The sequence below is a fragment of the Aeromonas sp. MaB10011B genome, from assembly GCF_017939325.1.
GTDB lineage: Bacteria > Pseudomonadota > Gammaproteobacteria > Enterobacterales > Aeromonadaceae > Aeromonas > Aeromonas caviae.
In genome coordinates this window covers 1-53,685 of record NZ_JAGKRK010000013.1, presented here as the reverse complement: position 1 = coordinate 53,685, position 53,685 = coordinate 1, and the positions used below count along the sequence as shown (strand labels likewise).

Here is a 53,685-nt window from a genome sequence, read left to right as displayed (position 1 = left end):
GACACCGGCTTGCAAGGCACTAAGCAAAATCAATGGCTTGACCGTGGAGCCCGGCTCATAGGTATCGGTCACCACCCGGTTTCGCACCCGGAAACTCTGGTACTGGCCGCGGTTGTTCGGGTTGTAGGAGGGGGTGTTGACCATGGCGAGCACCTCGCCGGTCTTCACATCCAGCATCACCATGGAGCCGGAGGTCGCCTTGTTCTCGTCGGTAGCCCGTTTGAGGGCGCGATAGGCCAGCGCCTGCACCCGCTGATCGATGCTCAGTTGCAGATCGTTGGCGTGTTTGCCCTCTTTCACCAGGCCAAGTCGCTCGATGACGCGGCCCTGCCTGTCCTTGCGCACCCTCATCTCGCCAGGGGTTGCGGTCAGCCACTCGTTGTAGCTGCGCTCAATCCCCTCGATGCCGCTGCCATCGATGTTGGTCACCCCCACCAGGTGGGAGCTTATCTCGCCGGTCGGGTAGAAACGGCGCGCCTCGGGGCGCAGATAGATGCCCCCCAGCTTCAACCCCTTGATGTACTCGGCCACTGCAGGCGTCACCTGCCGCTGCAAATAGACGAAGCGCTTGCTCGGGTTGGCGATGCGATGCTTGAGGGTGTTGATGTCGAGCTTGAGCACGGCGGAGAGTGCCAGCCAGGCACGCTCGTTGTGGATGGCACCGGACTCATGCACCGTCTTGGGATCGGCCCAGACCGCTTCGACCGGCACGGATACCGCCAACTGTTCGCCATTGCGGTCCGTGATCATGCCGCGCACCGCCTGGGTGGAGGTGGTGCGCAGGGAGCGCATGTCCCCCTCCTGGCGCAGTCTGTCCGGATCGATCACCTGGATCCAGGCCAGCCGCAGGATCAGCCCCGCAAACGCGATGCCGATGAAGAAAACCAGGGTCCGAAAGCGCCACGGGTAGAGTGAGGGTGCTTTCGCCTTGGCTTTGTCCTTTGCCGGAGCCTTGGTGGCGGCCTTGCGTGTCATGGTTGTGTAATTACCTTTTCAGTGGTCACCAGGGGACGAGCCATCTGCAACTTGTCCATGGCCAGACTCGCCACCCGGGAGTGCTCAGCCAGTGTGCCCTGTTCCAGCAAGAGGTGGCGCCACTCGATGTTGAGCCTGTCCTCCTCCGCCATCAGATCGTTCTGCTTGGCCGTCAGACCCCGGGTCATGTTGGTCACCAGGATCACCGCAAAGGCGGTGACCAGCACTGCGACGGTCAACAGGACCTGCAACTTGTGGCGCCAGAGATCCGCAACGATCTCCCTGGCGAGGTGAACGCGCACGTCGCTCATCGCTTACTCCGCAAGACGCTCTGCGACCCGCAGCACCGAGCTGCGGGACCGGGTGTTTTCATTGACCTCGTGGTCGGAAGGCTTGAGTGCCTTGCCGATCGACTTCAGCTTGCGACCACCGGCCAGCTGGGCTTCGGTCAGAGGGATCCCGTGGGGTACTTCCGGACCTTTCTCATGCTTGCGAATAAAATGCTTCACCAGCCGATCTTCCAGAGAGTGGAAGCTGATGACGGAGAGACGACCGTGAGGAGCCAGCACGTCCAGCGCGCCGTTGAGGGCGGTTTCAATTTCGTCCAGCTCGCTGTTGATATAGATGCGGATGGCCTGGAAGCTGCGGGTCGCCGCGTGCTTGCCCTTCTCCTTGCTCGGGTTGACCCGGGCAATCATCTCCGCCAGCTGGCGGGTGCGCACATAGGGCTCTGTCACCCGATCGTGCACGATGGCGCGAGCAATCTTCTTGGCGAAGCGCTCCTCACCGAAGGTTTTCAGCACCCAGGCGATGTCGTCCACATCGGCACGGGCCAGCCACTCGGCGGCGCTCTGACCGGAGGTGGGATCCATCCTCATGTCGAGCGGGCCGTCCTTCATGAAGCTGAAGCCACGTTCGGCATCGTCAAGCTGGGGGGAGGAGACACCGAGATCCAGCAGGAAGCCATCGACCTTGCCCAGCAGGCCGCGCTCGGTCAGATAGCGGGTGATGCCGGAGAAGGGACCGTGCACGATCTCGAAACGGGGATCCTGGATCTTGGCCGCCTCGGCAATGGCCTGGGGATCCCGGTCGATGGCGATCAGACGGCCATTGGGGCCCAGATGCTGGAGAATGAGACGAGAGTGACCACCCCGGCCAAAGGTACCGTCGACGTAGATACCGTCCGGCTTGATGGCCAGCCCTTCGACGGCTTCGTGCAACAGCACTGTGATGTGTTCAGCGGCTTGGGTCATTTATAAAGAAAAATCCTGTAGTCGTGGTGAACTTGCCCAGTCGTCCTCGGGCAGGCCCAGGATGTCGTCGTTGATCTGTTGTTGCCAGCGGGCTTCATCCCACAGCTCGAATTTGTTGAGCTGGCCCACCAGCATGACTTTCTTGTCCAGCCCGGCATGGCTGCGCAGCGGCTGGCTAAGCAGCAGACGGCCATTGCCATCCAGTTCGCATTCGGCCGCGTGGCCGAGCAGCAGACGCTGCAGGCGGCGTTCCGCCGGGTTGGTGCTGGAAAGGGTCTTCAGCTTGCGCTCCACCTCTTCCCATTCATTCAGGGGATAAAGCAGCAGACAGGGATGGGCGATGTCGATGGTGCAGACCAGCTGGCCGTCGCATTCGTCGCGCAGCCAATCACGAAATTTGGTCGGAATCGCCAACCGCCCCTTGCTGTCCAGGCTGATGGCGTGAGCGCCACGCAACAAATTGCAGTCCCCGAAAGGTGAGTTATGGGGGCTAGATGCCCAATAAAACCACTTTGATCCACTTTTCTCCACCATGAAGTTTAAGGACGAGCAGGGGGCTTTTCAAGCAAGGATCTCGGGCATGGGGAACATATTGACGCAGCGTGATGGGACTACCGATTAAATGAATTGATTTTCCACAAGTTATTTGTGTTACCCGCAACTCGATTAATTTTCAGCAATTAAAAAACTGACAAATTGCACGAATAAACATCAGCCATGCAGGCCGCGCTTCTCCAGCGCCATCACGATATTCAGAACATGGAAAAATTCCACATAACAGATTGATATAAAATACATTTGTTAAACATAGCTAGCCCAACAGTAAATATCACGAGTCAACCGAGGCAGTACTTTATGGTTAATAAAAAGAGCCTTGCGATAAATCGCAAGGCTCTTCAGGAAAGAGGTCGGAGTCGGCCTGTAAGCCGGGTTCTGTACCGGGTTGCCCCGGGTAGCAATCATTCCTCTAGGCCAGCAATCGCTCACTGGCTCAAGCAACCTACCCGCCCCCAACGCGGGCCGCGCCAATAGGGGCCTATTTGGTCTTGCTTCGGGTGGAGTTTACCGTGCCACGAACTGTTGCCAGTCGCGCGGTGCGCTCTTACCGCACCCTTTCACCCTTACCTGATCCCTTGCGGGCCATCGGCGGTCTGCTCTCTGTTGCACTGGTCGTAGGCTCGCGCCCCCCAGGCGTTACCTGGCACCCTGCCCTGTGAAGCCCGGACTTTCCTCCCCTCCGCCCGTCTGTCCCGAGGGACACAACGACGAAGCAGCGATTGCCCAGCCAACTCCGAGGCGCGGATTATAGCCTCGCGAGACGGACGGGGTAAACCGTCAATTCCGGTTTACGGCAATTAATAGTGCTCAAGACCGTATTTGTAGAGGGCGTTCTTCTTCACCCCGTGGATCTCGGCGGTGAGGGCTGCAGCCTTCTTGAGGGGCAGCTCGCTGACCAGCAGGCCCAGGGTGCGGATCGCCTCCGCAGGCAACTCGTCATCCACCTTGCTGGCACCGGCGACCACCAGCACGATCTCCCCGCGGCAACGGTTATCGTCCTCTCCGAGCCAGGCCAGCATCTCGGAGGCGGGCAGACCGTGGATGGACTCGAAGGTCTTGGTCAGCTCGCGGCACACCACCACTTGGCGCTCACCAAGGATGCGAGCAATCGCTTCCACCGTCTCCTGCACCCGGCGCGGCGATTCGTAGAACACCAGAGAGCGGGTGTCTTCGATGACGGCTTGCAGGCGATCATCCCGCCCCTTGGCCTTGGCCGGCAGGAAACCCTCGAAGGCGAAGCGGTCGGTGGGCAGCCCGGCGGCGGACAGCGCCGTGATGGCAGCGCAGGGACCGGGCAGCGGCACCACCTTGACCCCGGCTTCACGACAACGGGTGACCAGGTGATAACCGGGGTCGCTGATGAGCGGCGTCCCCGCATCGGAGACCAGGGCCACGCTCTTGCCCTCCTTGATGCGGGCGATCAGCACATCCGCCTTTTGCTGCTCGTTGTGATCGTGCAGAGCAAAGGTCGGTACCGAGATCTGGTAGTGGCTGAGCAGGATCCCGGTATGCCGGGTATCCTCGGCGGCCACCAGATCGACGCTGCGCAGCACGTCCAGTGCTCGCTGGGTGATGTCGGCCAGATTGCCGATCGGAGTGGGGACTATATACAGGGTTGGGATGTCACTCATGGGAGCTCCGAGTGTCCCGACAATTGTGTCGCCATATTGGCCCGTTTACACTATGGAGAATTTCAACACTGGTCGGGGAATGAACTTGAACCGGGTTATAAAGCAGCTAAGTGTATCACGACTCTTCGGCATCCTACTCGCGGCAGTCCTGCTCGCCGCCTGTGCGTCGGAGCCCAATCAATCTTCCGGACAACCCGGCATGCCGTCAGCCTTCTCGGATCTGACCAAGAATGCCCAGTGGTATCTGGAGCAGGTGGATCCCGCCAAACCGGCAGAGGCCTTCGTGTGGCAGATGATGGCGGCGCGCAGCTATCTGGCGCTCGGCCAGGCCAAACCGGCTGCCGCCCTGTATCAGCAGTTGCAGAAGCAGGCGAAGAGCCCGGTGCAGCAGGCGCAGTTGCAACTGCTGCAGGCACACCTGCTGCTCGCCCAGGGCAACGCCAACCAGGCGCTGATCCTGCTGGAAGGCAAGCCGGATGTGGTGCTGGATGCCGATACCCAGAAGGACTGGTACCGCCAGCGCGTGGTGCTGCAGCTCGACATCAACAACAAGTTTGGTGCGGCCAAGTCGCTGATCCTGCTGGAACCTTATCTGGCCAAGAATGAACTGGCCACCAATCACCAGCAGATCTGGTCACTGCTGAAAAGCATGACCCCCTCCACCCTGCAGGCGCTCGAAGAGGAGCCAGCTCCCGATGTGACCACCGGCTGGCTGCGTCTTGCTGCGCTGGTGAACGAATTCGGGGCACAGCCGAGCCAGCTGGCCCGCCAGCTTGCCGGCTGGAAGCAGAGCTTCCCTAACCACCCTGCCCAGAGCGACATGCCGGCCGGCCTTGGGGATCTCGCTACTACGGACAACGGTTCGCTGCAGCAGATCGCCGTCTTCCTGCCGCTCTCCGGCAACCTGGAAGCCCAGGGCGCCGCCATCCGCAACGGCATGTTGATGTCCTACAAAGAAAATCAGAGCCAGTTCACCCTGAACTTCTATGATACCCAGGGCAAGGCGATGGGGGACCTCTACAAGCAGGCCATTCAGGAAGGGGCCAACATGATCATCGGCCCCCTGCTCAAGGATCAGGTGGAGGAGCTGCTTAAGTCGAGTCCGACCGTGCCGGTGCTGGCGCTCAACGAGCTGGACAAGCCGATCGTCAACGACAACACCTTCTATTTCTCGCTCTCCGCCGCTGCCGATGCGAGCCAGGCGGCCCAGTACCTCTATGGTCAGGGCTACCGCAAGCCGCTGCTGATCGCGGCACAAGGCCGGATTGGCTACAGCAGTATCAAGGCGTTTGAACAGGCCTGGGCCGGCGTCAGCCAGGAGAAGCCCGTGGTTGCCACCTTCGGGGCGCGCAACGAAGTGCAGGGCATGGTCAAGAACGCTCTGAGCGGCCGTTCCACCGCACGAGCCGGGGAGATTGTCCAGCTGTCCGATGCCGCGCCGCGCAGCATCGACGCCGTCTATGTGGTGGCCAACAGCCTGGAGACCCGGATGATCAAGCCCTATGTGGACATCTCGGTCAATCCCATGGGCAGCCTGCCCATCTACAGCAGCTCGCGGGGATACGACGGCGGGACGACCGAGGTGGCATCCGAGCTCAACGGTATGCATATCTCCGACATGCCACTGCTGCTGGGTGGCTTCGAGACGCAGCGTGAACAGATTGCCCTGCTCTGGCCCCAGACCCAGGGCGACCTGCTGCGCCTGTTCGCCCTCGGTTACGATGCCGTCAGCCTGGCAGGCAACCTGCCGCAAATGCGCAAGGTCAATGCCATGCAGCAACCCGGCATGAGCGGCCAGCTGAGCGTGGATCCCCAGGGCAACATAGTGCGCATGCTGGACTGGGCCACCTACCAGAATGGCAAGCTGGTCAGCGACAGCGCCGCCCCCCAGCTGGAGGATGCGACTCATGAAGAGGCTACTGAGACAACTTCACCAGCAGTGGTTGAACCTGTTGCCGTCGGCAGCGACGAGCAAGGGACAACACTTTGAGCAAATAGCGGAACGCTGGTTGCAGGCACGAGGCCTGCAACCCGTGACCCGCAACTACCGCTGCCGTGGCGGCGAGATCGATCTCATCATGCGCCAGGGGGAGACCCTGGTGTTCGTTGAAGTGAGATATCGCGCCAACGCCACTTATGGCGGTGCAGCCAGCTCGGTCACCCGGCGCAAGCAGCACAAGATCGTGCTGGCCGCGCGCCACTATTTCAAGCAACATGCCATCAATGAGGCCAACCAGGCCTGTCGATTCGATGTGATCGCGTTCGAGGGCGACCAGCCGGACTGGATCCAGAACGCGTTTTAAGAGGACCCCATGACTGATCCCATCAAAGAGAATTACACCGAAAGCATCCAGACCAAGATAGCTGCCGCCGAAGCACTGCCGGATGCCATCCATACGGCAGCCCAGATGCTGACCATCTGCCTGCTCAATGGCCACAAGGTGATGGCATGTGGCAATGGTCCTTCCTCGGCATTGGCACAGCTGTTCATTTCCGAACTGGTGAACTGCTATGAAACGCCTCGCCCCTCCCTGCCCGGTCTCGCCCTGACGCCCGACATGGCGACCATCAGCGCCATCGCCACGGATCACGGTTTCGAAGAGGTCTATGCCAAACAGATACGTGCTCTGGGACAACCAGGCGACATCCTGGTGGTCATCACCACGACAGGCAACAGCCGCAGCCTGATCAAGGCTGCGGAGGCCGCCCTCTCCCGCGACATGACCATCATTGTTCTCGGTGGCGGAGACGGGGGAGAGATCGCCGGTCTGCTGGGCCCCAATGACGTGGAGATCCGCGTTCCTTCCGCTCGCCGTCCTCGTATTCTGGAAGTGAACCTGTTGACCCTGCACTGTCTCTGTGATCTCATCGACCAGACACTTTTCCCGCAACAGGAAGACTGAAACCATGAAGAAGCCTATTCTCGCTCTTGCCCTGCTGACTGGCGTCCTGCTGCTGCAAGGCTGTGCTGCCGTGGTGGTCGGTGGCGCGGCTGGCACCGCCAAAGCGAGCGGCGATCGCCGCACCCTGGGTGCCCAGTGGGACGATCAGACCATAGAGCTGAAAGCCGCCAACCTGTTGGCCGACAACAAGCCCCTGAGCGCCGCCAGCAAGATCAGTGTCTACAGCAACAACGGCCGTGTGCTGCTGGTGGGTCAGACACCCTCTGACGCTTACAAACAGGAAGCGGGCAGAATCGTGAGCCGGATTGAAGGGGTTCGCCATGTCTACAACGAGCTGCGCCTTGGCAAACCAGTCAGTATCGGCGTGCGCAGCAATGACACCTGGATCACCTCCAAGGTGCGGGCCGACATGCTGGGCACCAAGAACTTCGACAGCGCCAAGGTGAAGGTTGTCACCGAGAATGGCGAGGTATTCCTCATTGGGCTGGTCACCCGCCAAGAAGGGGATCAGGCCGTAGAAATCGCCCGCCACGTCAGTGGCGTTAAGCAGGTGATCAAAGCCTTCGAGTTTGCCCAGAATTGACCATCTGGCAGGATGAAAAAACGCAGCCTTCAGGCTGCGTTTTTTATTTGATGACTTTCAGGGTCGGGCGACCGCTCGGGCGCGGTGGTTCCGGCTCGGGGTCAACCGACGTTGGTGTCTGTGCCTGTTCCAGCCAGAGGTCATACCCGGGCTCCGGCGGGAACAGGGTCCCCACTCCGTTCTCCCTGGCATGGATGGCCAGTACGGCCGCCATGGGGATATAGACCTGCTGCGATACGCCACCGAAACGGGCGCTGAAGCTGACAGCGTCATTGTCCATGTGGAACTGGCCCACGGCCCGGGGGGCGATGTTCAGAACAATCTGGCCATCCTGCACGAACTGCATCGGTACCATCACATGGGGAATGTTGGCATTGACCACCAGATGGGGTGTCAGATCGTTATCCAGCAACCAGTCAAAAAACGCCCGCAACAGATACGGGCGACTGGGTGTCATTGTCGGTTCCATGCTCATACGCCGGCACGGATCTCGCGCTCGGCCTCGGTCAGGGAAGCCTGGAAGGATTCACGTTCGAACAGGCGTACCATGTAAGCCTTCAGCTCTTTGGCGCCACGGCCGGTGAAATCGATGCCCAGGCTCGGCAGACGCCACAGCAACGGCGCCATGTAGCAGTCGACCAGACCGAACTCTTCGCTCATGAAGTAGGGCATCTCGCCGAAGATGGGGGCGATGGCCAGCAGGTTGTCGCGCAACTCGGCACGGGCGGCTTCGGTATCGGTGCCCGCCATGATCTTGTCGGCCAGAGAGTACCAGTCCAGCTCGATGCGGTGCATCATCAGACGGCTGTTGCCGCGCGCGACCGGATAAACCGGCATCAGGGGCGGATGCGGGAAACGCTCGTCCAGATACTCCATGATGATGCGCGAGGTGTACAACGCCAGCTCGCGATCCACCAGAGTCGGTACAGTGTTGTACGGGTTCAGCTCGGCCAGCTCATCCGGCAGGTTGGCAGGATCAACCTGGCAGATATCCACGCTAACACCCTTCTCCGCCAGGACAATACGCACCTGATGGCTGAACATATCGTTGGCACCGGAAAACAGCGTCATTACCGAACGCTTATTGGCAGCTACAGCCATTGAACCCTCCCGTCATTAAAAAGCAGAAACGGCAATGAAGCATGTCTGTCTTCATTGCCGTGCGTCATATTACTCCGATCTGGTCGCTTAGTGAACGTCGCGCCAGAATTCCTTCTTCAACAGCACAGTGAAGATGAAGAAGATAGCGATGAATCCGAGTACCCAGAAGCCCATGCGTTCGCGCTCCTGCTGCACCGGCTCAGCCGAGTAGACCAAGAAGTTTACCAGATCCAGTACCGTCTGATCATATTCTTCGTTGTTCATTTCACCGTTGCCGTCAGATTTGATGCTGACGACTTGCTGCATCTCCACGCCATCCAGGGTGTGCGTCTCGAACTCGGCGCGGGGCGTCCCCTGCAACGGCTCCAGCACATGGGGCATACCCACGGACGGGAAGACGGCGTTGTTCACCCCGAATGGACGGGTTTCGTCCACGTAGAAGGAACGCAGATAGGTGTAGATCCAGTCTGCACCACGCACCCGGGCAACCAGGGTCAGGTCGGGGGGCGGCGCGCCGAACCAGCGCGCAGCATCCTTCTCGGACATGGCGCTCTTCATCAGGTCGCCGATCTTGGCGCCGGTGAAGACCAGGTTCTCCTTCATCAGATCGTCCGGAATGCCAATGTCGGCCGCCACCCGGTTATAACGCTGGTACTGGGTGGAGTGACAGCCGGCACAGTAGTTCATGAAGGTGGCGGCCCCCCGTTGCAGGGATGCCTTGTCACTCAGATCGTACTCCGCCTTGTCGAGGGGGAAGCCACCGCCAGAGGCCAACACCAGACCAGGCAGCAGGGCCAACACTGCAAAAATTATTCTTTTCATTTGAATGTCACCCTCTCCGGCAGCGGCTTGGTGTTCTCATTCTTGCTGTAGAAGAACAACAGGACGAAGAATCCGAAATAACCCAGAGTACAGAGTTGTGCAATCAGCGTCAGGGTCGGGGTTGATGGCAGCACGCCCAGCACCCCCAGGATAATGAAGCAGACCACGAACTGGGCGATGTTCAGCTTGTGCAGGGTGCTGCGGTAACGCACCGAGCGCACCTTGCAGCGATCCAGCCAAGGCAACAGGAACAGCACCACGATGGAGAGGCCCATCATGATGACCCCCAGCAGCTTGTCAGGCACCGCACGCAGGATGGCGTAGAAGGGGGTGAAGTACCAGACCGGAGCGATATGCGCCGGTGTCTTCAGGCCGTTGGCCACCTCAAAGTTCGGTTTCTCGAGGAAATAGCCCCACATGTCCGGCTTGAAGAAGATGATGGCACAGAAGAAGAACAGGAAACCGGCTACCCCGATCATGTCCTTCACTGTGAAATAGGGGTGGAACGCGACCGCATCCAGTGGCCAGCCGTTCTCGTCCTTGTGCTTCTTGATGTCGATGCCATCGGGGTTGTTGGAGCCCACCTCGTGCAGCGCCAGGATATGCATGGCCACCAGCATCACCAGCACCAGCGGCAGAGCGATGACGTGCAGGGCAAAGAAGCGGTTCAGGGTCGCACCCGAGATGACATAGTCCCCCCGGATCCACAGGGTCAGATCGTCACCGATAACGGGGATGGCACCGAACAGCGAGATGATGACTTGGGCCCCCCAGAACGACATCTGCCCCCAGGGCAGCAGGTAACCCATGAAGGCCTCGGCCATCAGTACCAGGAAGATCAGCATGCCGAAGATCCACAGCAGTTCCCTTGGCTTCTGGTAAGAGCCGTAGATCATGCCGCGGAACATGTGTAGGTAGACCACGATGAAGAAGGCGGATGCCCCGGTTGAGTGCATGTAACGCAGCAGCCAGCCGTAATCCACATCCCGCATGATGTATTCCACGGAAGCGAAGGCACCTTCCGCCGAGGGGTTGTAGTTCATGGTCAGCCAGATGCCGGTGATGATCTGGTTGACCAGCACCAACATGGCAAGCGAGCCGAAGAAGTACCAGAAGTTCAGGTTCTTGGGCGCCGGATACTTGGCCATATGGTCGTTGTACATGGCCGTGAGCGGGAAACGATCATCGATCCAGCCCATGAGTTTGGCAAACATGGTCAGGCCTCCTTGCCATCGGCACCGACCAGAATGGTGGTGTCGCTAAGAAATTGGTATGGCGGAATGACCAGGTTCAGCGGTGCGGGGACGCCCTGGAACACTCGACCAGCCATGTCGAATTTGGAGCCATGGCAGGGGCAGAAGAAGCCGGAAGTTACCCCTTGAACCTGCTCGCCGAAGCTGTCGGGCAGATAGGAAGGGGAGCATCCCAGATGAGTGCAGATGCCAACGGCCACGAAGATTTCCGGTTTGATGGATCTGTAGCCATTGTGGGCATAGTCCGGTTGCTGTGGCTCGTCTGACGCAGGATCCCGCAGCTTGTCATCGTGTGCAGCCAGAGCATCCAGCGTCTGCTTGGTGCGCTTCACCACCCAGACCGGTTTGCCACGCCACTCGACGCGGATCAGCTGACCCGGCTCCAGCTTGCTGATATCCACTTCAACCGGGGCCCCTGCCGCCTTGGCTTTGGCACTCGGATTCCATGACTTAATAAACGGCACTGCGGTAAAAGCAGCTCCTACACCGCCAACGGCAACCGTTGACCAGGTAAGAAATCTGCGGCGACCGGTATCAACTGGCGCATTGCTCATCCAAAAACTCTCCCATGTGGACTCCGCTCATTCTTATAGTGTCCCTGTTTACTTCTCCTCTCCCTCTGACAACTGCGATGGAAGCGGAGTGGCAATTGACACAGAAAGACCATGGAAATTTTAAAGAAAAGATAACAATTTGACAAGAAAGGGAGTCGATGGGCAAAAACAATAAATACACAATTTTTTGTCTTTTGTGACGTATGCTTAGCATTGTCACATGTAACATTACCAATAAAAAAAGCCTGGCAAATTGCCAGGCTTTTTTGACACTCCTGAGAGTGCGTACCAAAAGCGAATTAACGCTTGGAGTACTGCGGACGCTTACGCGCTTTGTGCAGACCGACTTTCTTACGCTCAACCTTACGGGCATCACGAGTAACAAAGCCAGCTTTACGCAGTTCGGAACGCAGGGTCTCGTCGTACTGCATCAGAGCACGAGTGATACCGTGGCGGATCGCACCAGCTTGACCGGAGATGCCACCACCGTTAACGGTAATGTACAGATCCAGTTTCTCGGTCATCTCGACCAGTTCCAGCGGCTGACGAACTACCATGCGGGCAGTCGGACGGCCGAAGTATTGCTCCAGGGAGCGCTGGTTGATTACGATTTTACCGCTACCCGCTTTGATGAATACGCGAGCAGTGGAGCTTTTGCGACGGCCGGTACCGTAGTATTGATTTTCTGCCATGTTGCCAGTTCCCGTTAGATATCCAGTACTTGAGGTTGCTGAGCAGCATGAGCGTGCTCTGCGCCTGCGTAAACTTTCAGCTTACGGAACATGGCACGGCCCAGCGGGCCCTTCGGCAGCATGCCCTTGACGGCAGCTTCGATTACCATTTCCGGCTTACGCTGAATCAGCTTGTCGAAGCTGATGGACTTGATACCACCCGGGAAACCGGAGTGAGCGTGGTACATTTTGTCGGTAAATTTCTTACCGGTTACGTGTACCTTCTCAGCGTTTACAACGATGATGTAGTCACCGGTGTCAACGTGCGGAGTGTACTCGGCTTTGTGCTTACCACGCAGACGAGCAGCGATCTCGGTTGCGATACGACCCAGAGTTTTACCTTCTGCGTCCACAATGTACCAGTCACGTTTTACGGTTTCTGGCTTGGCAACGAAAGTTTTCATTAAGTTAAACCCAATTACCTGTTACAGACCCAATTGCTTATGGGGGCTCTCCCACAAACAACAAACGATGGCCTACCTGTACCCCTTCGAATACAAGTAAAGCTTAAAGTGTTGCTGTCTTATCGACAGCTGTAACGTGGGCCGGGCGATTATAAGTGAAGTTGCCTTAAATATCACCTGCTAATTTCACTGCCATGAAGCTAGCAAATGTCGCCCGGCCCTACCTGCCGCAGATGCCCATCCGACTGGCAGGCGCGGTATTGTGACTAAGGAAGGTGCACTCTGGCAAGGTATTCGTGCGATTGCATCTCTTGAAGCCTTGAAAGGCAACGCTTGAATTCGAAATTCAGCAGACCTTCGCCATAGAGCCCGGTCATGGGGACCGCCGCCGATATGATGAGCTTGACGTGCCGCTCATAAAACTCGTCCACCATGGCGATGAAGCGGCGGGCCGCGTCATCCGTGCCGCTGCCCATGGGTTGCACATTGGCCAGCAGGACGGTGTGGAACTCACGGGCCAGTTCGATGTAGTCACCCTGGGAGCGTGGAGTACAGCACAGCTGTTCAAACTCCATATAAAGCACCCCTTCCCCCACGCCCAGTGCACTCAGTTGGCGATGGTTGACTTCCAGTGCGGCGGCAGTCACCGGCCCAATCCCGGTCAACTGGCTGAAATAATGATCCAGGTTGCTCCTGGCCTGCTCATCCAGCGGGAAGTGATAGATCTCTGCCTGTTCCAGGGTTCGCAGCCGGTAATCGACACCGCCATCGACATTGATCACCTCGCAGTGACGCTCGATAAGCGCGATAGCAGGCAGGAAGCGAGCACGCTGCAACCCGTTGCGGTAGAGATCCTGAGGGGGGATGTTGGATGTGGCCACCAGCACCACGCCATGGCCAAAGAGTTCCTGGAACAGAGTGCCGAGCAGCATGGCATCCGTGATATCCGAGACGAAAAACTCGTCGAAGCAGATGACGTCGGTCTCGTCGGCCAGCTTGCGGGCGATCAGCTTGAGCGGATCGGACTGACCGGTCAGCCCTTTGAGCTCATCGTGCACCCGGTGCATGAAACGGTGGAAGTGGATGCGCAGTTTGCGCTCCCCCGGCAGGCTCTCAAAAAAAGTATCCATCAGCCAGGTCTTGCCTCTGCCCACACCGCCCCACATATATAACCCCTGGACGGGGTCACGGGTTTTCGGCTTTTGCAGCCAACCTAGCAGGCCACGGGATCTGGTCGGAGTCGGGCTTGCGCACAGATCCTGATAGAGTCGCTCCAGGCGAGCGACTGCCATGGCCTGGGCCGGATCGGCCACAAAGCCGGGGCGCTGCAAATCCTGCTGATATTTTTGCTGCGGGGTCATCCTGTAAACCGCCTCCAAGTCCCTGAATGAGGGACAAAATGGTATCACGCTCTCGGGGGGCACGGTATAGTGCCAACGAGGCGTTGCGGTCCATCCGACCGCTTCAAATTCATCGTGTTAGCTGTAACAAGGAGCTTCTATGACTCTGTTTAACGGGATCCTGCTGGCGATCGCCGCCCTGATCATCGGCGTGCTGATCGGCCGCTTCTCTGTCCGTAGCCGAGATGCCGGACGCCTGGAACAGGAGCTGAAAAAAGCCCACAAGGAGCTGGAAAGCTACCAGGGACAGATCACCACCCACTTCGCCGACAGCGCCGCCCTGATGGAGCAACTGGCCGAACAGTACCAGACCCTTTATCGCCACATGGCGGAACAGAGCAAGTTCCTGGCCAAGGTACAGGAACCACTGTTCCGCGAACCCGAAGTGGAAGAAACAGGCGATGCCGCCAACAGCGAGGAGCCGGGCCTTCCTCCCCGCGATTACGCCGGTGCGTCCGGCCTGCTCAAGCAGCCGGGCTGATCGTCGGTTGAACTAATTACGCTTTATCGTGGTCAGACCTTGACGATTGCACTGCAACTTTTTCTGGGAGCTGTTTCTCATATGCGTAAATCTCTTTCTGTATTCAGTGTCTTAGCCCTCAGTGTCGGTATCGCCATGTCCTCAGCACCGGCGCAGGCCGCACTGCCCCTGATGGCGAACAACCAGGAGATGCCGAGCCTGGCCCCCGTCCTCGAGCAGGTGACCCCTGCCGTGGTCAACATCTCCGTCTCTGGCAAGAAGATCACCCGCCAACGCCTGCCGGAACAATTCCGCTTCTTCTTCGGCCCCAACATGCCTGACGAGCAGGTGAGCGAGCAGCCCTTCCAGGCGCTTGGTTCCGGCGTCATCATCGATGCCAAGAAAGGCTACGTGATCACCAACGCCCACGTGGTCCACGAGGCGGACGAGATCAAGGTCAACCTGAAGGATGGCCGTGAGTATGCGGCCAAGAAAATAGGGGAAGACAAACAGTCGGATATCGCCCTGCTGCAAATCAAGGCCGAGGATCTGGTGCAGATCAAGTTCGCCGACTCCGACGAGCTGAGAGTCGGTGACTACGCGCTGGCCATCGGCAACCCGTTCGGCCTGGGCCAGACCGTCACCTCCGGCATTGTCAGCGCCCTGGGTCGCAGCGGCCTCAACATCGAAAATCTGGAGAACTTCATCCAGACCGATGCGGCCATCAACTCCGGCAACTCGGGCGGCGCCCTGCTCAACCTGCGCGGGGAGCTGATCGGCATCAACACCGCCATCCTGGGCCCCAACGGCGGCAACATCGGCATCGGCTTTGCCATCCCGTCCAACATGGTGCGCGATCTCTCCGAGCAGATCGTGAAATACGGCGAAGTGCGCCGTGGCCAGCTGGGGATTACCGGCACCGAGCTCACCAGCGAAATCGCCAAGACCTTCGGCTACAACAAGAAGGACGGTGCCTTCGTCAACCAGGTCATGCCTGACTCCGCCGCCGCCAAGGCAGGCATCAAGGCAGGCGACATCATCATCAGCATCGATGGCAAGCCCATCCGCTCCTTCGGCGAGCTGCGTGCCAAAATCGCCACCATGGGGGCCGACAAGCAGGTCTCGCTCGGCCTCATCCGTGACGGCAAGGAGCAGACCGTCAAGGTCACCCTGAAGAAAGCGGATGACAGCGAGATCCTGGCCAGCGCCCTGCATCCGGCACTGGAAGGGGCCAAGCTGAGCACCATCACGGACCCCGTGACCGGCGTGGCCGTCTCCGACATCGATCCCCGCTCACCGGCAGCCGCCTCCGGCCTGCAGAAGGGTGACATCATCATCGGAGTCAACCGCCAGCGCATCAACTCCATGGGTGAACTGACCAAGGTGTTGAAAAACAAGCCGGAAGTCCTGGCGCTGAACATTCAGCGCGGCGACTCCTCGCTCTATTTGGTGATCCGTTAAGCCCCTCACACCCGCGGCAACCGCCGCGGGTGATTTTTATCCATCGATAATGTTATTCTCTGCCCGCAGCCTGTACGGACGAGAAAGACATGAAAATCCCACCTCTGATCAGCTACTTGGGCAAGTCCGTCGGCTTTGGCCTCGCCATGGCTGCGCTTTTGTTGCTGGTGTTCCCCGATTTTCGCGGCGGCGCTCCCCTGCCGGGCCTCATCACCAACGCCCGCGAGCTGAGCTTCTCCTACGCGGCCCATCGCGCCGGCCCTGCCGTCGTCAACATCTACACCCGCAGCTTCGCCGGCAATCGCGGTGAAAAAGCCGAACTCAGACCCCAGGGGCTGGGGTCCGGCGTCATCATGAACCAGCGCGGTCACGTGCTCACCAACTATCACGTCATCGCCGATGCGGACCAGATCATCGTCGCCCTGCAAGATGGTCGGGTGTTCAGTGCAGAGCTGGTCGGCACCGACAAACTGACCGATCTGGCGGTGCTCTACATCGAATCGGACAACCTGCCGGTGATCCCTCAGGACCCGGATCGTCTGCCGGACGTGGGAGACGTGGTGCTCGCCATCGGCAACCCCTACAACGTCGGCCAGACCATCACCCAGGGCATCATCAGCGCCACCGGGCGTATCGGCCTCTCCAGCATGGGGCCGGACAGCAATGGCAGACAGGATCTGCTGCAAACCGATGCCGCCATCAACGAGGGCAACTCCGGAGGCGCCCTGGTCAATGGCCGTGGCGATCTGGTGGGTATCAATACCGCCGCCTACCACCTCAACGGCAATCAAGAGAGCTATGGCATCAGTTTTGCCATCCCCTACAAGCTGGCCAAGCGCATCATGGACGAGCTGATCGCCAACGGTCGAGTCATCCGCGGCTACCTCGGCATCTCCAGCGTCGAGATCAATCCCATCGTCGCGCGCATGCTGAACCTGGGGGACTTGCAGGGGTTGGTGGTGGAGAGCCTGGATCCCAATGGCCCAGCCACCAAGGCCGGTCTCAAACGTGGGGATGTGCTGCTCAAGATCAACGGAGAGGCCATCACCGGCGTGCGTCCCGTCATGGACAAGATCGTAGAGAGCCGCCCCGGCACCAAGCTCACCATCTCGGTGATCCGCAACGGCAAGCCGCTGGACGTCGATGTCATCATCGAAGAGGACCTGCGCTACCAGAATCAGACCCTGCCGACCAGCAGTGCGGCACCCGCCACCTGAGAGGCGGATCCTCGCAGGGCCCGACAGGGCCTTTTTTGTGCCCGCTTTCCTCCGGCTCCCACCTGTGCGTGAGACAGCTCACACATTGCGCCAATGAGCAATCGGGCGAAGGCGACGTCAAAACCCGCCACCGATCACACTCCCTTGCCGCCAGTCCGCTCCTTTCCTCTTCTTGATCGCCAAAAGGGCTTCTTTTGATGCCTTTCCCTCCGGATTTCCACTTCGAATCGGAAAAAACCTGCCTCCTCCCGCACTCTCCTCCGCTTTATGGTGATCCCATCTTTTCTGCCAGCCTGGAGAGCCGACCTTGAATACCGACACCCATGACGCCCCCCTGACCCCGGACAGCCCGGCACTGCTGCGCAAGACCGACCTGACCCTGGCCCGCATTCACAACCTGCTGGCGGATCAGGGCATATGCCCCAACGACGTGCAGCAACAGATGCTGGCCTCCCACGTCAAAGCCATGGTGTGGCGCTCCTACAGCGGGGAATCCCTGCCGGAGGTCGACCTCAGCCTGTTCGAGGAGATCTCCCCCCTCTCCCTGCGCCTGGCAGAGCAGGTCGTTGCCTGGCTCGACCGCCTCGCCTACGAGGAGGCACACCTCTTGTCCGTCCATTTTGAAGTGGCCAAAGAAAACGAACTCAGCTCAGTAAAAGGAGAACGCTAAATGACTGCCATCAAACTCGTGATTGGAGATCGTCTCGGCAAGGGTCAGAAAGTGGGGGCGGGCGCAGAAGCCGCCGGCGCCACCGTGACCGTCATCCCCGGCATGGCCGCCGACATGAAGCTCGGTGATGTGATGAACAAGGAGCAGGCCGACCTTGGCATCTCCTTCTGCGGCAGCGGTGGCGCGGGTGCCATCACGGCCCAGACCAAGTACGGCTACAAGTGCCGCTACGGCATGCGATCCATCGAGGAGGGTGTCACCGCCATCAACGAGGGGTGCGTGGTACTGGGCTTCGGCTTCATGGACAAGGAAGAGCTGGGCCAGAAGCTGATCGAAGCCTTCGCCAAGAAACACGGACGCGCCTGATGAAAGAGCACTTCACCACTCGGATCACGGTCAACGGCAAGGGGGCGACTCGCCAGCAGGCGTTCGCCGCCGCCCTCAGCCAGGTGCAACCCAGCCTGCTCAAGGAGAGCCCCAAGGTGATGCTGCGCATCGAACCCCTCGAGGTCGAGGTGCTCGAGGCCGAGGAGTCGGCACGGGTGGAGAAGTTCCTGTTCTTCTTCCTGCCACGCCAGCGCCACGAGTTCCGGGTCCGGCTGGCGATCACCGTCAAGGTCACCAGCCTGGATGTCGACAAGGTGGATTTCACCCGGGCCTGACCCCACAACCAAAAGGACAAGTTGGATGTTTCTAATCATTTTGATGAAGTCACTCATCATCGGCGGCCTGGTAGGCGTCGGGGTGGGGGCTGGCGCGGCGCGGATGTTCCACGCCCCGACCGTACAGGGGATGGGCGCGTTCCGTACCCTGGGCGAGCTCAACTCCTGCGAAGGGGACCCGCTTCCCACTTCTCGTTCGGTCTGGGCTTCTTCTTCAACGCCTGGGCCTCCACGGTCGCGGCCGGCGCCTTCACCCAGGACGTGGATCACCGCATCCTGCCGAACTGGGGTGCAGCGGCCCTGATGATCAAGAACCGGGATCTCGCCACCACCCTCCATGATCCCAAAAAGATGGCCATCGCCTGCGGCATCATTGGTGCCATCGTGGTCGCCTTCCTCAACAGCACGGCCGCCGCCGTACCTGCCGCCCTGCAGGTGACCGCGGTCAAGGTGTTGGTTCCCGCCGCCAACCTGCTGGTCAACACCGTCATGCCGGTGATTTTCTGGCTGGCCGCCATCGAGGCAGGCAAGAAGTCCGGCTTCTGGGCCACCATCTTCGGTGGTCTGGCCCAGCTCATCATGGGCAACGCGGTACCAGGCCTGGTGCTTGGCATCCTGATCGGCAAGGGGGTGGAGGAGAGCGGCTGGAACCACGTCACCAAGGTGATGATGAGTGCCATCGTCCTGCTGTTCGTGCTGAGCGGCTTCTTCCGCGGCTTTGACATGAAACTCATTGAATCCTTCCACCTGGGCGTTCCCCTGTGGCTGGAAAACGTCCACAACCTCATGAGCGGAAAATAAGGAAGCACACCATGGATGAGAAACTGAGAAACAACTTCTGGTATGCCGACTGGTCCTTCCCCATCTTTGTCGGTCTGCTCTCTTCCGGCGTCTTCGCCGGTACCCACATGTTCTACCTCTACGGGGTCGGCGCCTTCAACGAGGTGGCCTTCGTTGCCATGCTCAAGGCCGGCATGGACACGGGGGCCTATGGTGCAGTCGCCGCCTTCGGTGCCAGCTTCCTGTTCGCCCGCATCATCGAGGGCTCCCTGGTGGGGATCCTCGACATCGGCGGCGCCATCCAGACCGGAGTCGGCCTCGGAGTGCCCGCCCTGCTGCTGGGGGCCGGCATCATCTATCCGGTGGAAAACTTCACCGCTTCCCTGACCACCGGCATGGGGATTGGGATGGCCATCGGCTACGTGATCATCCTGGCGCGCAAGTTCACCATCAACCAGAGCAACTCCACCTACGGGGCGGACGTCATGATGGGGGCTGGCAACAGCTCCGGCCGCTTCCTCGGTCCCCTCATCATCCTCTCCGCCATGGGCGCCTCCATTCCCATCGGGATAGGCTCCCTGCTGGGTGCCCTGCTGTTCTACATCTGGGAGAAGCCCATCACGGGCGGCGCCATTCTGGGGGCCATGCTGTTCGGGACCTTCTTCCCCATCGCCCTGGCTTAATCCAAGGCCGTCTCTTGGGCGGCATTCAAGAACCTGTTTGCGCTCTGCCGCGAAAGGTCGTCAGCAAGGTGAAGAGCAGCGCAGGGGCCGGAGCGTATGGATAGACGTGAAAACTCCTGGTTACAAATACGCGAGCAGCACATGAGCCTTGGAAGCGGCCTCGCAGTAAGAGCACAAGCAGGTTCCAAGAGGGATATCAGCATGTACGACATGATCATCAGGGCGGGACGCCTGGGAAACGGGCAGCTTGTCGACGTCGCCATCAAGCATGGCAAGATAGCGGCGCTGGGTTCGCTGCCAGAGAGCACGGAGGCGAAGCATACCCTCACTCTGGGCGGGCAGGTCCATGTGAGCGCAGGCTGGATTGACGGCCACACCCACTGCTACCCCGCCTCCCCCATCTATCACGATGAGCCGGACAAGGTGGGCGTGGAATCCGGCGTCACCACCGTCATCGACGCCGGCAGCACCGGAGCCGACGATGTGGACGACTTCCAGCGTCTCGCCGCCACCTGCAAGACCCGGGTGCACGCCCTGCTCAACATCTCCCGCATCGGTCTGCTGCGTCAGAACGAGCTGGCGGATCCGGCAGACATCGATCCCGCCCTCGCCCAGGCGGCCATCCGGCGCCATCCCGGCTTCATCGTCGGCATCAAGGCGCGCATGAGCGGCAGCGTGGTGGGTGAAAGCGGTCTGCAACCCCTGCGCATGGCCAAGCAGATCCAGCAGGCCAATGGCAACCTGCCACTGATGGTGCACGTGGGCAACACGCCGCCGGATCTGGACGAGATCGTCGCCCTGCTGGGGGATGGCGATCTGCTGACCCACTGCTTCAACGGCAAGCCCAACCGCATCCTGACCCCTGCGGGTGAACTGCGCCAGGCGGTGCGCGAGGCGATGCGGCGGGGACTCTTGCTCGACATCGGCCATGGCGGTGCCAGCTTCAGCTTCGAGGTGGCAGAGCTGGCCATTGCCCAGGGCATCCTGCCCCACACCATCAGTTCAGACATCTACTGCAAGAACCGCATCAAGGGGCCCGTCTACAGCCTTGCCCACGTGATGTCGAAGTTCTTCGCCATCGGCATGACTCTGGAGCAGGTACTCGCCTGCGTCACTCACCAGGCCGCCGATGCCCTGCGCCTGCCCGGTAAGGGGCGACTCGAGGTGGGCGCCGATGCAGACATCACCCTGTTCCAGGTGAGCTGCGGCCCCATTCTCTTTACCGATACCGAGGCCGGCACCCGCAACGGTGACCGGCAACTGCTCCCTCTCGCCGCCCTGGTGGGCGGCGAACTGGTTCTGACTCACTACGGGAAATCACACCATGCCTTCTGTGTATGAGAAATACCGGCTCAAACCGGTGATCAACGCCTCCGGGCGCATGACCATCCTCGGCGTCTCCACCCCCGAGCAGGAGGTGGTCGATGCGGTCAACTTCGGCCTCGGCCACTACTTCGAGGTGAAGGATCTGGTCAACAAGACCGGCGCCTACCTGGCCGATCTGCTGGGCGTTGAAGATGCGGTTGTGGTCTCCTGCGCCAGCGCCGGCATCGCCCAGTCGGTGGCCGCCGTGATCGTGCGCGGCGACCCCTATCGCCTCGAGCAGTTGCATGCTCATGCCCACGACGTGCCGAGCGACATCGTGCTGCCCAAGGGCCACAACGTGAACTTTGGTGCCCCCGTCGGCACCATGGTCAACCTGGGGGGCGGCAGGGTGATGGAGGCAGGCTACGCCAACGAGTGCTCACCCGCCCAGCTGGCCGCCGCCATCAATGCCAATACCGCCGCCATCCTCTACATCAAGTCCCACCACTGCGTGCAGAAGAGCATTCTGTCGGTGACCGAGGCGGCCGAGGTGGCCAAGGCCCACGGGATCCCGCTCATCGTCGATGCAGCGGCCTAAGAGGATCTGCGTCTCTACTACAACCAGGGTGCGGATCTGGTCATCTACAGCGGCGCCAAGGCCATCGAAGGGCCCACCAGCGGCCTGGTGCTCGGCAGACGTCAGTATGTGGAGTGGGTCAAGCAGCAGGCTGGCGGCATAGGCCGCGCCATGAAGGTGGGCAAGGAGGGGATCCTCGGCCTGACCCACGCCATCGAGCGCTACCTGGCCAAAGAGAAGGAGAGCGGCACCGCCATGGTCGCCAAGATGACCCCCTTCATCGAGCGCCTCAATCAGCTGCCCGGCGTCACCGCCAAAGTGGTGTGGGACAGCGCGGGGCGCGACATCGCCCGCACCGACATCGCCTTCGACCACCAGCAGATCCGCATGACCACGGTGGAAGTGGTCTCCCGTCTGCAACAGAGTACCCCCGCCATCTACTGCCGCGGCTACAAGGCCAACGAGGGGCACATCGAGATAGACGTGCGCAGCGTCACCCTGCCCCAGCTCGACCAGATCCACTCCGCCATTGCCCACCTCGTTCAGGAGAACAACTGATGTCTCTTACCCCCAATTACTACCGCGATCGGGTCTGCCTCAACGTGCTGGCAGGTTCCAAAGAGAATGCCGTCGACATTTATGAGGCCGCCGAGGGCCACGTCCTGGTCGGTGTGCTCTCCAAGAACTACCCGGACATCCCCTCTGCCGTCGCCGACATGCAGGCCTACGCCAAACTTATCGACAACGCCCTCTCCATCGGGCTGGGAGCAGGTGATCCGCGCCAGTCCGCCATGGTGGCCGAGCTGGCCCGCCAGTTGCAGCCTCAGCATGTCAATCAGGTGTTCACCGGGGTCGGGGCCAGCCGGGCGCTGCTCGGTCAAGCTGACACCCTCGTCAATGGCCTTGTCTCCCCCACCGGCACCCCCGGCATGGTGAAGATCTCCACCGGCCCCCTCAGCGCGCAGCAGGCTGACGGCATCGTCCCCATCGATACCGCCATTGCCCTGCTCAAGGACATGGGCGGCAGCTCGGTCAAGTTCTTCCCCATGGGGGGACTCGCCTGCCGCACCGAGTATCAGGCAGTGGCCGAGGCCTGTGCCCGCCACGGCTTCTGGCTGGAGCCCACCGGCGGCATCGATCTTGAGAACTTCGAGGAGATAGTGCGGATCGCGCTGGAGGCAGGAGTCGAGAAGGTGATCCCCCACGTCTACAGCTCCATCATCGACAGTGTCAGTGGCCAGACCCGGCCGGAGGATGTGCGTACCCTCCTCGCCATGGTGAAGGCACTGCTGGCATAACAATCCCACAGGCACCGGTCCGATCACTGGGCGGTGCCTGGCTTGTTAATGACCCCCTTGTTAACATCGACCCACCATGCGCGACAGGAGTCCTCACCCCCTCATGACCAAGCTGCCCCACCCCAGACTCCAGCAACTGCTCGCCCTGCTTCACGCCGAGCCTCTGCCACAGGAGGAGCTGGCCCGCCGTCTCAATGTTTCCACCCGCACGGTGCGTACCGACGTGGCGACCCTGAACGAGCTCATTGCCACCCGGGGCGCCCACCTGATCCATCAGCGGGGCAGCGGTTACCAGCTCAAGATCTACAATCAGGGACTGTTCGATGCGCTGCTGGCCGCCCAGGGGCAGGAGAGCCCTCTGCCTCGCACCAGCCGCGAGCGGGTGCTGCACCTCCAGGTCTTGCTGCTGACGGCGGAACAGGGGATCAAACTCGACGAGCTGGCGGACACTTGGTATCTAAGCCGGGCGGCTTTGCAAGGGGACATGACGGAGGTGCGGGAGCGGCTCGCCCACTTCGGGCTCACCATCGACAGCAAACCCAGAGTGGGGATGCGCATTGCGGGAAGCGAGATGGCGATCCGCGCCTGCCTCACCCAACTGCTCTGCCAGGAGCTGCTGCACCAGCATCCGCTCCAGAGCCTGTTGCCCACCCTCTGCCCCAGCAAGACGCTGGAGGTAGTGGGCAACCACATTCACGAGCAACTCGGTCGCCATCAGCTGCGCCTGGCCGACGAGAGCCTGCAGCAAGTCACCGTCTACTGTGCCGTCGCCCTGCTTCGCCAGGCGTCTGGCCACGAGTTGCGCCAGTTTGCCAGCGACGACATCACCCCGCCCCTGGCAGTGGTGGCCCGCGACATCTATGCCGAGCTACCAACCCTGACGTCACCGGGGCAGGAAGAGATCGCCTGTCTCGCCATCCAGATCCAGGCTCGCCTCACTGCAGAGACGCCCCTGCTCAGCCCGGCCATGGCGGCCGAGAGCGAGCAGCTGACTACGCACCTGCTGGGTTACATCCACCACCACTACCCCTATGACCTGCGCGGCGACCCGCAATTGCGAGCCGACCTGCAGACCCATATCGGCGCCATGCTGCTGCGGGTCAAATACCAGATTGGCAGCCACAATCCCCTGGCGGACCACATCAAGCAGTATTACCCCCTCGCCTACGACATCACCCTGGCGGCCATCTCTGAGTGGATCAGGCAGACCCCCTACCGGTTGACCCACCACGAGATCGGCTACCTGGTGATCCACATCGGGGTCGGCCTAGAGCGCCACTACGACATCGGTTACACCCGGCGCCCCCAGGCGCTGCTGCTGTGCGATGCGGGCAACGCCACCTTCCGGGTGCTGGAAGCACGCATCCGGCGGGAATACCCCCAACTGCAGCTGACCACGCTGGAGTCGGTGCGGGACTATGAGGGACTGGTACGAGTCGAGCAGGATTTCGTCATCAGCACCCTCAAGGTGAGCGAGAAGAATGCTCCCGTGGTGCAGGTCTCCCCCTTCCCGACCCAGTACCAGCTGGAGCAGCTCGGCAAGCTGGTGCTCGTCGATCGCACCCGTCCCTATCTGCTCGACAAGTATTTCGATGCCGACCACTTCATGGTGCTTGATGAACCCATCAGCCAGGGGGCGCTGTTTGATCGCATCTGCAGCCAGCTTGAGGCGGAGGATCTGGTGGAGAGCGGATTCCGGGGATCCTTGCAGGAGCGGGAGCAGATCGTCTCAACCATGCTGGGGGACGGCATCGCTCTGCCCCACTCCCTCGGCCTGCTGGCGCGCCGCACCCTGGTCTATACCGTGCTGGCCCCCCAAGGGATCGATTGGGGCAACGGCGAGAGCGCTACCCTCATCTTCGTGCTGGCCATCGCCAAGGCGGATTATGAGGAAGCCATGGGACTTTATGATCTGTTTCTGGCACTGATGAACGAAAAAGCCAGCAGAAGTCTGCTGGCTTGTCGGGATTTTGCCGCTTTCAAGGCGCTGGCTCGCAGCGCACCTTGAGCACGCCGAGGCGTATTACTCCTCATTGAAGCCCGAGGTGAACAGCGCCACCACGGCGGCCAGGGCCTCTACCTCTTCGGGACCCTCCACCTGCACCTCCACCTGTTTGCCCTGGGCGGAGTCCAGCATCAGCAGGCCGATCACGCTGTCCGCGTCGGCCTCGACCCCCTCTTCGTTGCGCAGCAACACGTGGGCATCGAACCCCTGCACCAGCTCGAACAGCATCATGGCCGGTCGGGCGTGAATGCCTAACTTGTTTTTGACTTCTACTGAGGCGGAAACGGTCATCTGAGCATCCTGTGGATCTGTCAGGCGGGGTTTGAACGCTTGTCCAACGTACGATGGCGGATCTGCACGTTCTTGCCAAGCAACCGGAATGCGCTGGCCAGCCGCTCGGCGATGAACACCGAGCGGTGCTGTCCGCCGGTACAGCCGATCCCGACGGTCACATAGCTGCGATTGTTGCGCTCCAGGTGGGGCAACCAGGTCCCCAGCATGTTCTCGATCTGCTGGATGAACAGCATGACATCCGGCTGGCTGGAGAGGTAGTTGGCCACGGGCTCATCCTTGCCAGTGAAGGGCTTGAGCTCCGGGATCCAGTGCGGGTTGGGCAGGAAACGGGCGTCGAACACGAAGTCCGCATCCTTGGGAATGCCGTACTTGAAGCCGAATGACTCGAACACCAGCACCAGCTCGTTCTCTTTCTTGCCGAGCACCCGGGTTTTGATGAGCTCGCTGAGATCGTGAATGCTGAGGTTGGTGGTGTCGATGCGCAGGTCGGCGGTCGAGGAGAGCGGTGCCAGCAGGTGGGTCTCTTCCCGGATCGCCTCGTCCAGCGAAAGCTTGTTGCGGGACAGAGGGTGCAGACGGCGGCTCTCACCGTAGCGTTTGAGCAGGGTCGCGTTGTCCGCATCGAAGAAGAAGCTCGAAAACTTGACTCGCCCCTCGTTGCGCACCTGGCTCAGCAGGTTCTCCAGCCTGTCTGCCTGGGCAGGCAGGTTGCGCACGTCGATGCTGACAGCCAGCTTGTCATACTGGCTCTCCACCGACACGATCAACTGGGGCAGCAGGTTGACCGGCAGGTTGTCCACGCAGTAGTACCCGAGATCCTCGAGCACCCTCAGGGCCACCGTCTTGCCGGAGCCCGAACGACCGCTTACTACTATTAACTGCATCTTGTCCCCTCACGCCAACGTGGCTGTGTCAGACCCGGCCTCAGGCCGACGTCATGATCTGATAGAGTTCTTCGTCGCTGGTCGCCTGGCGCAGCTGGCGGCAGACGGCCTTGTCACCCAGTTTGGATGCCATCAGGGAAAGAGTCTTGAGGTGCTGCTTGCACTCGCTTTCCGGCACCAGCAATGCAAAGAGCAGGTCAACCGGTTGATTGTCGATAGAATCGAAAGGGATGGGCTCGGAGAAGGTCATCAACACGGCGGTCGGCGCGAAGGCGTCGTCAATCCGGCCGTGGGGGATGGCGATACCGGCTCCGATCCCGGTACTGCCCATCTTTTCCCGCGCCAGCAGGCTTTCAAACAGGACCTGGCGGGAAGCGCCAAGGCGCTCTGCGGCCAGTTCACTGATGATCTCGAGCGCGCGTTTCTTGCTGGTACAAGGGACCGCACTCTTGGTGCAGTCCCGACTCAGTATGTGTTCAAGTTGCATAGTTATTTTTGATTTAACTTATCTTTGTGCTTGATGATCTGCCGATCCAGTTTATCCAGCAGGGTATCAATCGCCGCATACATGTCGGCATGCTGCGAATTGGCGAACACCTCTCCCCCGCTGACATGCAGCTTGGCTTCGGCGATCTGGTTCAGTTTTTCGACGCTCAACACCACGTGTACGTTGTTGATATGGTCAAAGTGACGCTCGAGTTTGGCAAATTTGTTGTTCACATAATCACGCAGAGCTTCGGTAATCTCGACATGGTGTCCGGTCAGGTTAATTTGCATAACGTCTTCCTTTTGTTTGCCTAAACCAGGCGTTTGCGCTGATTGGATGGCGGGATCAACAAGGATTCACGGTACTTTGCGATCGTGCGTCTCGCCACCATAATACCCTGTTCGGCCAGCAAATCCGCGATCTTGCTATCACTAAGCGGCTTGGCGGGGTTTTCCGCCGTCACCAGCTTCTTGATCAGGGCGCGAATAGCGGTCGATGAGCACTCTCCTCCTCCCTCCGTATTGACGTGACTGGAGAAAAAAAACTTCAGTTCAAAAATGCCGCGGGGCGTATGCATGTACTTCTGGGTCGTGACCCGTGAAATGGTCGACTCATGCATCTCCACCGCTTCCGCGATGTCGTTGAGTACCATGGGTTTCATGGCCTCTTCGCCGTACTCGAAAAAGCCCTGCTGCTGCTCGACGATGCAGCTGGCCACCTTGAGCAGGGTGTCGTTACGACTCTCCAGGCTCTTGATGAACCACTTGGCCTCCTGCAAATGAGAACGGATGAACTGGGTATCCGTGCTGCTGCGGGCATTGCGCGCCATGGCCGCATAGGCCTCGTTGACACGGATGCGCGGAGCAGAATCCGGATTGAGTTCAACCACCCACTTGCTGCCCTTCTTGACCACGGACACATCCGGGATCACGTACTGGGATTCACTCTGGATGATGCCGTTGCCGGGTCTGGGCTCCAGTTGCTGGATGAGATCCAGCACCTCCTTGAGATCGCTCTCCTTGAGGCGGGTCTTGCGAGCCAGAGTGCGGTAGTCGCGATTGCCGAGCAGGTCCATGTGTTCGCGGATCACCTCTCTGGCTTCGTCGAGCCAGGGCAGGTCCGGCGAATACTGGCCGAGCTGGATCAGCAGACACTCTTGCACCGAACGGGCGGCGATGCCGACCGGATCGAAATGCTGCACCCGCTTGAGCACGGCTTCGATCTCATCCAGTTCGACTTCTACCTCCTCGCTGCTGACTGCAGCCTGAATATCCTCGAGGGTGGCAGTCAGATACCCGGATTCGTCGATGGCATCGATGATGGCAAGGGCGATGGCAGCATCCACATCACTGAACGGGGTGAGCCGCATCTGCCACAGCAGGTAGTCCTGCAGGTTCTCGGTGGTCTCCCCCTGATAGACGCTGTCTTCCCCGTCATGGATGGGACCTGCGCTCTGGGCCGTACCGGCCGAGTAGACCTCGTCCCAGGTGGTGTCCACCGGCAGTTCATCCGGCATACTCTCCTGGGCCATGGCATCGCTGGAGTCGAGTTGACTGGCGTCCTGTGTCTCTGTCTGACTGGTTTCCTGCGCCTCGTTCTCCTCTTGCTCCAGCAAGGGGTTGTTGTCGAGCGCTTGCTGAATTTCCTGCTGGAGTTCCAGGGTGGAGAGCTGGAGCAGACGAATCGCTTGTTGTAATTGTGGCGTCATGGTCAGGGACTGACCGAGACGCAACTGTAATGTCGGCTTCATCTACGTCGGGATATCCTTATGTTCAGCGAGGCAGTCACCTAACAAAAATGAGGGGTGCCCCCTTACTATAGACTGAATTGATCGCCCAAATAGACGCGCTTGACCTGCTCATCGGCGAGGATATCGGCCGGCGCGCCCTCGGCAATCATCTTGCCGTGGCTGACGATGTAGGCCTTCTCGCACACATCCAGCGTCTCTCTGACGTTGTGGTCCGTTATCAGCACACCCAACCCGCGTTCTTTCAGATGCTGGATGATCTTTTTGATATCGATGACTGAAATAGGATCAACACCTGCGAAAGGCTCATCGAGCAGAATGAATCTCGGCTCTGCCGCCAGCGCCCGGGCGATTTCCACCCGGCGCCGCTCCCCACCCGAGAGGCTCTGGCCCAGGCTGTCGCGGATATGGGTGATATTGAACTCTTCCAGCAACTGTTCGACCTTATCCTCCCGCTCTTCGCGGCTCAACCCCTTGCGGGTCTGCATGACCCCCATCAAGTTGTCGAACACCGACAGGCGCCGGAAGATGGAGGCCTCCTGGGGCAGATAGCCGATGCCATTGCGGGCACGGATATGCATGGGCTGCAGGCTGATGTCCTGCTCGTCGATGGTGATGAGGCCGGCATCCCGCTGTACCAGGCCCACGATCATGTAGAAGGAGGTCGTCTTGCCCGCGCCGTTCGGGCCGAGCAGGCCCACGATCTGGCCCGTTCCCACCTCCAGGCTCACATCGCTGACCACCATGCGGCGCTTGTAGCTCTTTTGCAGACCCGTTGCTTTTAACACTGCCATGGCTGTTGTTTCCTACTTCTTCTGATCGGCGGGTTTGTCAAAGTTCTCCACCTGATCCGGCAGGAACACCGTCTTGACGCGCTGGGTGGGCCCCTTGCTCTCGGCAATCATCTTCTGCTTGACGATGTCGTAGCGAATGAGATCGCCGGTCACCTGGCTGTCTTCCTGCTTGAGCTGGCCATTGCCGGTGATGGTCACCAACCGGTTCTTAAGCTCGTAGCGGATGCTGTTGCCATGGGCATTGACCGGTTTGCCGTTGTCCAGTACCTGGAAGAAAGTGGCTGGGTTGCCATACGCGGTCATCACCTCGGCGCCCTTGTCGCCGGAGCGGATCACCACCACCTTGTCGGCCTTAATCTTGATGGTGCCCTGGGTGATGATGACATCCTCGCTGAAGGTGATGCGGTTGTCCTGCATCTCGGCCACCTGCTTGACCGCATCCACATAGACCTTCTCGGCGAAGTCGGACTCTTTGGCATTCAGGGAACCGCACAGCAACAGGGCCGTGAGGGCCAGATTAACGTTTTTCATTGAAATAAGTGGCATGGCCTTTATCCAGTAACTCGAAATATTTACGTTCCAGGTGACCCTTGAGGCCAACGCCCTCGGTCTGGAACTCCTGGCCCACAATGCTGATGTGCTGGTTGCTTCTCATCCCCTGCGTCACCAGATCCAGCTCCAGATAGGAGGTATCCAGCGTGGAGATGAAGGAGGCGGGCAGCAGACCGTCCAGATGCACCTTGTCACGGAGGATCACATTGTCATCGGTGTTGAGCACCCCGGTTTCGGCCGTCAGCTTCCATTCGGCCGCGCCCTTGTCATCGAACATGTAGACCACCGGCTTGGTGAAAGTGGCCTGCTCGAGTACCTGGTAGTACTCCGCATATTCGGATTCCAGCCGTTCGGTGCGCTTGCCCTGCTCGTTGAAGCGGGTCGTAACCAACTCTCTGGCGGTGAAGTCCGGTTGAAAATTTTCCGTCTTGGTGGTCGGCTCGGGGACCAGCTCGATCTCCCCCAGCTGCCAGGCCGCCAGCGCAGCCAGAAACAGCAGGCCGAACAGCACAGTCTGTTTGTTCATCGCGACGCCTCGGGTTGATAGTCAGCCAATCCCTGGGCCTGCAAGATCAGGTCGCACACCTCGCGCACGGCCCCGACGCCACCGCCAAGCCGCGTCACCAGATCCGCCTTCGCCAGCACAAGCGGATGGGCATCGGCAACGGCGATACCCAGGCCGCAAGCCTGCATCACCGGCAGATCGATGGTGTCATCTCCCATATAGGCGGCTTGCGATGCATCCAGCCCGAGCTTGGTCAGCAAGGCCTCGAAGTGGGGCAGCTTTTTGTCTGCCCCCTGCACCAGGTGCTGGACTCCCAGACTCTTCATGCGATCGCTGACGATGCGGGAGTTTCGCCCCGTGATGATGGCAATCTCGATGCCCGCATTGAGCAGGGCACGCATGCCGGCACCGTCACGGGTGCAGAAGGTCTTCAGCTCTTCGCCGTTATTGCCCATATAGATGAAGCCGTTGGAAAGCACCCCATCCACATCGCACACCAGCAGGCGGATCTGCGCCGCCTTCTCGTACTGGCTGCGCGTCACCGGACCATAGAGGGTCGGTACGTCTTGCATCAAATTACTCCGGCTTTCAGCAGGTCATGCATGTTGAAGGCACCCAGCGGGTGTCTCTCCCCATCCACGACCAACAACCCGTTGATTTTCCTGGTTTCCATCAGCTTGACGGCCTCGGCAGCCATCATCTCAGGCCCTACGGTAACACAGTTCACCGTCATGACGCGGCTGATGGGGGTGTGATGGATGTCCACCTGCAGGTCCAGAATGCGGCGCAGGTCACCATCGGTGAACAGACCGGCAAGCAGCCCTTGATCGTCCACCACCGCCGTCATGCCGAGCCCCTTGCGGCTCACTTCCAGCAGCGCCTGGCTGATGGTGGCATCTATCCCCACCTTGGGCAACAGCTCGCCGCTGTGCATCAGATCGCCCACTCGCAACAGCAACCGCTTGCCGAGGGACCCGCCCGGATGCGACAGCGCAAAGTCATCGGCGGTGAAGCCACGGGCCTCCAGCAGGGCCACGGCCAGCGCGTCCCCCATCACCAGGGTGGCAGTAGTGCTGGATGTCGGGGCCAGACCGAGGGGGCAGGCCTCTTTCTCCACCTTGATGCACAGGTGCACGTTGGCCTCTTTCGCCATGGTGGAAGCCGGATTGCCTGTCATGCAGATGAGTGGAATGCCGCGGCGCTTGAGCACCGGCAGCAGGGCCAGGATCTCGTCGCTCTCGCCGGAGTTGGAAATGGCGATGATGAGATCCCCGGCTGAGATCATGCCGAGATCCCCGTGGCTCGCCTCGCCCGGGTGCAGGAAGAAGGCGGGCGTTCCCGTGCTGGCCAGGGTCGCGGCAATCTTGTTGCCGATATGACCCGACTTGCCCATGCCGGTCACCACTATCTTGCCGCCACAGCGCAGCACCATCTCGCAGGCGCGCTCGAACGCCTCGTCAAGGTACTGGTAGAGTCCATCAATGGCTTGTTTTTCTATGTCCAGCACCGCTCGGGCGCTGCGACGGAAATCGAACAATTCAGACACTTTTTCAGGCTTTACAGACATAAAGGCACAGCTCCGGGCCGAAATTTGCTGCGGGATTATAAAAAAGTCTGCCGAGATAAGCGAATCGGATGCGGAATGGGCGGTCATTGACGCAGGTTGTTACATAAAACTGTCGCGTACTTGGGGGGGAAACCCGCTCAATAGTTGTTCCTCGCTGTTGCTTAGACCTAGACTAGCCCATAAAATTCGCTCTTCATTTATACCGGATGGACAATTGTTTGAACGATGACCTGATCACCATCTCCGACCTGACCTTCAGTCACGGGGATCGGCTGCTGTACGACAGGATCAACCTGACCATTCCCCGTGGCAAGGTCACCGCCGTCATGGGTCCGAGCGGGATCGGCAAGACCACCTTGCTTCGCCTGATCGGGGGCCAGCTCAAGCCTGAGTCCGGTCACATTCTGTTTGACGGGGAAGACGTTCCCACGCTCTCCCGTTCACGCCTGTATGAAGTGCGTAAACGGATGAGCATGCTGTTCCAGAGTGGCGCATTGTTCACCGGCATGACCGTCTTCGACAACGTGGCCTTCCCGCTGCGGGAGCACTCCGGCCTGCCGGAAGAGCTGATCCGCACCATCGTCATGATGAAACTGCAGGCTGTCGGTCTGCGCGGGGCGGCCAAGCTGATGCCGTCCGAGCTCTCCGGTGGCATGGCGCGTCGCGCGGCCCTGGCGAGATCCATCGCGCTGGATCCGGATCTCATCATGTATGACGAGCCCTTCGTGGGGCAGGACCCCATCACCATGGCGGTGCTGGTGAAGCTCATCAAGGAGCTCAACGATGCACTCGGCATCACCTCCGTCATCGTCACCCACGACGTGAAGGAAGTGCTGAGCATCGCCGACTACGCCTACATCATCGCCAACCGCAAGGTAGTGGCACACGGCACACCGGAGCAGCTGCGCGAGGAGCACAATCCCGAAGTCGAGCAGTTCCTCAAGGGATTGCCCGACGGTCCTGTTCCGTTTCATTTTCCGGCAGGCGACCTGCTACAGGATCTGTGATGTTGACAAGTCAGATAAGCAAGCTGGGCCGCAGCGGTGTGCGTTTCATCAACGCCGTCGGCCGGGCAACCATCATGCTGTTTCATGCACTGGCAGGACGGCCCCAGCCACGCAAGCACTTCCCGCTGCTGGTGCAGCAACTGTATGTGGTGGGAGTGCAATCCGTCGCCATCATACTGGTGTCCGGCCTCTTCATCGGCATGGTGCTCTCCCTGCAGGGCTACAACGTATTGAAGGATTTCGGCGCAGAGCAGAGCCTGGGGCCTCTGGTTTCCCTCTCCCTGCTCCGTGAGCTGGGCCCTGTGGTCACCGCCCTGCTGTTCGCCGGTCGTGCGGGCTCCGCCCTCACCGCCGAGATCGGCCTGATGAAGGCCACCGAGCAGCTCTCCAGCCTGGAGATGATGGCGGTCGATCCACTGCGTCGGGTCGTGGCGCCCCGCTTCTGGGCCGGGGTCATCAGCATGCCGCTGCTGGCCTTCATGTTCAGCCTGATCGGCATCTTTGGCGGCAAGCTGGTTGGTGTCGACTGGCTGGGGGTGGACGAAGGCAGTTTCTGGTCCGCCATGCAGGCCTCCGTCGACTGGCAGGACGACATCATGCAGGGCGCCATCAAGAGCCTGATCTTCGCCCTGGTGGTGACCTGGATAGCGCTCTTCAACGGCTATGATGCCAAACCGACCTCGGCCGGGATCAGTCAGGCGACGACCCGTACCGTGGTTCACTCATCCCTGGCCGTGCTCGGTCTGGATTTTATACTCACCGCAGTCATGTTTGGATAAGGGAAAGATGAAGTTCAGCAAAGTAGAATTTCTGGTTGGCGCCTTCATGCTGGCTGGCATCGCGGCCATTCTGGCATTGGCACTGCAAGTGGCGGGATTGAGTTTCAAACCGGAAGGAGAAACCTATACCCTGCGCGCCCATTTCGATAATATCGGCGGCCTGAAAGTGCGCTCGCCGGTCAAGGTCGGCGGCGTCGTCGTCGGTCGTGTCAGCGACATCACCCTGGATCCCAAGAGCCAGGTCCCCATCGTTTCCCTGCAGATGCAGAAGAGTGCCGGCGAGTTCTCCGAGACCAGCACCCTCTCCATCCTGACCTCTGGCCTGCTCGGTGAGCAGTACATCGGTCTGGCACCGGGGTTCAGCGATGAGGAGATGGGCACCAGCATGCTCAAGGATGGCGACATGATCGAAGACACCAAGTCCGCCATCGTGCTGGAAGATCTGATTGGCAAGTTCCTCTACAGCCAGTCCTCCCCGGCCAACACACCCGCAACCAAGGAGTAACCATGTTCAAGAAGATCGCCCTGATGCTGGGTCTGATGACCAGCATGCTGTTCTCCCTCGTCGCCCGTGCGGATGTCAACACTTCGGACCCCTATGCCCTCGTGGATCAGGCCGCCCAGCAGACCTTTGCCCGCCTGAAAGCCGATCAGGCCCAGGTGAAGAGCAACCCCGATCACCTGCGCGTCATCATCCGCGAGGAGCTGCTGCCCTACGTGGACAACCGCTTCGCCGCCTACAAGGTGCTCGGCAACCAGATCAAACAGACGACCCCTGCCCAGCGTGACGCCTTTGTGGACGTCTTCACCGAGTACATGGTGAGCTCCTACGCCGACGCCCTGGCACACTTTGACAAGCAGACCGTCAAGGTCCAACCCGGCAAAGCCGCCGAGAGCAACATCACCGCCGTCAACGTCAGCGTGAAAGAGGCCGGCAAGCCGGACATCTTCCTCGAGTTCAAGCTGCGCAAGAACAACAAGACCGGCGAGTGGAAAGCCTTCGACATGGTTGCCGAAGGGATCAGCCTGCTCTCTGCCAAGCAGAACGAGCTGGGTGGCCTCATTCGCCAGAACGGCATCGATGCGGTGATCGCCCAGCTGCGTGAACACAATGCCAAGCCGCTGGTGATCAAGTCATGATCCTGAGCGGTGACTTGCAGGCCCCGCAGGTCAACGATCTGTGGCAACGCCGCGTCGACTGGTGGCAGGACGACCGGCTCGAACTCGGTGCCGTCACTACCCTGGATTCCGCCGGCCTTGCCCTGCTGGTCAAGTGGGCCAAGGCGGCACTGGCACGGGGTGCCACTCCGACACTGGTGGGTGCCTCCAACGATTTCCATACGCTGGCCAACCTCTACGGGGTGGCCAGCCTCTTTCATTCAACCCCGCTCACAACTGAGGACTCATAATGCAAGTCTCTGAAATTGAAGCGATACTCCTCGAGGCTTTGCCATTGTCCGAAGTCCATGTCAAAGGGGACGGCAGTCACTACCAGGTGATCGCCGTCGGCGACATGTTTGACGGCATGAGCCGGGTCAAGAAACAACAGGCCATCTATGCCCCGCTGATGGACAAGATCGCCACCAACGAGATCCACGCTCTCTCCATCAAGGCCTATACCGACGCCGAGTGGAAACGCGAGCGTAAATTCCAGCTGCCCTCCTGATTTGGTAAAGAAGTAAACCATGGACAAATTCAAGATCACCGGCCCCTGCACCCTCTCCGGTGAAGTGACCATCTCCGGCGCCAAGAATGCCGCCCTACCCATCCTGTTTGCCACCCTGCTGTGTGACGAAGAGGTTCAACTCTCCAACGTACCGCGCCTGAAAGACGTGGGTACCACCCTCAAGCTGCTGGAGATGCTGGGCGCCACCACCAAGGTCAACGGCAACGTGACCGTGCTGACCGGCGCGGTAAACAATCATGTCGCCCCCTACGAGCTGGTGAAGACCATGCGAGCCTCCATCCTGGCCCTGGGCCCGCTGGCAGCCCGCTTCGGTGCAGCAGACGTCTCCCTGCCCGGCGGCTGTGCCATCGGTGCCCGCCCGGTCAACCTGCATGTCCACGGCCTGGAGCTGATGGGCGCGAAGATCGTCATCGAAGAGGGCTACATCAAAGCCCGCGTCGACGGCCGCCTGAAAGGTGCCCACATCCTGATGGACATGGTTTCCGTGACCGGTACCGAGAACCTGATGATGGCCGCCACCCTGGCTGACGGTCGCACCGTGATCGAAAACGCCGCCCGTGAGCCGGAGGTGGTCGATCTGGCCAACTTCCTCAACGCGCTCGGAGCTAACATTCAGGGCGCCGGCACCGATACCCTGACCATCGACGGCGTAGAACGTCTGCACGGTGGCAGCTACAGCGTGCAGCCCGATCGCATCGAGACCGGCACCTTCCTGGTGGGCGCCGCCGTGACCGGTGGCAAGATCACCTGCCGCAACACCGACCCCAGCCTGCTGGAAGCCGTACTGGTCAAACTGGAAGAAGCTGGCGCCCTGATTGAAAAGGGTGACGACTGGATCACCCTCGACATGACAGGTCGCCCCCTGAAACCTGTCACCATCAAGACCGCCCCCTACCCGGCGTTCCCGACCGACATGCAGGCACAGTTCACCGTGCTGAACGCGGTCGCCCAGGGCACCGGCATGGTCACCGAGACCATCTTCGAGAACCGCTTCATGCACGTGCCCGAGCTGGTTCGGATGGGTGCCGACATCGAACTGCAGGGCAATGTGGCCATCTGCCGCGACACCCAGCAGCTCAAGGGTGCCCAGGTGATGGCGACCGATCTGCGCGCCTCCGCCAGCCTGGTGCTGGCCGGCTTCGTGGCCGAAGGGGCCACCATAGTCGATCGCATCTATCACATCGACCGTGGCTACGAAGACATCGAGCACAAGCTGCAAGGCCTGGGTGGTCGCATCGAGCGCGTCAAGGAATAAGTTGGCTTCACCATGAGCCGACCATAAAAAGGCCCCCTCGCCAGGCGAGGGGGCCTTTTTCATGACTCCGAATGGCGGCACCCCCTTCTCCCCTTGCGGGAGAAGGGGCGGAGATGAAGGGAGACAAGCAGACACCCTTTCCCCGAGGGAGAGGGTCAAGGGCTCAGGCGGTCAGCCGCTCCAGCTCGCCGATAAGCCAGATGGCCTCCTGGCGATGGGAGCCGCACACGTCCGCCATGGGGCGAAAGCCGCCGCACACCGCCGGGCGCTCCGGCTGGCCGAAGATCTTGCACCCCAGGTGCGCATCGAGCTGCACACAGGGCACACCGGCGGGCTTGCCGTCCGGCATGCCGGGAATGGCACTGCTGATGCTGGGGGCGATGCAGCAGGCACCGCATCCCTGACGACATTCCATGTGATTTTTCCTCTGTGGGGCACCGCAGTGTAGCAAGGAGTCCGGTTTCTCCTAAGCCTTATCCCTGCCCGGGCACCCTGGCGCCCTGCAGAGCGCAAAAAGCCCGGCACTGCCGGGCTTTTTGCTGCGGGAGTCAGCACATCACAGGATGATGTCGCGTACCACGCTGTCCTTGCGATCCAGGAAGTGGATCGACTTGATACGACGGATGGTGCGCGATTTACCGCGGATCAGCAGGGTCTCGGTGGTCGCCATGACGCCGTCGCTGGTGATCCCTTCCAGCAGATCACCCTTGGTGATGCCGGTGGCCGAGAAGATGACGTTGTCATTCTTGGCCAGATCTTCGAGCTTGAGCACCTTGCTCACGTCGATGCCCAGCTCCTCGCAGCGCGCGATCTCCTGTTCACCCAGGGCGCGAACCTCGGGGCTGTCACCCTTGACCTGGTGGCGGGGGATCAGGCGAGCCTGCATGTCGCCGTCCAGGGCGCGGATCACCGCGGCGGAGATCACCCCTTCCGGCGCGCCACCGATGCCGTAGAGCATGTCCACTTCGCTGTCCGGCAGACAGGTGAGGATGGAAGCGGCCACGTCGCCGTCGGGAATGGCGAACACCCGCACTCCCAGGCCCTGCATCTCCTTGATCGCCTTGTCATGACGCGGCTTGGCCAGGGTGATGACGGTCAGACGGGAGAGGGGCTTGCCGAGCGCCTTGGCCACGGCCTTGAGGTTCAGCTCCAGGGCCTGATCGAGATCGATGGCGCCTCTCGCCTTGGGGCCCACGATCAGCTTTTCCATGTACATGTCGGGGGCCTTGAGGAAGGATCCCTTGTCGCCCACCGCCAGCACGGCCAGAGCATTGGCCTGACCCATGGCAGTCATGCGGGTCCCCTCGATGGGGTCGACCGCGATGTCCACGGCGTCGCCCTGACCCGTGCCCACCTTCTCGCCGATGTAGAGCATGGGGGCTTCGTCGATCTCCCCTTCGCCGATCACAATCTCGCCATCGATCTGGATCTGATTGAGGATGTGACGCATGGCCGCCACGGCCGCGCCATCGGCGATATTCTTGTCACCACGTCCGAGCCACTTGTAGCCAGCCAGTGCAGCCGCTTCCGTCACTCGGGAAAATTCGATTGCCAGTTCACGTCTCATCGCATATCCAACCTTAGGAGCTCGAAAACGGGCGGCATTCTACCACAAGGGCAAACCTTTGCGCGTAAAAGTGGCGACCAGCCACATAAATCCCGGTTTTCATCCCGCTGACATGGAACCGACACGGTTTGTTCATTGCACGGTCACCCGACTGTCATCTGTCACTTCTAGCATGGCCCCGTCTTTTAAAACAAAAGCTTGCAACACAAGGGATCATGATGAAAAAGCTGACAGTAGTAGCATTGGCTCTTACCGCCGCCTTCCAGGCTCAAGCCGTTGAAGTGTACAAAAACGAGAGCACCCTGCTCGACCTCTACGGCCGCATCTACGCCGGCCAGTTCTTCGGCGAGAAGAAAGAGCTGGACGCCAACGGTGACATCAAAAACGAATACAGCGACAAGCAGGGGGCCAACCAGTTTGTCCGTCTGGGCGCCAAGGTAGAGAGCGAGATCAACCCGGGTCTCAAGGCGCTGGCCCAGTACGAACTGCAGATGTACATCAACGACAGCGAGAAGACCGTCAGCGAGAACTCCGACAACCTGCGTACCCGTCTGGCGTTCGCCGGTGTCGGCGCCAACTGGGGGACCGTCACCTTCGGTCGCCAGAAGGGGGCTCCTGGCTTCCTGGCGGACTGGACTGATGTCTCTCTCTCCGATGGTTACGGCAACGAGGCACTGGGCGCCAAGACCGACACCTTCGCCACCAACCGCGCCGGCTCCGTGCTGAAGTACTCCGGCCTGTTCAACGGTTTCCAGGTAGATACCAGCTACAAGTTCGATGGCGGTGACACCGAAGAGACCTCCAGCAAGGACAGCGATGCCGCCTACGGTGCCGCCGTGGCCTACACCTTCCCGTTCAACCTCTCCCTGGGGACCGCCTACAACGTGGGCATCCGCGACAAGAGCGGTGAAGAGGATGCCAAGCTGTGGCTGCTCTCCGCCAAGTACGACAACAAGGCCCTCTACGCCGCCCTGAGCTATGCCGACGGCAGCGACTTCCTGGCCACCGGCAAGGATCACACCGGCTGGGAAGGGGCGCTGGGTTACAACTTCGAGAGCGGCTTCGGCCTGATGGCCCTGTGGAACAAGCAGAAGGTGGAGCAGGCTGGCAAGTCTGACTACGACTCCATCGACTACTACACCCTGGGTGCCCAGTACAAGTTCAACAAGAACCTGCGCGTCATCGGCGAGTACCGCATCAACAACCTCGACAGCCATGACAGCGGCAAGCTCAATACCAAGGATGACTTCCAGCTGGCGGCCCGCTACGACTTCTAAGTCGGCAACCAACTGATGACACGGCGCGCAGAGCACTCTGCGCGCCGTTTTTTATTGCGTCAGGCCAGGGATTTGTACGCCGACACCAGCAACAGCATGGGGCGCTCCGCCTCCTCCGCCAGGGCCGGGTTGGCCGCAATCTGCGCCGCCGTCGGCCCCCACTCCTCCACGCGGCGGATCTGGAACCCGGCGGCGACAAGGGCATTGAGGTAGGTGCCCAGGGTGCGGTGATACTTGACTACCCCCTCCGCCAGCCAGTTGCTGACCCGCTTGCCCTCGGCCTGGTAGCCGTTGACGGGCCAGGAGCGGCGTCCCTCTGCATCCACCAGCCAGCCCTGCGGCTGCGGGCAGGTGAAGATGGGGTGCTCCACCGAGAACACCAGGCTGCCGCCAGCCACCAGCGCACGGTGGATCTCCGCAAACAGCGGCGCCACCTCGGGCAGGTAGTGCAGCGCCAGGGAACTGTAGATGAGATCGAAAGGCTCATCGGACAGCGCAAGACCGTCCAGATCCCCCTGCCGATAGCGGATGGTCGCATCCCGGGTCAGCTCGGCGGCACGGGCCAACATCTTCGCGGAGAGATCGATACCGACCACATCGGCAGCCCCGAGATCTCTGGCTGCCCGGCAGAACCAGCCATAACCGCAGCCCAGATCCAGCACCCGCTTGCCGGCAAGCTCCGGCAGCATGGCGTGCAGCGCCGGCCACTCCGGCGCCCCCGCCAGCCCGTGAAGGGAGCGTGGCAGTTGGGCATAGCCCTCAAAAAACCCTGGTTCGTCATAGATATTTTGTGACATTGCACTGTTTCCTCTTGAAGATGGTCAGCCTCTCTGGCCGACGACCCGGCCCTTGCCAAGCATACCCGTCGGTCATGACAGACCATAAAAAAAGCAGAGACCCGGGCGGGCCTCTGCTCTGTCTCGCACCCGCAGCCTGGCTGCGGGACAACAAAAAAGGCCATAGACGAGGCAACGTCTATGGCCTTGGTTCAGTCGTGCGGCAAGGTCACGGCTCCCGCGAGGTAGCGAGATCCGGTCGTCACTGCACGATGAATGGATGGGAGGTCTGGGCCTCCACCGGCTCCGGACAATGCTTCATCGTGCGCATCTGTACGGAGTTCATTCGGGTCACTCGCTGATCCGAAGCATAAAGGGTCATGTCACTCACCCGGCCGGGCCGGTTCCATCAACACATTGAAAAATCTGGTGCCACTCAGGGGACAGGAGTCTCAGAGGCAAGCCCGGCAGATCATGTTTGCCGACCCTCTCACCCTAGCTTCTTCTGCCAGAACATAGCCCGGCCCACCTCGGGATCGAGCTCATAACCCGCAAAGCCGCTGGCGCGATAGGCAGCCTGGGCCACCTTGTTCCCCTCCAGCACCTCCAGGGTCAGCTTGCAGCAACCGAGATCCCGGGCGAGCCGCTCCGCCTCCGCCAACAGCTGCTTGCCGATGCCCTGGCCGCGATGGGCAGGGTGCACCGCCACGTCGTGGATATTGAGCAGCGGCTGACAGGCGAAGGTCGAAAAACCCTCGAAGCAGGTGGCAACGCCAGCGGGCTCCCCATCGACCCAGGCCAGCAGCACATGAGCACCGGGTCGCGCGGCCAGTGCTTCGGCCAGATTCGCCTTCACCTCGTCCGCCAGTGCACTGCCGCCCCCCATCTCGTCCCTGGCGTATTCGTCCAGCATCGCGATCAGCGCCTCGCCGTGGCGAGGGTTGTGCAGATCCGCCCTGATGATCTCGACCATGTTTCTCTCCCTGTGTGTGCCGGATGGTGCGCCAAGGCGCGAGGCCACCATGGTAGCGTCCCCTCCGAACCGAACCAAGGTTCCCCCGGCCTTTTCCCCGAGGTTCCAGCCCCCTCAGTGCCTGCCGCCAATGATCTCTTTTTCTTGCATCTTCTCCTTGCAAGGCAAATGAAAATCAATATCATTAGCAACCTCTCGCGATGAGAGAAATCAATAATTACAAATAAATCAACAAGTTCAGGCCGATTGGTCGACAAAGAGTCACACCCAGATGAACCATTCCCCCCCCCGCGCGCCTTGCTGGGCGTCGCCTTGCTGGCGGTTTGCACCAGCCCCCGTGCCGAAGACGAAACCCTGACCGTGGTCGGCAAACGCAGCCAACATGAAGAGGTCGCCACCGCGACCCGTACCGCCACCCCGGCCAAGCTGGTGCCCCAGAGCATCGAGAGCGTCAAGGCAAGCGAGCTGACCGCCTTCGGCCAGCCCACCCTGAGTGAAGCCCTGATCGGCATCCCTGGCGTCAACGCCAGCGGCGACACCCGTTTTGACGGCGTCACCATCCGCGGTTTCAGCGCCAGCAACGACTTCTACCTCGACGGCCTGCGCGACGACATGCAATACACCCGCGACCTTGGCAACATCGAACGGGTCGAAGTGCTCAAGGGCCCCGCCGCCGTGCTCTACGGCCGTGGCAGCACGGGCGGCATCGTCAACCGGGTCAGCAAGGTTCCCCAGAAGGGGCAGGCCTCCAGCGTCAGCGCCCAGGTCGGCAGCTTCGACAGCCGACGCTTCGCCGCCGATCTCAACGGCGAGGCAGGAGAGCGGGTACAGGTGCGCCTGAACCTGGCCCAGGAGGACAAGGAGAGCTTTCGCGACGACGTGACCAGCAAGCGCACCCTGCTGGCTCCCTCCGTCAACTGGGAGATCACCGACACCCTGAACTGGCTGGTGCAATACGAGCGCAACGAGCACGATCGCACCCCGGATCGCGGCATTCCCGGCGTCGATGGTCGCCCGGCGGATGTCCCCATCGAGAGCGTCTACAGCGACACACGCCGCGACTTCATCGACGATGTGGCCCAGTCCACCCGCTCCCGCTTCACCTGGGACATCAACGATCAGTGGCAACTGCGCCAGCAGCTCGGCTACACCACCCTCGACAGCCAGTTCGACAATACCTATGTCACCAGCGTCAAGGGTGACAAGGTGACCCGCGCCCGCTGGCAGCAGGATCTCAAGGCCAGCAGCCTCACCAGCAACACCGAGGCGGAAGGCCAGCTGCAAACCGGCCCCATCGCCCATCGTCTGCTGGTGGGTCTGGAGCAGGGCTGGCAGGATCGCACCCCCAAGCTCTACCAGAACGCCAACCCGATCCCGGCAGGCAACCTCTATGATCCGGGCTCCCTGCCCACCTACGACGGCGCCATGAAACTCTCCAGCGACGCCCATCACAGGGTGCGCGGTGTCGGCCTCTATGTGCAGGATCAGCTCAGCCTGGGCGACTGGCACCTGCTGGCAGGCCTGCGCCGCGACGACTTCACCGTCACCAGCCGGCGCAACGACCTCGACAAGGAAGAGACCCTCTCGGTCACCAGCCTGAGTCCGCGCCTGGGCCTGGTGTGGAACCCCATCGAGGAGCATGCCTTCTACACCTCCTACAGCAAGACCTTCACCCCGGTGGGCGGTGAGCTTATCGGCATCACCCCGGGGGACAAGAACAACAACCTGGATCCCCAGCACACCCGGCTCTATGAAGGGGGCGTGAAGAGCGACTGGCTGAACGGCCGCCTCGCCACCACCCTCTCCCTCTACCGGCTGGAGATGTACAACAAGCGCAGCAAGGATCCGCTGGATCCCACCCGGGTGATCCTCACCGGTCTGCAGCGCACCGACGGCATCGAGCTGAGCGCCCGTGCCCAGCTGACCGACGAGATCTATCTGCGCGGCGGCGTCGCCATCCAGGATGCCGAGCAGGTCAAGGCAGACGCGGACCTGCAAGGCAAGCGGCCGATGAACGTCTCCCGTCAGAACGGCCAGCTGTTCGCCGGCTACCAGAGCGGCAAGCAGGGCTGGTTCGGCGAGACCGGGGTGACGGCGGTGGGGGATCGCTTCGCCGACAACGCCAACACCACAGTGCTGCCGGGCTACGCCCGCTATGATGCCCGCGCCGGTTACCGCTGGCAGCACTGGGATGCCCAGCTCAGCCTGGAGAACCTGACCGATCACGACTACTTCGTCAGCGCCACCAGCGCGGCCCAGATCATGCCGGGCACGCCCCGTCAGCTGCACCTGACCGCCGCCTACCGCTTCTGATCCTCCCTGTTTACCGACCCCTCTGGCCAGCTTCCGCTGGCCAGATTTTTATGAAGCACCGAGCAATGAGACGCAGAAAACTCCCCCTGCACAACAACAAGTGGGTGCGCCGCATCCACGCCTGGGCAGGCTTTGCCACCCTCACCCTGATGCTGCTCTACGGCCTCACCGGCCTCTGGCTGCAACACAGGGCCGTACTGCCGCTGCCCGGCCCCCACACCGAGAAATCGAGCGAAGAGATAGTGCTGAGCACACCGCTGGCCAGCCCGGATGAGCTGAAAAGCCTGCTGCAGCAACGCTATCCAGCAGGGTTCGAGGAGGGGCGCGTCCAGCTCACCCCGCCCCAGACCCTGCCCACCCCCGACGGCCCGCTCACCCTGCCGGCCCGCTGGGAGATGCGCGGCGTCACCCTCAGCCAGAGCGTGGCCGCCAGCTATGTGGCGGGCACCCTGCTGGTGCGTACCGAATTGCAGCAGGCCAACTTCGCCGCCAGCCTCAACCGGTTGCACCGCGGCATGGGCACCGGCCTGCCCTGGCAGCTGGTGGGGGATCTGGCGGCGCTGGCCATGCTGCTGCTGGCCCTCACCAGCCTGCTGATGTGGAACAAGCTGCACGGCCCGGCCGCGCGCGGCATCGCCCTGCTGCTGCTGGGCGCCCTGGTCACCGTGCTGGTGGCCCTGCTCTAGCGCCTTTACCGACGGCAAAACGGGATCTGTCTCTCGGCGGCGGTAACCTTGCCCGCACCTCGGGTAACAAAGGGTAACCGGCCGCCGATGGGGGTCACAGTTGCCGGCCTGGCGGCTGGATGAGGATCGCCTGCGGCTGCTAGGGTGCGCCCTCAACCCAAGCGGCAAGAGGCAGCATGCGCATCTCCAGCATCGAATGCGGGCGAGTGGTGGCCATCCTGGCCGTGATGACCATCCATCTCTCCCCTTTCAGCAACCCCTTCGACCCCGCCCTGTGGGACGGCACGCCCTACCCTCTGGTCGGGGCCGTCATCAACCAGCTCTGCCGCTTCGCGGTGCCGCTGTTCTTCCTGTGCGCCGGTTACTTCTTGCAACCCGCCTTCGCCGCGGGCCACCCGCTGACGGTCGCACTGCGCTACTGCCGACCCCTGCTGGGGCTCTGGCTGGCGTGGAGCCTGCTCTACGTGCTGATACCCTTCAACCCGCTCGCGGCGGTGAGCGAGGGCTACCTGCCCGCCATGGCGGGCCAGTGGCAGATGCAGCTCGGGGATCATCTCAACGTCTGGTGGGTGGGCGGCATGATCCACCTCTGGTTCCTGCCCGCCCTGATGGTGGCGGTGCTGATCCTGGGGCTCTGCCAGCAGGCCCGCCTGCCAAGGCTGGCCCTGCTGCTGGGGGCCCTGCTCTACAGCCTGGCCCTGATCGGTGGCTCCTATGGCCCGCTGCTGCCGGGGGGCGAGTGGGCCCTGCTGACCCGCAACGGCCCCTTCTTCTCCTTGCTGTTCGTGGCGCTTGGCGCCGAGCTGCGCCTGCGTGCCTGGCAGCCGGACGCCAGGCGCTGCGCCCTGATGATGATGGCGGGGATGGGGCTTTATGCCCTAGAGGCCGCAGGTCTGCTGCGCGTTGCCGCCGTCCCCCTCGCTCGTCATGATTTCCTGCTGGGTTCGCTCCCTTGGGCGCTGGGGCTGTTCGGCCTGCTGCTGGCCAACCCCGCATGGGGCAAAGGCAGCTGGCTGGAGCGCCAGGCCCCCAAGGTGCTCGGCCTCTACTGTCTGCACATGATGCTGGTGGTGTGGCTGATGATCTTCGGCCCCCAGGGCAAACAGGTGTGGTGGGAACTCCTCAAGGTACCCGCGCTGCTGGCGCTCACTCTGCTCGGCTACCGACTGCTGGCGGCCACCGCCCTCAGCCGCTGGTTGCTGCGGGCTCGCTAGAAACAGGACCCTGACCAGCCAGCAGATCAACGTGGTTCAGCGCAAAATCGTGCATCTGCTGAAGCAGGGGGATCAGGGCGACGCCAAGGGGGCTCAGGCTGTACTCCACCCTGGGCGGTACGTCGGGGTAGAGGGTGCGGATGATGACACCGTCGCTCTCCAGCTCCTTGAGCTGGGCGGTGAGCACCTTCTGGCTCACCTCGGGCAGGCAGCGGCGCAGGTCGCCAAAGCGCCGGGTCTGTTCGCGCAGATGAAACAGAATGGCCGGCTTCCATTTGCCGGTCAGCAGGCTTAATACCTGATAGGCGGGACAGGGCAGTGAGGGCACGGTATGGCTCGTGAGTGGTTACTTTGCGGTAACTATGCCACGAAAATGTGCCTTCTTGCAGCCAAGATACCGGCTTCCTATGATGCGGATTCCGTCAATCAACGCCCACGAGAGGTTTATCATGCCCAGCCTGCTGCAGATCCATTTCAACTTCCCCGTCGAGATGATGGGACCGGCCCTCACTGCTGCGGCCATGCCGCTGGCCGACTCCATCACCCGGGAGCCGGGCTTCATCTCCAAGATCTGGACCGAGAACCCGCGCACCGGCGAGGCGGGCGGCATCTATCTGTTCGAGGATGAGGGGAGCGCCCTCGCCTACGCCACCATGCACGAGCAGCGGGTGCTCGCCATGGGCGCCAGCGCGGTGCAGTACAAGGTGTTCGACGTCAACGAGCCCCTGAGTCGCCTCACCAAGGGCATCGCCTAGTCCGAGCGGGGCTCAGAACCTCAGGGTCAAGCCGATATTGGCCTGCCACTGGGTGATCAGCTCCCCCCTCACCCGAAAGGCGCAGATCTCGGGGTTGCAGAGAAACTGGCTGTCGTCGTTGACCAGGGCACCATAACCGCGCACCTCGGCCCGCACAGCCAGATGTTCGGTCAGGCGCGGCTGCACCCCGAGGGCCAGGGACATGGAAGGGGCCGTCTCGCTGTCGTAGGCATCCAAGCGGGTGACCCCTATCCCGGCACCGATATAGGGGGCCATCAGGTTGTCCGAGAGAGTCAGGGCCCCGGCAAACTGCAGGGTGTCCACCGTCAGCCTGTCGGGCAGTTCGGGGGACACCCGGGTCGACTGGTGGCTGTAGAGCAGCTCCACCATGCCGGGGTCATCCACCTCCCTGCTGATGAATAGCCCCCAACTGCCGGAGCGCTCCCCTTGCAGGGTGTCTATGTCGCTCCCGTGCGGCGTGGGGGCCGGCTCGTCCATGGCCCGAAAGTCGATGGCCGAGCTGTATCCCGCAAAGGGAGTCAGCTGCCAGCCCGTCGCCGGGGGCTCGGCTGCCCAGCCCGCCAGGGGCAGCAGCAGCCCCGGCACCATCCCCATCGCTCCTCTCATGTGCTCATCCTTTGGTGAAAGACCTGCGCAAAGCATATCAGAGCGCCCGTCTCCCACACTGGACGGGGGCTGTACCAGCCCCATTGCCCCGCTCCCGATGGAAATATCTGTGCTCCCAGGGGTTATTCATCCGGGATTAACCTCGTCCCCGTAAGCTGGCGGCGCCACAGCGGTGGCATCAACAGACGAGGATCTCAGGAATGGTTGCCGCGCAACTCAACGACCCCCAAAGCACGCTCTCCGATACCCTGAGGGCCACCGCCCACGCCATCGAGGAGAGCCACATCAGCCTGCGCCAGATGCTGGCCCTGGTGGGCGAGCAGGGCATGCTGCTGTTTTGCGTGCTGCTCACGGTTCCCTTCCTGCTGCCGGTTTCCATTCCCGGCGTCAGCACCCCCTTTGGCCTGCTGATCCTCTTCATCGGCATCGGCATCACCCTCAACCGGGTGCCCTGGCTGCCCGCCTTCCTGATGGAGCGCCGCTTTGCCGCCGAGCACCTCAAGCCGACCCTGCACAAGGGGGCGGATCTGCTGGCCCGCATCGACCGCTTCATCCGCCCGCGCCTGCTCATCCTGACCGGCAGCGTGACCATCAACCGCTGCAACGGCCTGCTCATCATGCTGGCCGCCCTGCTGCTGATGCTGCCGCTGGGCGCCATTCCCTTCACCAACGCCATGCCCGCCTGGGCCATCCTGCTGCTGGCCATCGGCATGTTGCAGCGGGACGGTCTCTTCGTCGCCCTCGGCTATGCCCTGGTCGCCGCCACCCTGGTCTGGTTCAGCGCCCTGGCCATCGGCCTGCTGATGGCGGGGCAGAATATCTCGACCCTGTTCGGCTGATCTGGCCCGGCCAAATGAAAGAGGGCGACCCCGGGTCGCCCTCTTTCCTGTTCACTGCGCCCCTCAGGGCGCCCCATCATGGGCCACCCGGTTGCGCCCGCCCCGCTTGGCCCGATAGAGCCACTCGTCCGCCCGGGCCAGCACGGTGCCAAGATCCTCTCCCGGCCGGATCAGGGTGGTGCCCAGACTCACGGTCACGGGGGCGGGATCCGGCGCCATGGCCGCCACTGCGGCGCGGATCCGCTCCGCCACCTTCAGCAATATCCCCTCGTCGATCTGCGGCAGCAGGATCAAAAACTCCTCGCCACCGCTGCGCACGAAGAGATCCTCCCCCCGCAACTGGGCAGAGACGCACTCGCAGACCCGGCACAGGACCTTGTCACCGGTCTGGTGGCCGAAGCGATCGTTGATCTGCTTGAAGTGATCGAGATCCAGCATGATGAGGCCGGTGAGATGCTGCCCCTGCACCCTGTGGTGATACTGGTCGAAGAAGAAGTGGCGGTTGTAGAGGCCGGTGAGCTGATCCGTCTCCCCGAGCCGCTTGAGCCGCTGTTGCAGCTCGTGCTGGCGGGTGATGCTGCGGGTCATCCAGGTCACCGCCCGCTTCCCCTCATATAAAGAGGGCAAGGGCGCTATCTTGCCCTCGAAACGCTGCATTCCCTGGGGCCCGGCGTCGGCGTCGATGCCGTCCACCTCGGCGGGGGAGAGGTCATACTCCACCACCTGCACTTGGCCGCTGGCGAGGGCCTGAGCCACCTGCGCCATCACCCACTGCGCCTTGTCCTCGGGCAGCACGTCCAGCAGTTGTCTGCCGATCAGCGGGTTGCCGTTCTGGTAGGACTGCTGCTCCATCCCGCCGATGTACTCGATGTAGTAGCCATCTTCGCTGAGGATGAAAACGGGATCCGGCAACTGGGCCATCACTTCGTAGAGTTGTGCCACTGAGAGCGCCATCCGAGCTCCTTACTATCCATGGGAGTAGGTCCCTGTACTCCTGTTATACAAGACTCATGGAGTATCGCACAGGGGCAGAAAGCTGCCTGCCGGGCGGGAAGGATGCGGTCGGTGACGTGTTCACCGGACAAGCCTCCGGCAAAGTGAATAGTAGCAATCGGGGATGCTGTCAGAACCAGAATTGTCAGACAGTCAGGAAGGTTTTTGGCCCTCAGGCAGTGCGACATGCCAACGCATATGACGCCAGGGGAACCACAGGGGTATTCCCGCCCCCGGACAAGGGGGGCAAGGCCGGATCCCGGTCAAGAGGGATCCGGCGAGCCGGCATCAACGGGTAGCGGATCGACTGGCGTTCCAGAGCAGTTCGCCGCTCTTGAGATCCATCAGGCTCATGGCGAGCCGGTAGCGGCCCCCTTCAGAGAGGAGATCCCCGTAGAGCATGTAACCCGCCCCGGTCTGGCGACCCAGACGCACCAGGGAGGCGGGGTTCATGCCCCCCTGCTGGTATTCGAGCTGACCCGTGATGGCCGCCACCTGGCCCGGATCTGCGAAACGAAAACCGCTATTGGCCTGAATGCGCTGGATCATGGCCACCGCCAGAGGCTGGGTGCTGAAGACTTCCCCTGTGCCGTTCTGGGGCGCCATCAGCAGCAGTACCGGGCTGCTGCCCGCCAGCGCCTGCACATCGGCGGCCTTCAGGAAGTCATCGGCCAGGGCGACCGCCAGCCCCGTCGGTGCCACGGGTTTGGGAGCAGGCACCGGCTCGGCCTTGTCAGGCTCGGCCACGGGTTTCTCTGGTTTGGTCACCGGCTTGTCCGGCTCGCCGACCGGCGCAGACGTCCCCCCATAGGGATTGACCGCACAACCGCCCAGCAACAGGGCACCCACCATCAACAAGGAACGCAGCTTCATCTTTTCTCTCCGCCAGAAGTGTGCAAGGCGCACTTCGTCCATCATCCAGTTTGACGGAGCCCGGCTCCGCCTCCCCTCCATGCTAGAGACAAACCCGCCCCGGGTCGATGCGCACATGGTCAGGGGGCGACAGAGACTGGCGAACAGACAGTGCCAGAGAATGCCTCGAATCAAATGAGGCCTGAGCGCAACACCGCCGTTGTGACCATATTGCGCTACTGAATAGCGAAGAACACCAGGTGATAGAGAGAGGCGGCGCTCAACCCACCAACACCTACCCAAGGGATATACCTTCCCTTGTCGAAGGGAAAAATGGCTTCACCAAACAAGATGGCGGCGTAGGACAAGACCGGCAGATATTGCCCCAGACGCCCTTGATGGATGGAGCTACCGACGAGATCAGAAGGAAAAAGGTAATAGAGGGCAAGATACAGGAGCATCAAGAATGACCCACATACAAAACGCCTCTCTGCAAAGCGCCCCCAACCCGACAAGAGGTAGCTACCTGCAACAAGCCCAACAACCAATAACATCATGATCAATGCCTATCTCTTCATGCTCGGCATCACGCGACACAGGGCGATATGACTCTCATTTTTCAGCTTTTAATTTGATCATCGGTTGCATAAATGATATCCAATTTGGCCTCATTCATGTCCGATAAAGCAGGAGAGTATCATGGGGATAGCTACATGTCCGATCAAAGGACTGACATTGAGCTCCCGTTCAATCGATGCCCTGGAGCAAATGGACCAGCTTGTAGACAGCGCCAATCAACTGGCTGTCGCCGTTTCCGCCACACCGCTTTATACGATTTTCAGCGACCCGAGAAGTGCCAAGGACGTTGCCTACAACATCAGTGATTACGATTGGGAGTTGTATGGCCAGGCGATGGAAGGCATTCCCAATATCCTGCGCCACAAACTGAATCAGGTTGTTGAACCCATGGCATGGTCTTCAGCAGGTAAAGAATCCCAGTTCTGGAAATGTGTCCATGCCTCATACAACAAGTAAATTTGCCCTTCTGCTGCTCTTCGCCTGCCAAGGCGCCATGGCGCTGTCACTGCACGATCTGGACCCGGCATTTGAGCGGTGCGAAGCCATCAAGTCGCAACACGGCACCACTCTGCCCACGAAAAGCGACCCCTTCTGGTCACTGGAGAGGGAACAACAAGTGACCGTGCTTATCTATCTTCATGAGAAAAGCATGGAGCGCTGCACCGCAGCAGAGGTCGATGCGCTGGCGCTCAAGGCTTTCCATCAAGCCGTAGCGGGAGACCGCAGTTTTCTCGACACCCTGATCAAGGCGAGAACCACCACGCTCACTCCCGCCCAGCAAGCTCAGTTACAGCAAGTCGGCCAAGCAGAGCTGGATAAATTGGCCGGGATGAAGGAATTTGCTCAGCCATTCTCACTGACCGCTTACCTCAAGCAACTGGGTAGCGCCGCCCCATAGCCACCCTCAAGCAGGAGGCCATATGCAGCTCACCCCCCTTGCCAACACCCAGATCGTGATCCGCCCCTTCGAGCCGGGTGATGCCGACAAGTTTGTCCGCGCGGCCCACGAATCCATCGAGACGGTCGGCAAATGGATGAGCTGGTGCTCCCATTCATTTACTCGGGAAAACGCGCTGGAGTGGTTTACCAACTGCGAGCAGGATTGTGCGGCGGGACGCGCCTTTGATATGGGCATTTTCTGCGCCACCACCGGCCAGCTCTTGGGTGGCGCAGGTGTCAACCAGCTGTCGCCCCATCATCGCTACGGCAATATCGGCTATTGAGTACGCCAATCCCGCCAAGGCTGTGGCATCGCCCGACAGGCGGTCGCCCTGCTGCGTTACTTTGGCTTTACGCAGTTGGGACTATTTCGGCTGGAGATCGTGATGGGGGTTGGCAACGCAGCAAGCGAAGCCGTCGCCATCGCCGCTGGGGCTACCTTTGAGTGCCAGGCCAGAAACCGCATCTTCCTCCATGACCAGCCTCTTGATGCGCATATCTATGCCCTTGTTCCCGCAGGCTGATATCTGTCAGGACGTAGCCTGTAGCGCCATCTAAATTGAGGCAGCATGTAACCTGAGTCAAAAATTTACTATGGACCGGTCGCAATTACGGAGATTCCTGAATGACCGATTCATTCAAGATTTACAACAAGTCTATAAAAGTTCCCTACGGGTCTCCACAAGAGTAAACTCTCTCACATACAAATAGCATTTTAATTTTTTAAAACTAATAGATAGGACTGAAACTGTAGCAAGACAACCTAACACGGTAAAAACCATTACAGGGCAAACTATAAACTCCATAAACATTAAAAAATTAAAATGCCTAAACGATTTAAATGAATTGACATTTACCCCTCATGCATTGACCGCGATCTTAGGGCCAAATGGAAGTGGAAAATCATCCATCTTACATGCCCTCGCAGGTGTTTATATGCCAGAGAAGGACTTTCCAGGCGAAGACAACAAACTAGGTGATTTTTTTCCTAGAAGTCCAGATTCAGAGTGGAATGGCAGTAGTTTTTTAATTTCTATGTCATATAGGAGAGGACGAGAATTAATAAATGACGAGAAAAAAAGCTATGGGAAATCTGAGGCTAGAGGTTCAAGATGGGTTCCAATATACGCTAGACGTCCGTTAAGAGAAGTTTATTATCTTGGGATAGATAAGTGTGTCCCAATGATTGAATCAGAGAAAAAGAACTCTGTGCAATATGTGACATCAAATGTAACCAACGCTTTAGTGGAAACAATCCTGAATAAGGCATCTCAAATTTTAAACAAAAGATATACATCTCTAAATAGCCATCTCCAGCCGAATGGGAAAAAGATGATCGGTGTAGAAGCGAATGGGATGAGGTATTCATCTCTCAGCATGAGCGCTGGTGAGCAAAAGATATTTTTAATTCTTGAGACCGTGTTAAAAGCTGATAAATACGCTTTAATTTTAATTGATGAAATTGACTTATTGCTACATGACAGCGCACTAAAAAGACTTATAGAAGTTCTCTATGAACGAGCTACTGACAAGAACATTCAAATAATATTCACGACTCATAGAGAAGTAATCACTACCATGTCGCACATGGTTAACATTAGACATATATTAAATCTACCAGACCGGACGTATTGTTTTGAAGATACCAAGCCAGACTCAATATTGCGTCTAACAGGGGAGAGAAAAACCTCTGTTGAAATATATGTTGAAGATGATGTAGCTGCTTCTGTTGTAAGTAAAATATGCTCATCACTTAAGGCATCAAAATATGTAAACATTATTAAATATGGAGCATCATCTAATGCATTCACAATATTAGGTGGAGCCTTGCTCAGAAATGAAGATGTTAGCAGAAACATCTACATCTTGGATGGGGATGTCTATAGAACGGTAGAGCAGAAAGAAAATGCCATCAATAAAGTAATTAGTGGTGATGACCGTAGAGCTGTAGATTTGAGGGGGAATGCTTTATCTAAAATTTCAGAATTTATTTTGCCGGAGGGGTTTAATCCAGAACGACACATCCACTCTATGCTAACTGAAATTAACGATAATGAGCTAGATAACGATTATCAAGAAATCATTGATACAGCAAGAACGATTGTATTTGAACAAGATGCTCACAACTATTTATCCAAAATAATTGACTTTCTCGGAATTGAACGTTCTGTAGGATTAGCTCGGATTGTGGATCTAGCATCTAAACACCCCTCATGGGAAATTTTCACTTCTCAAGTTGTTGGATGGCTCACCCCAATAATCGAAGATTTAAGAGAAATAGATGCTTAAATTTCGTCCTCACAGGGTGTACAGATCTAGTTATCACCTGACACCGGCCTCAAACCGGTGTCTTGTTTACGCTACTTTAGTGCGCACTTCCTTCGGTATCAATTTCAGACCCTTCTTGAACATGCTGTAGGGGGTCTGACCCTCCATCATCCTGCCCTGATG

Annotated in this window: 62 protein-coding genes, 1 other RNA gene and 3 pseudogenes (1 of these 66 only partly in view); 33 read left to right on the top strand and 33 right to left on the bottom strand. The window is 60.2% G+C overall.

Translation table 11 applies throughout. From position 1 onward, the window contains the following. The 6 genes from J9893_RS05935 to rsmI all read right to left on the bottom strand — a co-directional run. On the bottom strand, nt 1-975 hold the 5' portion of the coding sequence (locus J9893_RS05935; protein WP_010675841.1) for a peptidoglycan glycosyltransferase FtsI. The gene continues 792 nt to the left of window position 1, outside the view; only the first 975 of its 1,767 coding nucleotides appear in the window; its start codon is at nt 973-975; its stop codon lies beyond the left edge, outside the window. Continuing rightward, nucleotides 972-1,286 carry a cell division protein FtsL gene (gene ftsL, locus J9893_RS05930; RefSeq protein ID WP_010675842.1) on the bottom strand — a complete coding sequence of 105 codons (315 nt, stop codon included), beginning with the start codon at nt 1,284-1,286 and terminating at the stop codon, nt 972-974. The genes J9893_RS05935 and ftsL overlap by 4 nt, the downstream gene beginning before the upstream one ends. 3 nt (nt 1,287-1,289) lie before the next feature. Continuing rightward, nucleotides 1,290-2,228 (bottom strand): 16S rRNA (cytosine(1402)-N(4))-methyltransferase RsmH, encoded by a 939-nt coding sequence (rsmH, locus tag J9893_RS05925; RefSeq protein ID WP_042015088.1) that lies wholly within the window; start codon nt 2,226-2,228, stop codon nt 1,290-1,292. Then, entirely contained in the window at nt 2,229-2,687 is a 459-nt protein-coding gene (gene mraZ / locus J9893_RS05920) for a division/cell wall cluster transcriptional repressor MraZ (protein ID WP_039040489.1), read from the bottom strand. Between the two features lie 447 nt (nt 2,688-3,134). Continuing rightward, nucleotides 3,135-3,521, bottom strand: an RNA gene (gene rnpB, locus J9893_RS05915) — RNase P RNA component class A. A 62-nt stretch (nt 3,522-3,583) separates the two neighbouring features. Further along, a complete protein-coding gene (rsmI, locus tag J9893_RS05910) occupies nt 3,584-4,417 on the bottom strand; it encodes a 16S rRNA (cytidine(1402)-2'-O)-methyltransferase (RefSeq protein WP_041211835.1) in 834 nt (277 codons plus the stop codon). 199 nt (nt 4,418-4,616) lie between these two features. Between rsmI and J9893_RS05905 the strand changes: the two genes are divergently transcribed. The 4 genes from J9893_RS05905 to dolP are packed head-to-tail and all read left to right on the top strand — an operon-like array spanning nt 4,617 to nt 7,903. Next, nucleotides 4,617-6,407, top strand: coding sequence for a penicillin-binding protein activator (locus tag J9893_RS05905; RefSeq protein WP_244072871.1), 1,791 nt, complete (start codon nt 4,617-4,619; stop codon nt 6,405-6,407). After that, on the top strand, nt 6,325-6,720 hold the full coding sequence (locus J9893_RS05900) for a YraN family protein (protein WP_210600907.1): 396 nt from the start codon (nt 6,325-6,327) through the stop codon (nt 6,718-6,720). The genes J9893_RS05905 and J9893_RS05900 overlap by 83 nt, the downstream gene beginning before the upstream one ends. Before the next feature lie 9 nt (nt 6,721-6,729). Further along, nucleotides 6,730-7,320 carry an SIS domain-containing protein gene (locus tag J9893_RS05895; RefSeq protein WP_010675848.1) on the top strand — a complete coding sequence of 197 codons (591 nt, stop codon included), beginning with the start codon at nt 6,730-6,732 and terminating at the stop codon, nt 7,318-7,320. A gap of 4 nt (nt 7,321-7,324) precedes the next feature. Continuing rightward, a complete protein-coding gene (gene dolP, locus J9893_RS05890) occupies nt 7,325-7,903 on the top strand; it encodes a division/outer membrane stress-associated lipid-binding lipoprotein (protein ID WP_010675849.1) in 579 nt (192 codons plus the stop codon). 43 nt (nt 7,904-7,946) lie between these two features. Here dolP and J9893_RS05885 read toward each other — a convergent pair whose 3' ends face one another. The 8 genes from J9893_RS05885 to zapE form a co-directional block, all read right to left on the bottom strand. Then, nucleotides 7,947-8,378, bottom strand: a complete 432-nt coding sequence (locus J9893_RS05885) for a ClpXP protease specificity-enhancing factor (protein WP_029314842.1) — start codon at nt 8,376-8,378, stop codon at nt 7,947-7,949. Then, nucleotides 8,375-9,004, bottom strand: coding sequence for a stringent starvation protein SspA (gene sspA, locus J9893_RS05880; protein ID WP_039040485.1), 630 nt, complete (start codon nt 9,002-9,004; stop codon nt 8,375-8,377). Before sspA ends, J9893_RS05885 begins: the two co-directional genes overlap by 4 nt. An 87-nt stretch (nt 9,005-9,091) precedes the next feature. Beyond that, a complete protein-coding gene (locus J9893_RS05875) occupies nt 9,092-9,826 on the bottom strand; it encodes a cytochrome c1 (protein ID WP_039040484.1) in 735 nt (244 codons plus the stop codon). Continuing rightward, the gene (locus tag J9893_RS05870; protein ID WP_010675853.1) at nt 9,823-11,040 is read right to left on the bottom strand and encodes a cytochrome bc complex cytochrome b subunit; all 1,218 of its coding nucleotides are present in this window, start codon (nt 11,038-11,040) and stop codon (nt 9,823-9,825) included. The genes J9893_RS05875 and J9893_RS05870 overlap by 4 nt, the downstream gene beginning before the upstream one ends. A 2-nt stretch (nt 11,041-11,042) precedes the next feature. Next, entirely contained in the window at nt 11,043-11,633 is a 591-nt protein-coding gene (gene petA, locus J9893_RS05865; protein ID WP_010675854.1) for a ubiquinol-cytochrome c reductase iron-sulfur subunit, read from the bottom strand. A 299-nt stretch (nt 11,634-11,932) separates the two neighbouring features. Beyond that, nucleotides 11,933-12,325, bottom strand: a complete 393-nt coding sequence (gene rpsI, locus J9893_RS05860; protein WP_005336286.1) for a 30S ribosomal protein S9 — start codon at nt 12,323-12,325, stop codon at nt 11,933-11,935. Nucleotides 12,326-12,339: 14 nt separating this feature from the next. After that, on the bottom strand, nt 12,340-12,768 hold the full coding sequence (gene rplM / locus J9893_RS05855; protein WP_005336289.1) for a 50S ribosomal protein L13: 429 nt from the start codon (nt 12,766-12,768) through the stop codon (nt 12,340-12,342). 266 nt (nt 12,769-13,034) lie between these two features. Next, nucleotides 13,035-14,129, bottom strand: a complete 1,095-nt coding sequence (gene zapE, locus J9893_RS05850) for a cell division protein ZapE (RefSeq protein WP_210600906.1) — start codon at nt 14,127-14,129, stop codon at nt 13,035-13,037. A 139-nt stretch (nt 14,130-14,268) separates the two neighbouring features. Between zapE and J9893_RS05845 the strand changes: the two genes are divergently transcribed. The 12 genes and pseudogenes from J9893_RS05845 (at nt 14,269) to J9893_RS05790 (ending at nt 25,289) form a co-directional block, all read left to right on the top strand. Next, nucleotides 14,269-14,649, top strand: coding sequence for a YhcB family protein (locus tag J9893_RS05845; protein WP_010675856.1), 381 nt, complete (start codon nt 14,269-14,271; stop codon nt 14,647-14,649). Between the two features lie 81 nt (nt 14,650-14,730). After that, nucleotides 14,731-16,089 (top strand): Do family serine endopeptidase, encoded by a 1,359-nt coding sequence (locus J9893_RS05840; protein WP_029314844.1) that lies wholly within the window; start codon nt 14,731-14,733, stop codon nt 16,087-16,089. An 89-nt stretch (nt 16,090-16,178) separates the two neighbouring features. Beyond that, entirely contained in the window at nt 16,179-17,306 is a 1,128-nt protein-coding gene (gene degS / locus J9893_RS05835; RefSeq protein ID WP_113069542.1) for an outer membrane-stress sensor serine endopeptidase DegS, read from the top strand. Between the two features lie 307 nt (nt 17,307-17,613). Then, nucleotides 17,614-17,976 (top strand): transcriptional regulator, encoded by a 363-nt coding sequence (locus J9893_RS05830; protein WP_103259449.1) that lies wholly within the window; start codon nt 17,614-17,616, stop codon nt 17,974-17,976. Continuing rightward, nucleotides 17,977-18,342, top strand: coding sequence for an SFCGS family glycine-rich protein (locus J9893_RS05825; RefSeq protein WP_010675860.1), 366 nt, complete (start codon nt 17,977-17,979; stop codon nt 18,340-18,342). Continuing rightward, on the top strand, nt 18,342-18,638 hold the full coding sequence (locus J9893_RS05820; RefSeq protein ID WP_143238146.1) for a DUF4312 family protein: 297 nt from the start codon (nt 18,342-18,344) through the stop codon (nt 18,636-18,638). The genes J9893_RS05825 and J9893_RS05820 overlap by 1 nt, the downstream gene beginning before the upstream one ends. A 25-nt stretch (nt 18,639-18,663) precedes the next feature. After that, a pseudogene (locus J9893_RS05815) lies at nt 18,664-19,439 on the top strand (DUF4311 domain-containing protein). A gap of 11 nt (nt 19,440-19,450) precedes the next feature. Then, nucleotides 19,451-20,101, top strand: coding sequence for a DUF4310 family protein (locus J9893_RS05810; protein ID WP_143238147.1), 651 nt, complete (start codon nt 19,451-19,453; stop codon nt 20,099-20,101). Between the two features lie 201 nt (nt 20,102-20,302). Then, nucleotides 20,303-21,442: an amidohydrolase/deacetylase family metallohydrolase gene (locus J9893_RS05805; RefSeq protein ID WP_143238148.1), complete on the top strand. Its 1,140-nt coding sequence runs from the start codon at nt 20,303-20,305 to the stop codon at nt 21,440-21,442. Beyond that, nucleotides 21,426-22,541: pseudogene (locus J9893_RS05800) on the top strand (DgaE family pyridoxal phosphate-dependent ammonia lyase). Before J9893_RS05805 ends, J9893_RS05800 begins: the two are co-directional and overlap by 17 nt. Further along, nucleotides 22,541-23,281, top strand: a complete 741-nt coding sequence (locus tag J9893_RS05795) for a KDGP aldolase family protein (protein ID WP_043154589.1) — start codon at nt 22,541-22,543, stop codon at nt 23,279-23,281. The pseudogene J9893_RS05800 and the gene J9893_RS05795 overlap by 1 nt, the downstream one beginning before the upstream one ends. Before the next feature lie 103 nt (nt 23,282-23,384). Continuing rightward, the gene (locus tag J9893_RS05790; protein ID WP_143238150.1) at nt 23,385-25,289 is read left to right on the top strand and encodes an HTH domain-containing protein; all 1,905 of its coding nucleotides are present in this window, start codon (nt 23,385-23,387) and stop codon (nt 25,287-25,289) included. 15 nt (nt 25,290-25,304) lie between these two features. Here J9893_RS05790 and npr read toward each other — a convergent pair whose 3' ends face one another. The 10 genes from npr to J9893_RS05740 form a co-directional block, all read right to left on the bottom strand. Further along, nucleotides 25,305-25,577 (bottom strand): PTS phosphocarrier protein NPr, encoded by a 273-nt coding sequence (gene npr, locus J9893_RS05785; protein WP_010675868.1) that lies wholly within the window; start codon nt 25,575-25,577, stop codon nt 25,305-25,307. A 20-nt stretch (nt 25,578-25,597) separates the two neighbouring features. After that, on the bottom strand, nt 25,598-26,464 hold the full coding sequence (gene rapZ / locus J9893_RS05780) for an RNase adapter RapZ (protein WP_010675869.1): 867 nt from the start codon (nt 26,462-26,464) through the stop codon (nt 25,598-25,600). A gap of 40 nt (nt 26,465-26,504) precedes the next feature. Then, the gene (ptsN, locus tag J9893_RS05775) at nt 26,505-26,951 is read right to left on the bottom strand and encodes a PTS IIA-like nitrogen regulatory protein PtsN (protein ID WP_010675870.1); all 447 of its coding nucleotides are present in this window, start codon (nt 26,949-26,951) and stop codon (nt 26,505-26,507) included. A gap of 2 nt (nt 26,952-26,953) precedes the next feature. After that, nucleotides 26,954-27,241, bottom strand: a complete 288-nt coding sequence (hpf, locus tag J9893_RS05770) for a ribosome hibernation promoting factor (RefSeq protein ID WP_005305957.1) — start codon at nt 27,239-27,241, stop codon at nt 26,954-26,956. 20 nt (nt 27,242-27,261) lie between these two features. After that, nucleotides 27,262-28,701 (bottom strand): RNA polymerase factor sigma-54, encoded by a 1,440-nt coding sequence (locus J9893_RS05765; RefSeq protein ID WP_039040474.1) that lies wholly within the window; start codon nt 28,699-28,701, stop codon nt 27,262-27,264. 65 nt (nt 28,702-28,766) lie between these two features. Then, nucleotides 28,767-29,492: an LPS export ABC transporter ATP-binding protein gene (gene lptB, locus J9893_RS05760; protein WP_010675872.1), complete on the bottom strand. Its 726-nt coding sequence runs from the start codon at nt 29,490-29,492 to the stop codon at nt 28,767-28,769. 12 nt (nt 29,493-29,504) lie between these two features. Next, on the bottom strand, nt 29,505-30,023 hold the full coding sequence (gene lptA / locus J9893_RS05755; RefSeq protein WP_010675873.1) for a lipopolysaccharide transport periplasmic protein LptA: 519 nt from the start codon (nt 30,021-30,023) through the stop codon (nt 29,505-29,507). Beyond that, nucleotides 30,010-30,570, bottom strand: coding sequence for an LPS export ABC transporter periplasmic protein LptC (lptC, locus tag J9893_RS05750; RefSeq protein WP_039040473.1), 561 nt, complete (start codon nt 30,568-30,570; stop codon nt 30,010-30,012). Before lptC ends, lptA begins: the two co-directional genes overlap by 14 nt. Beyond that, the gene (gene kdsC / locus J9893_RS05745; RefSeq protein ID WP_042864828.1) at nt 30,567-31,121 is read right to left on the bottom strand and encodes a 3-deoxy-manno-octulosonate-8-phosphatase KdsC; all 555 of its coding nucleotides are present in this window, start codon (nt 31,119-31,121) and stop codon (nt 30,567-30,569) included. Before kdsC ends, lptC begins: the two co-directional genes overlap by 4 nt. Then, the gene (locus tag J9893_RS05740) at nt 31,121-32,116 is read right to left on the bottom strand and encodes a KpsF/GutQ family sugar-phosphate isomerase (protein WP_029314845.1); all 996 of its coding nucleotides are present in this window, start codon (nt 32,114-32,116) and stop codon (nt 31,121-31,123) included. The genes kdsC and J9893_RS05740 overlap by 1 nt, the downstream gene beginning before the upstream one ends. Nucleotides 32,117-32,322: 206 nt before the next feature. Between J9893_RS05740 and mlaF the strand changes: the two genes are divergently transcribed. Genes mlaF through murA form a run of 7 tightly spaced genes read left to right on the top strand, consistent with a single transcriptional unit; the run spans nt 32,323 to nt 36,844 of the window. Continuing rightward, nucleotides 32,323-33,123 (top strand): phospholipid ABC transporter ATP-binding protein MlaF, encoded by an 801-nt coding sequence (gene mlaF, locus J9893_RS05735; RefSeq protein ID WP_029314846.1) that lies wholly within the window; start codon nt 32,323-32,325, stop codon nt 33,121-33,123. Beyond that, nucleotides 33,123-33,902, top strand: a complete 780-nt coding sequence (gene mlaE, locus J9893_RS05730; RefSeq protein WP_010675878.1) for a lipid asymmetry maintenance ABC transporter permease subunit MlaE — start codon at nt 33,123-33,125, stop codon at nt 33,900-33,902. The genes mlaF and mlaE overlap by 1 nt, the downstream gene beginning before the upstream one ends. Nucleotides 33,903-33,909: 7 nt before the next feature. Continuing rightward, on the top strand, nt 33,910-34,407 hold the full coding sequence (mlaD, locus tag J9893_RS05725; RefSeq protein ID WP_010675879.1) for an outer membrane lipid asymmetry maintenance protein MlaD: 498 nt from the start codon (nt 33,910-33,912) through the stop codon (nt 34,405-34,407). A gap of 2 nt (nt 34,408-34,409) precedes the next feature. After that, the gene (gene mlaC / locus J9893_RS05720) at nt 34,410-35,042 is read left to right on the top strand and encodes a phospholipid-binding protein MlaC (RefSeq protein WP_039040470.1); all 633 of its coding nucleotides are present in this window, start codon (nt 34,410-34,412) and stop codon (nt 35,040-35,042) included. Then, the gene (locus J9893_RS05715; protein ID WP_134996882.1) at nt 35,039-35,311 is read left to right on the top strand and encodes an STAS domain-containing protein; all 273 of its coding nucleotides are present in this window, start codon (nt 35,039-35,041) and stop codon (nt 35,309-35,311) included. Before mlaC ends, J9893_RS05715 begins: the two co-directional genes overlap by 4 nt. Next, on the top strand, nt 35,311-35,568 hold the full coding sequence (ibaG, locus tag J9893_RS05710) for a BolA family iron metabolism protein IbaG (RefSeq protein ID WP_010675882.1): 258 nt from the start codon (nt 35,311-35,313) through the stop codon (nt 35,566-35,568). The genes J9893_RS05715 and ibaG overlap by 1 nt, the downstream gene beginning before the upstream one ends. A 19-nt stretch (nt 35,569-35,587) precedes the next feature. Next, nucleotides 35,588-36,844, top strand: a complete 1,257-nt coding sequence (gene murA, locus J9893_RS05705; RefSeq protein ID WP_143238151.1) for a UDP-N-acetylglucosamine 1-carboxyvinyltransferase — start codon at nt 35,588-35,590, stop codon at nt 36,842-36,844. A 163-nt stretch (nt 36,845-37,007) separates the two neighbouring features. Here the strand turns inward: murA and J9893_RS05700 are convergent, their stop codons facing one another. Both J9893_RS05700 and glpX read right to left on the bottom strand, forming a co-directional pair. Beyond that, nucleotides 37,008-37,259 (bottom strand): YkgJ family cysteine cluster protein, encoded by a 252-nt coding sequence (locus J9893_RS05700; protein ID WP_010675884.1) that lies wholly within the window; start codon nt 37,257-37,259, stop codon nt 37,008-37,010. Nucleotides 37,260-37,400: 141 nt separating this feature from the next. Next, nucleotides 37,401-38,411, bottom strand: coding sequence for a class II fructose-bisphosphatase (gene glpX, locus J9893_RS05695; RefSeq protein WP_039040467.1), 1,011 nt, complete (start codon nt 38,409-38,411; stop codon nt 37,401-37,403). A gap of 218 nt (nt 38,412-38,629) precedes the next feature. On the opposite strand from glpX, the gene J9893_RS05690 reads away from it, so the two are divergent. Continuing rightward, nucleotides 38,630-39,688 carry a porin gene (locus J9893_RS05690; RefSeq protein ID WP_029313567.1) on the top strand — a complete coding sequence of 353 codons (1,059 nt, stop codon included), beginning with the start codon at nt 38,630-38,632 and terminating at the stop codon, nt 39,686-39,688. A 59-nt stretch (nt 39,689-39,747) separates the two neighbouring features. Here J9893_RS05690 and J9893_RS05685 read toward each other — a convergent pair whose 3' ends face one another. Then, nucleotides 39,748-40,485: a class I SAM-dependent methyltransferase gene (locus J9893_RS05685; protein ID WP_210600905.1), complete on the bottom strand. Its 738-nt coding sequence runs from the start codon at nt 40,483-40,485 to the stop codon at nt 39,748-39,750. A gap of 469 nt (nt 40,486-40,954) precedes the next feature. Then, on the bottom strand, nt 40,955-41,437 hold the full coding sequence (locus J9893_RS05680) for a GNAT family N-acetyltransferase (RefSeq protein WP_103858768.1): 483 nt from the start codon (nt 41,435-41,437) through the stop codon (nt 40,955-40,957). Nucleotides 41,438-41,749: 312 nt separating this feature from the next. Between J9893_RS05680 and J9893_RS05675 the strand changes: the two genes are divergently transcribed. The 3 genes from J9893_RS05675 to J9893_RS05665 all read left to right on the top strand — a co-directional run bounded on the left by J9893_RS05675 (nt 41,750) and on the right by J9893_RS05665 (nt 45,650). Next, entirely contained in the window at nt 41,750-43,750 is a 2,001-nt protein-coding gene (locus J9893_RS05675) for a TonB-dependent siderophore receptor (RefSeq protein WP_235690565.1), read from the top strand. Nucleotides 43,751-43,815: 65 nt separating this feature from the next. Beyond that, entirely contained in the window at nt 43,816-44,436 is a 621-nt protein-coding gene (locus tag J9893_RS05670; protein WP_210600904.1) for a PepSY-associated TM helix domain-containing protein, read from the top strand. A 176-nt stretch (nt 44,437-44,612) separates the two neighbouring features. Continuing rightward, nucleotides 44,613-45,650, top strand: coding sequence for an acyltransferase family protein (locus J9893_RS05665; protein WP_143238155.1), 1,038 nt, complete (start codon nt 44,613-44,615; stop codon nt 45,648-45,650). On the opposite strand, the gene J9893_RS05660 is transcribed toward J9893_RS05665, so the two are convergent. Further along, nucleotides 45,622-45,978, bottom strand: a complete 357-nt coding sequence (locus tag J9893_RS05660; RefSeq protein ID WP_052814440.1) for a helix-turn-helix domain-containing protein — start codon at nt 45,976-45,978, stop codon at nt 45,622-45,624. The genes J9893_RS05665 and J9893_RS05660 overlap by 29 nt on opposite strands. 121 nt (nt 45,979-46,099) lie before the next feature. On the opposite strand from J9893_RS05660, the gene J9893_RS05655 reads away from it, so the two are divergent. Continuing rightward, nucleotides 46,100-46,405: a monooxygenase gene (locus tag J9893_RS05655; RefSeq protein WP_113978255.1), complete on the top strand. Its 306-nt coding sequence runs from the start codon at nt 46,100-46,102 to the stop codon at nt 46,403-46,405. 12 nt (nt 46,406-46,417) lie between these two features. Here J9893_RS05655 and J9893_RS05650 read toward each other — a convergent pair whose 3' ends face one another. After that, nucleotides 46,418-47,032, bottom strand: a complete 615-nt coding sequence (locus J9893_RS05650) for an outer membrane beta-barrel protein (RefSeq protein WP_052814438.1) — start codon at nt 47,030-47,032, stop codon at nt 46,418-46,420. Nucleotides 47,033-47,232: 200 nt separating this feature from the next. Between J9893_RS05650 and J9893_RS05645 the strand changes: the two genes are divergently transcribed. Then, complete coding sequence (locus J9893_RS05645) at nt 47,233-47,871, top strand: exopolysaccharide biosynthesis protein (RefSeq protein ID WP_010672675.1); 639 nt, start codon at nt 47,233-47,235, stop codon at nt 47,869-47,871. A gap of 63 nt (nt 47,872-47,934) precedes the next feature. Here the strand turns inward: J9893_RS05645 and J9893_RS05640 are convergent, their stop codons facing one another. From J9893_RS05640 to J9893_RS05630, 3 genes are all read right to left on the bottom strand, one after another. After that, nucleotides 47,935-48,825, bottom strand: a complete 891-nt coding sequence (locus tag J9893_RS05640) for a sensor domain-containing diguanylate cyclase (RefSeq protein ID WP_052814437.1) — start codon at nt 48,823-48,825, stop codon at nt 47,935-47,937. A gap of 327 nt (nt 48,826-49,152) precedes the next feature. Continuing rightward, nucleotides 49,153-49,737 carry a penicillin-binding protein activator LpoB gene (locus J9893_RS05635; protein WP_113978271.1) on the bottom strand — a complete coding sequence of 195 codons (585 nt, stop codon included), beginning with the start codon at nt 49,735-49,737 and terminating at the stop codon, nt 49,153-49,155. A 215-nt stretch (nt 49,738-49,952) separates the two neighbouring features. After that, complete coding sequence (locus J9893_RS05630; protein ID WP_143238158.1) at nt 49,953-50,273, bottom strand: hypothetical protein; 321 nt, start codon at nt 50,271-50,273, stop codon at nt 49,953-49,955. 142 nt (nt 50,274-50,415) lie between these two features. On the opposite strand from J9893_RS05630, the gene J9893_RS05625 reads away from it, so the two are divergent. The 4 genes and pseudogenes from J9893_RS05625 (at nt 50,416) to J9893_RS05610 (ending at nt 53,523) form a co-directional block, all read left to right on the top strand. Continuing rightward, nucleotides 50,416-50,751, top strand: a complete 336-nt coding sequence (locus tag J9893_RS05625) for a hypothetical protein (protein WP_104451985.1) — start codon at nt 50,416-50,418, stop codon at nt 50,749-50,751. Beyond that, the gene (locus J9893_RS05620) at nt 50,732-51,193 is read left to right on the top strand and encodes a hypothetical protein (protein ID WP_223919349.1); all 462 of its coding nucleotides are present in this window, start codon (nt 50,732-50,734) and stop codon (nt 51,191-51,193) included. Before J9893_RS05625 ends, J9893_RS05620 begins: the two co-directional genes overlap by 20 nt. A 22-nt stretch (nt 51,194-51,215) precedes the next feature. After that, nucleotides 51,216-51,758 (top strand): annotated as a pseudogene (locus tag J9893_RS05615) (GNAT family N-acetyltransferase). A 208-nt stretch (nt 51,759-51,966) separates the two neighbouring features. Continuing rightward, on the top strand, nt 51,967-53,523 hold the full coding sequence (locus J9893_RS05610; RefSeq protein ID WP_143238159.1) for an AAA family ATPase: 1,557 nt from the start codon (nt 51,967-51,969) through the stop codon (nt 53,521-53,523). Nucleotides 53,524-53,685: the final 162 nt, after the last annotated feature.

Excerpts from the sequence above, each read along its gene's own strand:
- J9893_RS05700 (WP_010675884.1), bottom strand. The coding sequence starts at position 37,259 with ATGGAATGTCGTCAGGGATGCGGTGCCTGCTGCATCGCCCCCAGCATC.
- J9893_RS05650 (WP_052814438.1), bottom strand. The coding sequence starts at position 47,032 with ATGAGAGGAGCGATGGGGATGGTGCCGGGGCTGCTGCTGCCCCTGGCG.
- lptB (WP_010675872.1), bottom strand. The coding sequence starts at position 29,492 with ATGGCAGTGTTAAAAGCAACGGGTCTGCAAAAGAGCTACAAGCGCCGC.
- J9893_RS05680 (WP_103858768.1), bottom strand. The coding sequence starts at position 41,437 with ATGGTCGAGATCATCAGGGCGGATCTGCACAACCCTCGCCACGGCGAG.
- J9893_RS05820 (WP_143238146.1), top strand. The coding sequence starts at position 18,342 with ATGAAAGAGCACTTCACCACTCGGATCACGGTCAACGGCAAGGGGGCG.
- ptsN (WP_010675870.1), bottom strand. The coding sequence starts at position 26,951 with ATGCAACTTGAACACATACTGAGTCGGGACTGCACCAAGAGTGCGGTC.
- dolP (WP_010675849.1), top strand. The coding sequence starts at position 7,325 with ATGAAGAAGCCTATTCTCGCTCTTGCCCTGCTGACTGGCGTCCTGCTG.
- hpf (WP_005305957.1), bottom strand. The coding sequence starts at position 27,241 with ATGCAAATTAACCTGACCGGACACCATGTCGAGATTACCGAAGCTCTG.
- J9893_RS05620 (WP_223919349.1), top strand. The coding sequence starts at position 50,732 with ATGCCTCATACAACAAGTAAATTTGCCCTTCTGCTGCTCTTCGCCTGC.
- J9893_RS05740 (WP_029314845.1), bottom strand. The coding sequence starts at position 32,116 with ATGTCTGTAAAGCCTGAAAAAGTGTCTGAATTGTTCGATTTCCGTCGC.
- ibaG (WP_010675882.1), top strand. The coding sequence starts at position 35,311 with ATGCAAGTCTCTGAAATTGAAGCGATACTCCTCGAGGCTTTGCCATTG.
- rpsI (WP_005336286.1), bottom strand. The coding sequence starts at position 12,325 with ATGGCAGAAAATCAATACTACGGTACCGGCCGTCGCAAAAGCTCCACT.
- J9893_RS05690 (WP_029313567.1), top strand. The coding sequence starts at position 38,630 with ATGAAAAAGCTGACAGTAGTAGCATTGGCTCTTACCGCCGCCTTCCAG.
- J9893_RS05805 (WP_143238148.1), top strand. The coding sequence starts at position 20,303 with ATGTACGACATGATCATCAGGGCGGGACGCCTGGGAAACGGGCAGCTT.
- J9893_RS05625 (WP_104451985.1), top strand. The coding sequence starts at position 50,416 with ATGGGGATAGCTACATGTCCGATCAAAGGACTGACATTGAGCTCCCGT.
- J9893_RS05900 (WP_210600907.1), top strand. The coding sequence starts at position 6,325 with ATGAAGAGGCTACTGAGACAACTTCACCAGCAGTGGTTGAACCTGTTG.
- J9893_RS05715 (WP_134996882.1), top strand. The coding sequence starts at position 35,039 with ATGATCCTGAGCGGTGACTTGCAGGCCCCGCAGGTCAACGATCTGTGG.
- J9893_RS05790 (WP_143238150.1), top strand. The coding sequence starts at position 23,385 with ATGACCAAGCTGCCCCACCCCAGACTCCAGCAACTGCTCGCCCTGCTT.
- rsmH (WP_042015088.1), bottom strand. The coding sequence starts at position 2,228 with ATGACCCAAGCCGCTGAACACATCACAGTGCTGTTGCACGAAGCCGTC.
- mlaF (WP_029314846.1), top strand. The coding sequence starts at position 32,323 with ATGGACAATTGTTTGAACGATGACCTGATCACCATCTCCGACCTGACC.
- J9893_RS05810 (WP_143238147.1), top strand. The coding sequence starts at position 19,451 with ATGGATGAGAAACTGAGAAACAACTTCTGGTATGCCGACTGGTCCTTC.
- glpX (WP_039040467.1), bottom strand. The coding sequence starts at position 38,411 with ATGAGACGTGAACTGGCAATCGAATTTTCCCGAGTGACGGAAGCGGCT.
- J9893_RS05895 (WP_010675848.1), top strand. The coding sequence starts at position 6,730 with ATGACTGATCCCATCAAAGAGAATTACACCGAAAGCATCCAGACCAAG.
- J9893_RS05905 (WP_244072871.1), top strand. The coding sequence starts at position 4,617 with ATGCCGTCAGCCTTCTCGGATCTGACCAAGAATGCCCAGTGGTATCTG.
- J9893_RS05825 (WP_010675860.1), top strand. The coding sequence starts at position 17,977 with ATGACTGCCATCAAACTCGTGATTGGAGATCGTCTCGGCAAGGGTCAG.
- sspA (WP_039040485.1), bottom strand. The coding sequence starts at position 9,004 with ATGGCTGTAGCTGCCAATAAGCGTTCGGTAATGACGCTGTTTTCCGGT.
- kdsC (WP_042864828.1), bottom strand. The coding sequence starts at position 31,121 with ATGCAAGACGTACCGACCCTCTATGGTCCGGTGACGCGCAGCCAGTAC.
- J9893_RS05655 (WP_113978255.1), top strand. The coding sequence starts at position 46,100 with ATGCCCAGCCTGCTGCAGATCCATTTCAACTTCCCCGTCGAGATGATG.
- zapE (WP_210600906.1), bottom strand. The coding sequence starts at position 14,129 with ATGACCCCGCAGCAAAAATATCAGCAGGATTTGCAGCGCCCCGGCTTT.
- J9893_RS05765 (WP_039040474.1), bottom strand. The coding sequence starts at position 28,701 with ATGAAGCCGACATTACAGTTGCGTCTCGGTCAGTCCCTGACCATGACG.
- rsmI (WP_041211835.1), bottom strand. The coding sequence starts at position 4,417 with ATGAGTGACATCCCAACCCTGTATATAGTCCCCACTCCGATCGGCAAT.
- mlaD (WP_010675879.1), top strand. The coding sequence starts at position 33,910 with ATGAAGTTCAGCAAAGTAGAATTTCTGGTTGGCGCCTTCATGCTGGCT.
- J9893_RS05870 (WP_010675853.1), bottom strand. The coding sequence starts at position 11,040 with ATGTTTGCCAAACTCATGGGCTGGATCGATGATCGTTTCCCGCTCACG.
- murA (WP_143238151.1), top strand. The coding sequence starts at position 35,588 with ATGGACAAATTCAAGATCACCGGCCCCTGCACCCTCTCCGGTGAAGTG.
- degS (WP_113069542.1), top strand. The coding sequence starts at position 16,179 with ATGAAAATCCCACCTCTGATCAGCTACTTGGGCAAGTCCGTCGGCTTT.
- ftsL (WP_010675842.1), bottom strand. The coding sequence starts at position 1,286 with ATGAGCGACGTGCGCGTTCACCTCGCCAGGGAGATCGTTGCGGATCTC.
- J9893_RS05845 (WP_010675856.1), top strand. The coding sequence starts at position 14,269 with ATGACTCTGTTTAACGGGATCCTGCTGGCGATCGCCGCCCTGATCATC.
- npr (WP_010675868.1), bottom strand. The coding sequence starts at position 25,577 with ATGACCGTTTCCGCCTCAGTAGAAGTCAAAAACAAGTTAGGCATTCAC.
- J9893_RS05875 (WP_039040484.1), bottom strand. The coding sequence starts at position 9,826 with ATGAAAAGAATAATTTTTGCAGTGTTGGCCCTGCTGCCTGGTCTGGTG.
- J9893_RS05685 (WP_210600905.1), bottom strand. The coding sequence starts at position 40,485 with ATGTCACAAAATATCTATGACGAACCAGGGTTTTTTGAGGGCTATGCC.
- J9893_RS05630 (WP_143238158.1), bottom strand. The coding sequence starts at position 50,273 with ATGATGTTATTGGTTGTTGGGCTTGTTGCAGGTAGCTACCTCTTGTCG.
- J9893_RS05670 (WP_210600904.1), top strand. The coding sequence starts at position 43,816 with ATGAGACGCAGAAAACTCCCCCTGCACAACAACAAGTGGGTGCGCCGC.
- J9893_RS05665 (WP_143238155.1), top strand. The coding sequence starts at position 44,613 with ATGCGCATCTCCAGCATCGAATGCGGGCGAGTGGTGGCCATCCTGGCC.
- J9893_RS05885 (WP_029314842.1), bottom strand. The coding sequence starts at position 8,378 with ATGAGCATGGAACCGACAATGACACCCAGTCGCCCGTATCTGTTGCGG.
- petA (WP_010675854.1), bottom strand. The coding sequence starts at position 11,633 with ATGAGCAATGCGCCAGTTGATACCGGTCGCCGCAGATTTCTTACCTGG.
- J9893_RS05640 (WP_052814437.1), bottom strand. The coding sequence starts at position 48,825 with ATGGCGCTCTCAGTGGCACAACTCTACGAAGTGATGGCCCAGTTGCCG.
- J9893_RS05645 (WP_010672675.1), top strand. The coding sequence starts at position 47,233 with ATGGTTGCCGCGCAACTCAACGACCCCCAAAGCACGCTCTCCGATACC.
- mlaC (WP_039040470.1), top strand. The coding sequence starts at position 34,410 with ATGTTCAAGAAGATCGCCCTGATGCTGGGTCTGATGACCAGCATGCTG.
- mlaE (WP_010675878.1), top strand. The coding sequence starts at position 33,123 with ATGTTGACAAGTCAGATAAGCAAGCTGGGCCGCAGCGGTGTGCGTTTC.
- J9893_RS05795 (WP_043154589.1), top strand. The coding sequence starts at position 22,541 with ATGTCTCTTACCCCCAATTACTACCGCGATCGGGTCTGCCTCAACGTG.
- J9893_RS05840 (WP_029314844.1), top strand. The coding sequence starts at position 14,731 with ATGCGTAAATCTCTTTCTGTATTCAGTGTCTTAGCCCTCAGTGTCGGT.
- lptA (WP_010675873.1), bottom strand. The coding sequence starts at position 30,023 with ATGAAAAACGTTAATCTGGCCCTCACGGCCCTGTTGCTGTGCGGTTCC.
- rapZ (WP_010675869.1), bottom strand. The coding sequence starts at position 26,464 with ATGCAGTTAATAGTAGTAAGCGGTCGTTCGGGCTCCGGCAAGACGGTG.
- rplM (WP_005336289.1), bottom strand. The coding sequence starts at position 12,768 with ATGAAAACTTTCGTTGCCAAGCCAGAAACCGTAAAACGTGACTGGTAC.
- J9893_RS05635 (WP_113978271.1), bottom strand. The coding sequence starts at position 49,737 with ATGAAGCTGCGTTCCTTGTTGATGGTGGGTGCCCTGTTGCTGGGCGGT.
- lptC (WP_039040473.1), bottom strand. The coding sequence starts at position 30,570 with ATGAACAAACAGACTGTGCTGTTCGGCCTGCTGTTTCTGGCTGCGCTG.